Genomic DNA, 57,022 nt, shown 5'->3' on the forward strand with positions numbered 1-57,022 from the left:
TTGCTCACGCTCAGGCATTCTATCTTTATTGAGCAATACATCGCTGTCTGGCACGTTATTGATCAGTAACTGACGGAAACCTTCTTTAGAGTTTTCAATTACTTTACCATCACGGAATGCAGGACCATCCCAAATACGAGATGAATCAGGTGTACCCACTTCATCAATGTAGATAAGCTGCTCAGTGCCATCAGTTTGCTCTACGTAACCAAACTCAAATTTGGTATCAACAAAGATCTGATCAAGCTTAGCAAGTTCTTTGCTGATCAATGCAAAACCTTCAGTTAAAAGCTTTTCGTACTGAGCCACATCCGCTTCTGATTTGAAGTTAAATGCCGCTAGATTATCCGTGATGTTTTTACGCGTGATGTTTACATCATCCACTGGTGGTACTTCTGGTACGTCAGTGATAATGCCTTTTGTAGATGGAGTGATCAGTACTTCGTCTAACTTCTGGTTCGCTTCAAGCCCTTCTGGTAACTCAATACCACAGAAGTTGCGCACACCTTTGCTGTAATCACGCCACATGCTACCTGTAATGTACTGACGCGCAATCGCTTCAACACGCACCGTGCTTGCTTTACGCACGATCCACACATAAGGGTGTGGAATGTCTACAATGTGGTTGCCCGCAAGACCTGCTTGATCGAATAACTTAAACCAGTGTGATGCCACGCTGTTAAGTGCAATACCCTTACCTGGTACACCATTTAAGCCATTTTCGCCCTGCCAAATACAGTCAAACGCAGAAATACGATCAGAAATTACCATGATCGCCAGCTCTGTACCTTTAGGTACATCGTAGCCTTTTTCTTCAATTAAACGCGCACTGTCTTCGTCGGTTAACCAATAAACTGAACGGACTTTACCACTGTGAACGGCACCTTTTGTGCGGATCGGTAGATCATCATTCACTTCTAAAACTTTGTAGCTACTCATTATTACTCCAAGGCCGGATGCACCTTGCTAAGGGGTGCAAAAAATATGAGGGGGTTAGAAGTGCATATAATAATCGCAAGACCCTTAAATCACAAACTAAACCCGAACTCTTATGTTGTTAAATGTGGGGTTTATCGTTGAATTTTGGTAATTAAACCGAGCAGAGTTTAGCCGATGAGAAAACTGTTATACCATCACAGTGTTTTTAGTTTATTGAGCCCATTATGATTGAGATAAACAACCTCGTATTTAGCTGGCCTAAACACCCCGCACCTACCCTAGATATTGCTGCTCTAACAATTAGCCAAGGCGAGCGAATATTTTTACACGGCCCAAGTGGCAGTGGTAAATCGACCCTGCTCGGATTATTAGCAGGTATTAATGCCATTCAAGCGGGTGATATTAAAATTTTAGATACGCAAATGCGTCAACTTTCAGCTGCAAAACGAGATCAATTTAGGGCAGATCATATTGGGACTATTTTTCAAAACTTTAATTTGCTGCCATTTTTAGACCCCATTGAGAACGTCATGCTTGGCTGCCAATACTCTAAAATGCGAAAAAGCAAACTCACCCAGTCTTTACAGCAAATCGCTATTAGCTTGCTAGAAAATTTAGGGATAGACCACACTCTACAAGCTAAATCTGTCAGTGAATTAAGTATCGGTCAGCAACAGCGAGTGGCTGCTGCACGGGCATTTATTGGTCAGCCAGAGCTTATCATTGCCGATGAACCGACTTCAGCACTTGATGCCGACAGCCGTGAAGCCTTTATTGAAACCCTGTTTAACCAAGCAGAAAAATACCAAGCTACTATTTTATTTGTCAGTCACGACCACAGCTTGGCGCAGCTATTCGATAGAAAAGTGAGTTTGAATGAGATTAACGGAGCGGCAAAATGAACTTAGCATCTCTGGCCTTCAAAAGTAGTTGGAATCGTAAATCGAGCGTTTTCCTCACTCTATTCACCATCGCCATCAGTGTGATGCTGCTACTCTCAATTGAACGAGTGAGACAAGAAGCAAAAAGCAGCTTCGCCAATACCATTTCTGGTACAGATTTAATTGTCGGAGCACGCACGGGCGACATACAGCTGTTGCTCTCAAGTGTCTTTCGTATAGGTCATGCCAACAATGCTGTGCAGTGGCAAAGCTATGAGTACATTAAACAGCAACGCGGTGTAGCATGGACCATCCCGATAAGCCTTGGCGACAGCCACAAAGGGTATGCGGTATTAGGCACAGATAGCAGCTACTTCACCCATTTCCGTTACGGGAAAAAGCAAATGCTGGCATTTGAACATGGTCGCGCATTTCATAATGGTCGCGAAGTGGTTCTCGGCAGCGATGTGGCGAAAAAGCTCAACTACCATCTCGGAGAACAAATCGTGATTTCTCATGGTATGGGTAACACCAGCTTTCACCATCATGATGATAATCCAATGACCATAGTCGGTATTTTAAAGCCAACCGGCACGCCCGTAGACCGAACTGTACATGTGCCACTTATCGCCATTGATGAAATGCATGGTTCTGGTCATAACGCTTCGCCGCGCATGATTGGAAAGGCGATTAATAAACCTTCAAACGAAGCAGTTCATTCTCATGATGAGCATAAACATGAAGATCATCACTCACATGACGACCATGAGCATGACGACCATGAGCATGACGACTATAGTCATGGCGAGCATAGTCATGGCGAGCATGGGCATAAGACCCACCAGCCAGTTGAGAGTGAGCCAGGCGATTTAATTGGTGAGCCAAAGCAAATCACTGCGTTTCTAATGGGTTTTGATTCACCTCTTTATACTTTGCAAGTTCGTCGTAATATCAACCAATATAAAGGCGAGCCACTGCTGGCCATTATGCCCGGCGTCACCTTGCGCGAACTGTGGGGCATGTTAGATATTGTTGAAAAGATCTTATTGCTGTTTTCAATCGTGGTGGTCATCATCAGCTTGCTCGGTATGCTGACGACTTTACTCGCGACGCTCAATCAAAGACGTCGTGAGCTGGCCATTCTACGCTCAGTTGGCGCTCGCCCTTGGCATATTTTTAGTTTGCTAACCAGTGAAGCGGTGATCATCACGCTACTCGGTTGCCTACTCGGCACGACATTATTCTTTGTGGCAATCTTGCTAGCGCAACCTGTGTTACAGGCACAGTTTGGTATTAGCTTGTCGCTTTCTATGCTCAGCAGCTATGAAGTTATGCTATTGGGCGCTATTATGCTGGCTGGCACTGTGATGGGACTCTTCCCTGCACTGCGCGCCTATTATTATTCACTCAGCGACGGCATGAGTATTAAAATTTAAAAGGTCATTTTAAGTATGAAATTATTTTCGCTCTGCTTTGCTTTGTGCTTTAGTGCACTGAGTTTTGCCCAAGCCCCGAAAGAAATTTTTTGGGAAGACTTAATCCCACAAGGTCATGTGCAAATTAGCAACCAAGATGCAGCCAGCCACGATGGCGCAGATCAAAACTGGGTGCAACCAGATTTAGACGCCCCGGTGGTAAAAGCATTAGACGGGCAATCGGTGAGTTTACCGGGCTTTGTAGTGCCCCTTGAAGGTGACAGTGAAGTGATCACCGAGTTTCTATTGGTGCCATATTTTGGCGCGTGTATTCACGTGCCACCGCCGCCACCAAATCAGATCGTCCATGTAAAAATCAAAAACGGCGTGCCAATCGAAAGTTTATATGATGCAATCACAGTCACAGGGATTATCAAAGTCGAAACTTGGAGTGGCGAATTAGCGCAAACCGGTTACACCATGCAAGCAGTGGGTGTTGCACCATTTGAGCTTTAACTAACTGTTAGACACTACATAGTTCAAAAAGGCCACAAATGTGGCCTTTCTTGTTAGTAACTATTAAAAAAATCTATTTTCAATTAATACCAATTCTCTTAATTAAGTGATCTATTTTGAGGCAAGGAAAGCTTGTCGATAACAAGGCGAAAATATTGCTATTTAGTTGTTCTAAATGATAAATTTTTTAACGCGGTTAGCGGCAGCTTTAATCCCTCAAAATGATTAAGTATTATTGAGGATTGGTATAATTCATCCCTGAAGCATGGCCCTGTCGGCATCCTTGCCTCCACTTCCTCACGCTGCGATGCTTCGCATCGGTCGTTCGTCACCCCAAATAATACACCGCCGCGGGCTCTGAATAATTTGGCGCATGGTCGTAACTAAACACCGCATAATATTTAGCAATATCAGGGTTACCAAAATTATCGAGCGTGTATTCATCTGGACCGCCGTACAGCTTTACGCCATCAAACGGAGAACGCGGTGGATGGAAGCAATTTCGAACCACAAAACAGCCGACAAAATCATCGCTTTCTGGATTTTGCCAAGTCAGTTTTACTACTCCATTTTCAACCTGTGCCTGTAACTCTGTAGGTGCGGGTAAAGCTTGATTACGACGGTTTATGTAGCGAATATTCAGCTCTGCATTACTCCACTCAATTAACGCATTTTTTGCCTGAGATTCAGCGGTGGCGCGGATCACAAAGTAATATGGGGTTTGTGTTTGATGTAAGCGCGCCAGCTCTTTCAAGCTGTAGCTGTCAAACATAAAGTCGTGTGCGGTGCGCTCTTTAAGCTGGGCGTTACTCACTTCATAGCCGATATATTCGATTTTCTGGCGCTGTTTAACGTGTTTAAAGTCAACGTCTTTTAACTCCACCAGCTCCACGGTAAACCGAACGTCTTTGCTCGATGGCAGTGAGTTTTGGCTGTACAAGGTTAAGCAAGCTTGGGTAAACACGGTTTTTTCTGGCTCTAACTCGTGTTGATGCTCAAACGCCATTTGCCCGTAGACGATTTCACCTTGGTCGTCGAAACCTGAACATAAACTATCAACAATCACTTTCTCTTGGTAAATGGTATTACAGCTGTTTGGCGTCAGCTTTAAGCTTTGTTCTGGTAGTTGATAGACCAACTCTAAATTTGGGCGATAATGTAAGCCACTACCAAATGGCCCATAACCTATGTCGAATTGCATGACTTGCGAGTCATTACCTAGTGGCAAATTGGTTGGCCCTTGCAAGCGTAAGATCAGTTTTTGATCGTCTAACAACTGAGAGATCAAATCTCGCTCTACACCATTAAACGACCATTTAAGCCAAATACCTTGGGTCATTTTATCAGACTCAATCGTTTGTCCAAGCGTATGCAAAGCGGGTGCTTCACAAATGGCATTGTAGTCATAGATATTATCAATTTGATTTGGATCGAGCACCGATATCGACCATTCACCATACTTTTCTATTTTCGCGTTCACCCGATTCATCGGATATAAGAAAAACTCTGCCCGGTCGATATGTGAGCCTTCTGGAATATTCGCCAAATCAAATACCACTACTCCAACGCTCGTACCGCGTTTTTTATCGACACCAATAAACATCGAGTTATAACCAAAGCGTTCGCGAGATTTTTGCTGATAGTTAGCACTTAAATACCCAACTTGCTCTTTGGCTGGGAATAAAGTGCGGCTACATTGATGCTCGGCCAATAAGGTTTTTAAACGCAGCTCTGGGCTAAACGGCGATTTAATTTTAGTGACTTTATCCACCGCACGAATGTTGTAAAAATAAAACTGTCCGCTTTCTAGTTGTGTATCGGTGAACGACAATGATTTGGTAATTGCCACTAAGTTGGCTTCATTACAGGGGCTTTTATTATGTTCAGCACGGTACAATTCAAAATAAATATCTTCGCGCTGTTCATATTCCCACTCAAGCTCTACGCTATCGTGACCCACCTGTTTAATGGTGAAGTCAGGTACTCTTGCAGGCGCAAGGTTTGAGTAGTTAATGGCTTCACCCAATGCATAGGCAACCGCTGGGATATTCTCGGCCACACTCTGCGCCATATTCTTCATATAATCAGGAATATTTCGGGTACCTACCTCAACGACTGTGGCAATAATCCCCTTGCGATAATAATACTCGCGACCGCTGCCCTGGATCAGCTGTGCAGGTGGCTTGCCACGATGAATGCCATACTGACGTCCCGTGACCTTTTTAATCTCATTATTCATGTTGGCACACAACACATTTAAATCTGTGCCTTCAATCTCAACTTCGTGATTAAACTTATGGGCCGGAAAGAACACATTTCCTTGTGAATGGTAGTCAAGGGCAATACAAATATTGCTGCGCTTTTCGACGAAGTCACGAATGGCGCAGGTTTCAGGCTCTGAAAATGCATGTGGACCACCATAAGTGTTCGACTGCGTATTGCTGTTACGCATGAATTTAGCATCAAAGTTGCGGTTAAGATCCACCCCAAAAGTGCCATCACCATTATTGCGGCGATTCTTACGCCAAAATGAAAAGTGATTCCGCGAGTATTCAAAGCCGTCAGGGTTTAGGCAGGGCACCATATACAGCGTGTTCCGTGTTAACGCTGTTTGTAACTTAGGGTTAAAGCGATAGTTGTCTATGACATACTGAATAAACTTGATCGCTAACTCATTCCCTATCCACTCCCGTGCGTGAATGGTGCCCGTATACAATAACGCGGGTTTGTCATCCGCATAGGTGACATCTAATGACAAAGTAACCAGCATAATGGGCCTGCCCTCCCAGGTTTCACCGATACTTTGTAGACGGATTAAATGCGGATGTTCACTCATCGCTTTTTGTAAAAAGTCGATGGTATCTTGATACGACGCGTATTGTATTTTCATGCCTACTTCCCGTTATGCTTTTGTAAAGGCGTGCCAGTGATCGACGATTTTCTCTAGCTTTTTCGCTTTGAGATTTTTTACAACACACAGCTGCTCAGGCTCAGTATTTAAGGCCTCAACTACACCAGTAGCCCCAAACGTCGACAAAATGTCATCAATCATCTTGTCGCCCACGCCTTTTACTTCGCCCAGCATGGCGCGAATTTGTGACTCATCAAATGCCACACTCGGTAAATCGGTTTCAGACATGACTTCATCACTGCCTGGCACAGGTTGCATGGCTGACGCTGGCACCACTTTGGCAGGCAGTTTAAAGTTATCTTGTAGATTCCAGATTTCACTCGGCCACTCTTCACCCGCGCGGTACTGGGTATCAAAGATTGGATATCTTTGCTCTGTCATATCGGTAAATAATTCGCCGCAGTCTTGGCTTGGGGTATATTTAGAGAAACCAATATGGCGCATAGTACGAAGAAAACGTGCATCGATTTTGCCCAGCTCTTCCCAGTTATAAATAGGAATATTTGGTTTGCGAAAACGCCCTTCGCCTAATAGCCACATCAAGTACTGGCCTATCCAATCTCGGATATAAGGGAAGGCTGCAAACGCCGTCGCACACTCTAAAATTCGCAGCTTGCCATCTTTGCCTAGCGCAATATCACAAGCCCAATACTCTGCATTTGCCGCTTTTGAAGTCTTGGTCGCTAAATCAAGCACTGACTTTGGAATACCTTGGTAATCCATGCTACCGCCCTGACTGGTATTAGTGAGCCACTCTCCTTCTGGCGGTCGACGCCAGAATGCACAAACTGGTTTGTGACCAATCAGCATGACGCGAATATCGGCTTCCATCGGCACAAAATCTTGTACGTACACTGGGTAATAACGCTTTTCACTCAACAGGCTCTGCGCTTCTTCATAGCTATCTACCTTATGGACAAAGTAACCACCATAATTAGATGGGCCGTAAGAACGTTTGATGATCTTCGGATAAGTCGCCGAGGCAAGATAAGACTGCGCCTTTTCAGGAATATAGAAAATTTCAGTATGCGGGATAGGTAAGTCGTACTTACGACAAAAATGCGTGACATTTTCTTTTGATTTATTAGAAAACTGACTATCTAGTGACGGTAAAAAACGCACATTGGGTAGAGCACGGGCAATGTCACGAAATGTCTCATACGCTGTAGCTGGAATATTACCAATTAACACATCGATTTTTTTACGCTTCACTTCTGCAATAAAGCGGGCTTTGTCATTGCCCCAATGATAGGTCACTTGCTCAATTTTATCGGGCCAACCTTTAAAGTTAGATTTATCAAAAAAGCGCAGTACATAGTCTAAATAAAGCAGACCGATTTTTGGCAGTGAGGTTTTCTTCGTCATGATTTAAGCCACCTTGGCAGATTGCAGTGAAAGTTTGCGTTGTACAGTTTTGTCTATCAGCTCGACCATCGCCGAGATTTTGCTCTGATTAAAGTTAATCCCCAGCGCTTCTTGTTCGGGCGTGGCAAAGGCAGGAATAGTATTCACTTCAAGCACCACATATTCTTCTCGTTCTCGGTCGTAAATAAGGTCAACACCAGCGATCTCTAACCCGAGTGTTTCTGTGGCTTTAACTGCAATATCAACCACTTCATCACTTGGCTCGCGCACGAATACAGAGCCACCGCTGGTGATGTTGGTTTTCCAATCGTCTTTTGGTGCCTTACGGCCATAACAGCCCACACATTTGCCATCAACAATATCAATGCGGTAGTCAGTGTTGTCATAATTGATAAAGCGCTCTACGTAGAAATAACGTAAGTCGGTGCGGCTTAAAAATGGCATTAGCATGTCGAGCGCTTGCTCAGAATCAATTTTTACTATGCCAACGCCACCCCAGCCGTCGGTTGGTTTGTAAACCAGCTTGCCGCCAAAGTCGCGGATCGCTGACTTTAAGCCGTCCATGTCGTTCTTGTGACATAAACGGTAATCTGGCGTTACGATGCCTTGCGAGCTAAGTAAGTGAGAGGTTCTGAATTTGTCTTCAGCAATTGAGAAAGCGTTGTAATTATTCAGCGTCGGAATGGTTTCGCTCAATGTTTGATATAAGTAAAGCTGATACTGAGTTTGCTGCCCGGCGTTATAGCTTAAAAACGTATCTAACTTTTCCATCGCGATGCCATTACACATGATTGAGCCGCCTTGCGCTCTGGCATCTCTTAAATTTAATCCTGTTGAGGTTTGAATGCCTCGCTCAGCCAAAGCGTGAACTAGTTTTTGCTCGATGGCTTTACCGCCACCATTTTCGTACATCCAAATGCCTACATGAGGTGCTGTCACAATGTGCTCCTTGTGTGAAAAAACGGGTATAGCTCAAAAGGGTTATTTGCGCTGTTGGCCGCAATTTAAACGGATCAAGATGACACTTTTTTGACCAATTGCAGCGAACAAAATTTGTTCATAAAACATTCACCTCCTTGAAACATAGTGTCGAGAAACTGGCGGCAATTAAATACAGGGAAATCCGTTATGACACAGATAGATTTTGCAGAGTTAGCAACCCTTATTCGTTGTAATTCTCACAGTAAAAACAAAGCAGGGATTGATGAACATGGCGAGCAAATGATAGCGCTGCTTGCGCCTTTGGGTTTTGCTATGACCCGTTACCAAAGAGAAAATATTGGTGACCACTTGCTTTTCCATACCCCTAAAAGAGCGGGCAAAAAAGTCTTGTTACTCGGCCATCTAGATACCGTGTTTCCGCCAAATACCTTTACCGAGTTTAAGCAAGATGACGACTGGGTGTATGGCCCTGGTGTGTGCGATATGAAAGGCGGTAACTTTGTCGCCCTGAATGCACTTCGCAATTTAAGAGCGGAATTTGGCCCACTCTACAACATCGATTTTTTATTGGTCAGTGATGAAGAAACTGGCAGCGATGACAGTAAATATTTAACTGCAAAGCTCGCCAAAGACTATGACGCATGTTTGGTATTTGAAGCGGCGGGTAAAGATCACGAAGTCGTTATAGGAAGAAAAGGCATTGCCACGTTCGATATTGAAATAATTGGCAAAGCTGCCCATGCCGGTAATCATTATGCCGATGGCATCGATGCCAACTATGCGCTGGCAAATATGCTCACTGAGATGACCGCTCTGACCGATTTAAAAAAAGGCAGTACCGTGAATGTCGGTAAAATTTCAGGCGGTTTAAGCACCAATACCATTTCACCAAAAGCCAATATGATGGTCGAAGCCCGTTTTAAAACTTTAAAAGAGCAACAGCGATTACTCAAAGGCATAGAAAATATCTGTTTCGCCGTGGAAATCACCGGTGTGCAAATTAACGTGAACGGTGGCTTACAACGCGGTGTGATGAGCCCTGATGCACTACAACAGCAGCTTCTTGATGAGATTACCATGATCTTAGATGAGCCGCTAAAAACCGAACAACGCGGTGGTGTGTCAGATGCGAACGTAATCAGCGCAGCAGGTGTGCCAACCTTAGATGGATTTGGCCCTTATGGTGACGGCGACCACACCATTCACGAGCGCGCATTAAAAAGCAGTTTTGAGTTGCGAATAAAGCAAGTGACACAGATATTGTCAGCATTGTGTTATCAAGCTGACAATGAAGAATCTAAACAAGATGCGCTCGAAGTTTAAAAATATTCATACTTTAGACTATCTAAACGAAAATATAGCTTTTACAGGCTAGTTATTGAACATTTTTCAAACAAACATCGATTTCACGCTTGCTTAGCTGTGAGTTTAAATTTCTTCAATTTAATTTGACTGATTTTTGTGCAAGTTTTGTTGTGCTTATTTACCGATAAGTACAACAAATATAAGGAGCATAAAATGAAATTAAATAAGATTAAGAAGCAACAACTTAAAAACTTAAGTCAGAGTAAGATGAATAACGAGCAAACAGCAGCAGTTGCAGGTGGTACTTACACTAACCCAGCGCTTAGCTGCATGTCTTGCTTAACTGACTGCCCACTTTATAAGTGCAATGTGTAAGCATTAGGATAATATTTAGTGAGCAATAACTGCCAATAGCTTATTGGCAGTTATTAACTTCTAGTTCTGACACTTAGGGCAATACACGGTACTTCGCTGGCCTAAGCGAATTTCTTTCAGTATGGTTTTACAGGTCACACACTCTTCGCCTTTACGTCCATAAACCAGTAATTGCTGGGCAAAATAACCCGGTTTACCGTCAGACTGTGCGAAGTCTTTCAGTGTTGTGCCGCCTTGGGTGATTGCCGCAGCGAGTGTGTCTTTGATGATTGGCGTGAGCAGTTTATAGCGCTTTAACGATACCTTGCCCGCTTCGCGTTTTGGATGAATACCCGCTTTGAACAGCGATTCGTTGGCGTAAATATTACCGACGCCCACAACCACATGGTTATCCATAATAAATTGCTTTATAGGCACCTTCTTGTTGCGCGAACACTTAAACAAATGCTCGGCAGTGAATTCATCGGTAAGTGGCTCAGGCCCAAGCTTTGCAAACAACGCATGAGATTCATTCGGTGCTTGCCATAAACACGCACCAAAACGACGGGCATCGTTTAGACGTAACGCTTTGCCATTATCGAAGTGGATCTCAACGTGATCATGTTTTTTTAGCGGCTCACTGATTGGCACAATACGCAAATGTCCCGACATACCCAAGTGTAAAATCACACTGCCAATATCAGTATCGAGCATTAAGTATTTTGCTCTACGGCGCACACTGTTGATCGTCAGCCCTTCAATGTCTTTCACTTCATCTGGCACAGGCCAACGCAAGCTTGCATTGTGTACCAATACTTTACTGACTGTTTGTTTTTCAATGTGTGGGCTAATGCCTAAACGGCTGACTTCGACTTCTGGTAATTCAGGCATGAGGTTCTCTAATGTCTATTTCTTTAAATATGTTGAGATTATTGTGTGGTTGCTTGCGTTAAATTAAGCGGCTCAAACAGTTGATACGCTAGCTCTGATTCTAAGATCAGCCAAGATTGCTGCTGCTTATCAAAAATATAGTATTGCTCGGCGTCTTGATAGAGTTGAAAACTCCAAGGTAACTCTTCACCAGCTAACCAAAACTGTGCCACACTGACGGCTTGGCTGCTCGGCAAAGAAATATCTGTCAGCTCTAACTCAACTTGTTGCCATGCATCAATCAACAAAGGCAGTTGGTTCGGGTTTACTTGCCACGGCCCTTCACTACGCCAAGCTGTGCCAATGCGCTCAATTTTGTAGCCAGGAAAAGCCAATGTCAGTACAAATGTTTGTTCGGGTAAGAGTCGTTGAGGGCCTGACACTTGCTCATTCGGGTTGAGCTTATGATGCAGACCATTTAAAAAAAAGATCATGATCAGCATGGCGAAGATCACCACGTTATTCCATGCTTTACGACTTAATCCCATGCGTTTGCCTCTAAGACTTTATTTTGCACCAATTTTATTCATTGATGGATCTAATTAACAGTACTAACATACTTACTGCCTGCTTGTTTATGACCTCATAACTTGACGATTTCCGAATACTGGACCGGATCAAGTACTTCAATAATTGATCATATATTGAATATAATTGGTATCAATAAATATAAGTTTTGCAGTGTATCGGAAAACGTCTTCACTGTGGAGCATGCTAATAACCTGTTTTGCGCCCGTTAGGCTTAGATTTAGGTCTAAAAATGCATCGACTTGCTATTAAACTGTCGTGATTGTTTGCTAGAATATCGCGCAAAATTTAAGGAGTTCCGTCCATGGCAATGTATGTAGTGGGTCATAAGATCCCTGATTCAGATTCTATTTGTGGTGCAATTGCACTTGCATATTTAAAAAATCAAATTGGTGAAGCAGCAATCGCAACGCGTTTAGGCGATGTATCACCTGAAACTCAGTTCATTCTAGACACGTTTGGTTTCGAAGCACCTGAGCTTAAAATGAGCTATGCAGGTGAAGAGGTTTACATCGTAGACCATACAGAAAAAACACAAGCGCCAGATGACATTGATGAAGCAACGGTTGTGGGTGTTGTTGACCACCACAAACTAGGCGACTTAACGACGTCTACCCCTCTTGAGTGTTGGATCCGCCCTGTTGGCTGTTCAAACACCATCATCAAAATGATGTACGACTTCTACGGTGTTGAAATTCCAAAGAACATCGCAGGTCTTATGTTAGGTGCAATCCTATCTGACACTGTAATCTTCAAGTCACCAACTTGTACGACTGCTGACATCAAGTGTGTTGAAGTACTTGCTGAAATTGCAGGCATTGAAGATTTCAAAGCATTCGGTATGGAAATGTTTAAAGTAAAATCAGCGGTTGAAGGCACACCAGCACGTGATCTAGTTATGCGTGATTTTAAAGACTTCAACATGAACGGCAACCTAGTAGGTATTGGCCAGCTAGAAGTTATCGACCTAGCTGTATTTGACGACATCAAAGCTGATCTTGAAGCTGACATTGCAAAGCTAAAAGAAGAAGGCGGTCGTCATTCTGTATTCTTGCTACTTACAGACATCATGAAAGAAGGTTCACAAATGCTTATCGCGTCTGATGACGAAGGCATTGTTGAGCGTGCTTACGGTGTTGCACCAGAGCAAAGCCGCGTATGGCTAGATGGTGTACTAAGCCGTAAAAAGCAAGTCGTACCGCCACTACAAGATGCGTTTGCATAAGCAATAACTAGCAAGTTATGTGAATAGCTGATAAAACCGAAGCAATGTCTTCGGTTTTTTATTGCCAATAATCTATGCCTCAGCACGCACCTCGCCAATTACTCATCGAGCCCGGCGTATTAGCTATTTTTGGCGCAGTGCCAAAAACCGCAGCCCATCAACACACGCTTATTCAGATCACCTTACCCATGGGTGATAGTAATATGCGCCTAACTCTTCCAAATCATGATGCAATACAGCTCACTGGTGCAAGCATCATTAACCAAGCTGTCAGTCATCAACTCACCATGCAAGCTGGGTGGGTGATTTTAGTCGAGCCAAGCTGCAATATTGGCAAACAGCTCACGGCAAAACTGGCTGATAAAGCCTTTATTGAAATCGAGATAAATAAACCCTTAAACAGTACTCTGAACCTTAGTGAGTTACTCGGTTTATGTGGTTTAACCCATGCACTTCAAACCACAGCACCGCAAACCATACTTGATGCACGGATAGCTCGCTTACTCGATAAACTGAATTGCTGTATTGGTAAGGAGTGTGTAAAACCACAACAGTGGCGCGCAGCAGACATTGCGCTTGAGCTCAATCTCTCAGAAAGTCGCTTTTTGCATTTATTTAAAGACACCATGCAGATCCCCTGGCGACCTTACTTATTATGGCGACGTCTAATATGTGCAGTACAGACATTACAACAAGGAAAAACAGCTACAGAAGCGGCGTATATTGCAGGTTTCTCAGACAGTGCGCATTTGAGTCGCACTTTTAAAAAGCAGTTTGGGTTGAGTGTAAGGGAGTATCAAAAACAAAAGTATCAGTAATGCTTTAAGCCATGTTAACGAACTTAATAACACCTCACTCTCGTTATGCACCTTCACTCCATGCACCGTGTGTTTAACCAGTCTACAGATAAGTCTAGGAGTAATTAGGTAGAGGTAAAGTTAATGGTTCAATAAAAACAAAAAACCCAGCCGAAGCTGGGTTTTTGAATTCTTTAAAACTAAAATTACTTGATTTTAGCTTCTTTGAAAATCACGTGCTTACGTACTTTAGGATCGTACTTTTTGATTTCCATTTTTTCAGGCATGTTACGCTTGTTCTTGTCGGTAGTGTAGAAATAACCAGTACCAGCAGTTGAAACTAAACGGATCTTATCACGCATGATTCAGCTCCTTAAACTTTTTCGCCGCGAGCACGGATATCTACTAATACCGCGTCGATGCCTTTTTTATCGATAATACGCATACCTTTAGTAGTAGTACGTAAAGTAACAAAACGTTTTTCGCTTTCAACCCAGAAACGGTGCGTTTGTAGGTTAGGTAGGAAGCGACGCTTAGTAGCGTTGCGCGCGTGTGAACGGTGGTTACCTACCACTGGGCGCTTACCTGTAACTTGACAGACTTTAGACATGTCTATGTATCTCCAATAACTTCGCTCGAGCTTAATTTTCCCTTGGGCCTTAACTGCTTGCCCTGGGGTAAATCAGAGGGCGCTCTTTATACAGCATTAGCAGGCAGAGATCAAGGATCTAATCCTATCAATCAGCTCTTGTGTAAATTTGATAGCGGCCAATTATAATGATCGAATCGTGCTTAGGAAAGTAAAAACTGCATTTAAATTAAACTAATTTGCAATATTTTGAACAAAGCGCCGTTTTTTAACGTTTTCTTTCTACAAAACCCCTAAATCAAGCCCCTTTGCGCAAAAGATATACACCGATTACCTGCGACAATAAGGTGATCCAAAACATGAATGTCCACTAAAGCTAGGGCTTTTTGTAATTTTTGGGTAATTAACTTATCGGCCTCGCTTGGCTCAGCAATGCCACTAGGATGATTGTGCGCAAAAATTAATGACGCCGCATTATGCTTCAATGCAGCTTTAACCACTTCTCTAGGATAAACACTCGCCGCGTTTATTGTGCCATTAAATAAAATCTCGTCATGAATAAGTTGGTTCTGGTTATCTAGATACAGCGCCATAAACACTTCGTGCTCTAACCCTTTTAATTGCAAACACAAGTAGTCATTAACCGCATCGGGCGAGGTGAATACTGTGTCACGCAGGCATTCTTCGCGCATATAACGCTTACTCAATTCAAGCACCGCTTGTAATTGCACATACTTGGCTTCTCCCAAGCCTTTCAGTGCTGAAAACTCTTTAAGACTGGCATTAAACAAGTTTTGTAATGAGCGGCTTTGTATTAATAACGACTCTGCCAGCTCAATGGCATTCATGCCGGCGATACCGGTTCTTAAAAAGATTGCCAGTAATTCTGCATCGCTCAATGCATGCGGGCCTTTTTTCAGTAGTTTTTCTCTTGGTAGGGTGTGTTTTGGTAATGCACTCAATTGCATAATATGTCCTTAATTCCTTTGTTCCTAGGCTCTTGAGTTTAGTCAAAGGGGTATAAAAGGCAAAAGCGCGTTACCCTTCTGTGACTTCTCTATGTTAGAGTTTAAGTAAGTTTTTTCTGGATTTAACAAGCTATGAAACAGGCAAAGAATATTGTTTTGGGGATCAGTGGCGGTATTGCTGCTTATAAATGTGCAGAATTAGTGCGACGTTTAAAAGAGCGCAACTGCAACGTCAAAGTGGTTATGACCGATTCTGCCAAACATTTTATTACCCCACTGACTATGCAGGCGGTATCTGGAGAACCTGTTTCTGACTCTTTACTCGATCCAAGCGCAGAGGCGGCCATGGGTCATATTGAATTTGCCAAATGGGCTGATTTAATTCTCGTCGCACCTGCAAGCTCTAACATCATCGCGAAAATGGCAGCTGGTATTGCCGACGATTTACTCACCACATTATTACTTGCTACGCCAGCTAAAATCGCTATTGCACCCGCAATGAACCAACAAATGTACGCTCACCCAGCAACGCAAGCCAATTTGAAAACGCTTGCAGAGCGTGGCGTTAATATTTGGGGTCCGGGTAAAGGCGAACAAGCATGTGGCGATGTGGGCTCGGGTAGAATGTTGGAGCCAATGGAACTCGCTGAGCTTTGTACGCGCGATGACATTGAACCAATTCTAGCAGGTAAAAGCATTGCAATTACCGCAGGCCCAACACGTGAAGCCCTCGACCCAGTGCGTTATATCAGCAACCATAGTTCAGGCAAGATGGGTTATGCCATTGCTGATGCAGCCCTAAAATTGGGCGCAAAAGTAACCCTTATTTCAGGCCCAGTGACTTTAACGCCACCAGCAGAGGCTGAAGTCATCCAAGTCAGTAGCGCATTAGAGATGCGAGATGCCGCCCTTGAACACGCACAAAACTCAGATATTTTTATCGGTTGCGCTGCAGTTGCGGATTATCGCGCAGCCAATGTGGCAGAGCAAAAAATCAAAAAACAAGGCGACGAAATCACCCTCACTATGGTGAAAAATCCAGACATCATTGCCGAAGTTGCCGCACTTAAAAACCATCGTCCTTATACGGTAGGTTTTGCGGCTGAAACACAAGATGTTGAGAAGTATGCTAAGGGCAAATTAGAAAAGAAAAACCTGAATATGATCTGTGCCAATGATGTCTCTCAAGAAGGGCTTGGCTTTAATTCAGATCACAATGCGTTAACATTGTTCTGGCAAGATGAGAAGCGCAATTTAGGGGTCAATAGTAAAGCTGAGCTAGCAACGTCTCTACTAAAGGCACTAGCCGAAAAACTATAAAAACCCTTAAAACAAAGGCTTACAAAGGTGTATTTTTTTCCATACAAAACATGAATGAAAGTCACTTTAAAACACTAGCACCAAGCTGAATAAACCATTAACATATCCCCAACAAAGTGTGAGCTTGTTAGGGTTTGCACTGAATTATGCGCCGCATAATACAAAGTATAAATAGAACATAATAACGATAAATTAAAGGACCATTCATGCCAGCGACTAAGCGCAGTAATCGCAAAGAGCAAATACTACAATCTCTCGCACAAATGCTTGAAACCAGCCCTGGTCAACGTATCACAACAGCTAAATTAGCAGCTGAAGTGGGCGTATCTGAAGCGGCTTTATACCGCCACTTCCCAAGCAAAGCACGCATGTTTGAAGGTTTAATTGAATTCATTGAAGACACCCTACTTTCTCGTATCAATATCATTTTAGATAACGAAAAAGAAACGCAGGGTCGTATTTATAACATCTTGCTGCTCATTCTTGCATTCGCAGAGAAAAACCCTGGGATCACTCGCATTCTTACCGGTGATGCACTTCAAGGTGAACAAGAGCGCTTACGTGAACGCATTCAAGGCCTATTTGAAAAGTTAGAAACCCAGTTCAAACAAGTTCTACGTGAACGTAAACTTCGAGAAGGTAAAGCCTTTACTACCGACGAAGCGGCATTGGCTAATTTCTTCCTAGCTTACATTGAAGGTAAGATGAATCAATTTGTTCGAAGTGATTTTAAAACCCGCCCAAGCAGCCAATTTGAAGCGCAGTGGCAAGAATTACAAAAAATTTGGCTAGCTTAATCGCCAATTAAATTCTAAAAAGCGACGGATGTCGCTTTTTTTGTGCCCCAAAATCACTGTTTCATCTCTTATACTGTTATTTAACCGCATCGCCCTTTTGTCTTTACCTACTGCGTGATAAAAAAAACCTTTATAAGTAAAATTAGGTTTGCACCATGAAGGCGTTCCACTCTCTTATTGCAGCCAGTGTGCTGTGCAGCTTGCCTGTTGCTGCGAAATCAAATCTTGAATTTAAGGATGTATTTGATTTTCGTTATGCACAAGGTCAGCAACTTTCTGAAAACGGCCAATTTCTAACTTTTTCTGCAAAGCCCTATCGCGGCAACAGCGAAGGCGTAGTCTATGACTTAACAACAAACAAAATCATTGCCCGAGTTCCACAAGGCACTCAACCATATATCAATAAGGCTGCAAACTGGGTGGCATTCACGCAGGTGCCTACTCTATTAGAAAAAGAAACAACCAAGAAAAAAGATAAGAAAAAACTAAAGAATCATCTGATTTTGATTGATACTCAAACCCACAAGCAAACTATTTTTAATGAGGTGGTCGATTACCAAATCAGTGATGACGGCAACTGGCTTGCTTATCGAACCAAAGAGAAACCGAAAGGCGATAAGAATGACAAAAAAGACGATAAATCTGAAAGCGAAATTAAGGCCGATAAAAAAGACAAGTTCTATTCGCTGATAATCGTAAACCTACGCAATATGAGCAAAACCACCATTGAGCATGTTGGTAAGTTTGCGCTGAGCCCTCAAGAATATGGCGTACTATTTAATGTTCATGCTGAACATGGTGCAAAAAATCACATTGGCTTTTTTGATTTAAACACTCAAACACAAAGCAGTTTATTCAACGAGCCTGGTGTCACCTTAAGCCAAGCGGTTTGGCACCCTAGCAAGCCTATTGTTGCCTTTAACATGACCAATTATGTCAACGACGATACTCGCCGTCGCGACCATCAAATTACGCTCTGGCACAGTGATACAAATACCTTAAAAGAGATTAACAATCCAATAGGTTGGTTCACAGGTAAAACGGCAAAGCTCTCTTGGTCTGAGCAAGGCGAGCGTTTATACTTCCAAAACCGACCTGTACTTGAAGCGAAAGCAAAAGAGTTTAAGTATAAAGACGAAGCTTCACTCACTGACTTCGACACTATTCGTGCGCAAAAAGGCCTACAGGTTTGGCACAATAATGATGCTGAAATTAAAACCCGTGAAGCCAAAACATGGCAACAAGCGAACAAAAACCGCCACTATCAAGCGGTTTATCATCTAAATGGTGAGCAAGTTGTGCAGCTTGCTAACGAGCAAGCGCCAAATATTCGCTTAAACACCGAAGCTAACTTCTTACTCGCAAGTAACGATAAGCCACATTTAGAACGCATCATGTATGAAGGCTTCTTCAACGATTATGCAGCCATTAATGTGAAAACCGGTGAGCAAACTCAAATCATCGAAGGCTCACCGTTTAGACCAAGCCTATCTCCGACAGGAAGCCATGCTGCATTCTTTAAAGACCAGCAGGTTTGGTTAAAAGACTTATCATCGCAATCTCTGTCACCTCTAACAAAAGCTATCAGAGAAGCGATTTTCGTCGATGACAAGCACGACTACCCGAGCGAACAACCTGGCTATGGCTTTGCGGGTTGGCAACTTGATGGCTCAATTGTGTATGTCTACTCGAAGTTTGATATTTGGGCGTTCGATGTAAACACACAACAAGCTAAGCGTTTAACAAAGGGTCGTGAAACAAACACCCAATATCGCGTGAAGTATCTTGATAAAAACCTGCTTGGTTTTGCTGCAAACGACACCTTAATGCTGCATACCCACAACACTGAAAATAAACAGTCGGGCGTAGCAACTCTAGATTTAGCAACAGGTAAAGTAAAAACATTACTAAAAGGCGAAGCCCGCTATGTGCTAGTCGCTAAAGCAAAAAACGCTGACAAACTCATTTTCACCACAGAAAGTTATCATCAGTTCCCTGACTTTTGGCAAACCACCAGTACATTCGCTAAACCAAAAAAAGTCACTGATTTAAATCCACAGGTGAAAGACTTTGCATGGGGTGGCAAACCTGAATTAGTGCAATACAAAGGGTATAACGGCGAAGACTTACAAGGTGTGCTGATCAAACCTGCGGGCTATAAAGAAGGCGATAAAGTACCTACGGTAATTTATTTTTACCGCTATATGAGCCAACGCATGTATAACTTCCCGAAAATGGAGTTAAACCATAGACCGAACTTCCCAATGTTTACCTCGAACGGTTACGCATTGTTCTTACCTGATATTCGTTTTGAAATTGGTAAGCCGGGCCCATCATCAACTCAAACCATGATCAACGCCGCGCAAAAGCTGATTGATATGGGGGTTGCACACCCTGATAAGATTGGTTTACAAGGTCACTCTTGGGCTGGCTACCAAAGTGCCTTTATGATCACGCAAACCGATATGTTTAAAGCGGTTGTGTCGGGCGCGCCAGTGTCTAACATGACATCCGCTTATAGTGGTATTCGTTTAAAGTCGGGTCTTGCTCGTCAGTTCCAATATGAAACTGGTCAGAGCCGTATTGGTAAACCGCTGACACAAGCACTCAATTTATACATTGAAAACTCGCCTGTATTCTTTGCCGATAAAGTAAACACACCAGTTCTACTTATGTTTGGTGATGATGATGGCGCAGTACCATGGCAAGAAGGCATTCAGTACTACTTAGCACTTCGCAGACACAACAAAGATGCCATCTTCTTACAATATGAAGGCGAACCGCATCACCTGAAGAAATTCCCGAACCAAGTGGATTTTTCAGTTCGTATGATGGAGTATTTTGATCATCACCTTAAAGGCAAGCCTGCGGCTGAGTGGATCAAAAATGGTATCAAACATCAGCCTGAGTAAGGCGTTGAATAGTTAATTTACAATTTGACTATTGGTAACAAAAAAGCGGCACTTCAAATGAAGTGCCGCTTTTTAAATTTAAGGAAAAAGTTAATAGCTAAAGTTATTCACCAGCAACCTGCATCTCTTCAATTAAGATAGAACCCATTTGCACACTTCCTCGTTGTTCTATATCGCCACCAATAGCTTGTATATCCATAAACATATCTTTTAAATTGCCAGCAATCGTGATCTCACTCACAGGGTATTGGATCTCACCTTGTTCAACCCAAAAACCAGCTGCTCCTCGAGAGTAATCACCTGTTACTGTGTTTACACCTTGACCCATCAATTCAGTAACTAATAAACCTGTATCCATTTCTTTAAGCACCGCTTTTAAATCATCATGGGTTTGTTGTACCAACCAGTTATGAATACCGCCAGCATGGCCCGTCGCTGTCATCCCCATTTTTCTTGCCGCATAACTTGCTAATAAATAGGTTTGTAGTTCGCCACCATGAATGATTTCACGGTCTACGGTTTTTACACCCTCACTGTCAAACGGACTAGATGCCAAACCTTTTAACAAATGCGGACGTTCTGACACATTCACACATGAATTAAAGATTTGCTGCCCTAACGAATCTAATAAAAAGCTCGACTTACGGTAAAGCGCTCCACCACCGATGGCCGATACCAGATGACCAAATAAGCTATTTGCTACATCAGCCCTAAATACCACGGGCGTTTTCATTGTCGTGATCTTACGCGCATTCAAACGTGCAATGGTCGATTCTGCTGCTTCGAGTCCAACGGACTGAGCTAATTTTAAACCTGACTGTTCACGACTAACCGTATAAGCATAGTCGCGTTGCATTTGCTCACCATCTTGGCCTATTACCATGGTATTCAAACTATGGCGGGTTCTTGGAAAACCAGCTAAAAAACCATGGGTGTTACCGTAAACACGCAAACCCTCATGGCTTGAGAAGCTCGCGCCGTCAGAGTTTACAATACGCTCATCAAATTCCAGTGCCGCTTTTTCAGCTTCAATACATAACTCAACCCCTTGTTCAGGTGTTACTTCCCAAGGGTGATACAAATCTAAGTCAGGAGGAGACATTTCAAGTAAAGCTTTATCAGCCACCCCATTACATGGGTCATCAGAAGTGAACTTGGCAATATCAATGGCCTTCTCAACGACTGAGCGAAGGGCTTTAGGGCTTAAATCGGCAGTTGATGCAGATCCTTTGTGATTACCCACATACACACTAATGCCTAAACCGCCATCTTGGTTAAATTCTATTGTTTCCACTTCACCCATGCGGGTACTTACAGATAAACCCGATGTACTCGACATTGCAGCTTCAGCTGCTGTTGCACCTAGTTTTGTTGCATGGGACAACGCCTCTGATACGGCCTGTTTGACTTCATCTATTTGAGTAAAGATCGCACTTTGCTGCTCAGATTTCATAGTTATGCTCTCTAAAAACACCTTTAATATCTAAATGCTAACACACATATTCGACTTCGCCTTATCAAGGCACAGCATTTATGACGTATAATTGTTATAATCCGCAAAATTTTTACAGAAACTCGGCACCATGGCTAAGAAAAAGAAACCCGTTATTGAAGAAGAAATTATTTACGTTTCAAAAAGCGAGCTAAAACGTGACGCACAGCAATACCAAAAGCTAGCTATTGATTTAGCTGCAATGAGTAATAAGCAGCGCGAAAAGTTACCGCTAAGCGACGACCTTGTAGAAGCCATGGTTGTTGCTGATAAGATCAGAGCAAAGTCTGAAGCATACCGTCGTCATATTAACTACATCAGTAAAACACTCCGCTCTACTGACAATGTAGAAGACATTGAAGCGGCAATTGAGCTAATGCTTAATAAGAATAACCAAGCAGATGTTTTACTTAATAAAATTGAGACCATTCGCACTGAGCTTATTGCAAATGGCGACAGCCAAATCAATGAATTATTAGTACAGTACCCTGAACTAGAAAGACAGAAACTCCGTCAACTGGTGCGTCAAGCAGCGAAAGAAGCCAAAGCCGAAAAGCCAGCCAAAGGCTATAAAGAGTTATTTCAATATCTGAAAGATATAATAATGCCTTAGTGGTGATATTAGTTGTAACTTGCTTAGCAAGTTACAACTAAACACCTTTTAAAGTGATTCTTTATTAAGCAATTGAACAAGATAAGTCATTTTTTTCAACTTTAACTGGTGACAAGGCGAATAAAAATTTTTATACTGCCTGCGCTTTTTACGATTCCATTCGTTTTTCAAGCACTTCTAAATGGCCCTATAGCTCAGTTGGTTAGAGCACACGACTCATAATCGTTAGGTCCCTGGTTCGAGTCCAGGTGGGGCCACCATTTACTTCCTAACAAAAATCAAATTATTCCACTTATAATTAAACTATATCTGTCGTTTAGAAGTATGATTACCCTGTATTTCAACAGGAGAACACCATGTGCAAACTACTATTTTTGTTTCTATTCACTTTTAGCACCCTAGTGTTCGCTAAAACCAAGCTCATTTCTCAGCAAGACTTACTCCTTAACCAAATGTCTGCAACACCACATCAGATTATTGATGTTAGAAGCCCTGAGGAGTTTGCTGCAGGACATGTGAAAGGTGCGATCAACATTCCATTTGATCAAATTGAACAAAATCAGAATTTACTTAACACCTTAAAACCAAGCACTTTAGTCGTTTATTGCCGTTCAGGTCGTCGCGCAGGAATATTTGAAAAAACACTGACAGAGAAAGGGTTTAATTTACTGCATTTAAGCGGTGATATGAATGCTTGGCAAGCCGCAAAACTTCCCACTGTTAAATAAAAATTTTTTATTTAAAGTTACTGGTTAAAAAGCATGACTTATTGATTGTTTTATTCGGCGTAGCTATCAGAATAAATCATCACGAAAACAAGACTATTTTAAAGAATGTGATAATATTGTTGAGTAGTGTAAGGATTTTAAAGTATGAATGTTGAACAATTAGTCGATAAAGCAAAACAAGTCTGTGATAATCGCGGTGCTAGATTTACGGCTATCCGTGAAAAAGTATTCCGTCTGCTGGCCGCTAAGCAAGGCGGCGTTGGCGCGTATGATTTATTAGAAGAGTTAAAGTTGTCAGAGCCTGGGGCAAAGCCTGCAACAATTTATCGTGCGTTAGACTTTCTTTCTGAATTAGGCTTTCTTCATAAGATAGAAAGCACCAACGCATTTATGCTTTGTCATCATTTTGACCATATTCACCCAGTGCAATTACTGATTTGTGATGAATGTGGTCATGTTGACGAACTTCACTCTAATATAATCTCACATGAGCTCAATAACCTTGCATTAGAAAGGGGGTTTCAAGTGTCAAATCAAACAATTGAAGCTCATGGCCAATGCAAAAATTGTAAAGGTTAAGTGCAGTATTAAGATAAAACCACTACACTTAAATTAAGAACCACATTATTTGGATCAAGGGAACATAAAATGAAAGTAGAGTTCATAAACCCTTTTTTGTCATCACTTATAAATGTACTTGCAACCATGGCTCAAACAGAGTTAACGCCGGGTAAACCAAAAATTAAAAAAAGCGAAGTAGCAATTGGTGATGTATCAGGATTAATTGGTATGGTAGGCCCGCAAACAAAAGGATCTTTCTCAATTACTTTTGATGAAAAGCTTGCATTGACTATTATGGAGCGCATGCTTGGCGAGCGTCCTGATGATATTAACGAAGAGGTTACTGATTTAGTTGGTGAAATAACCAATATGGTTACTGGTGGTGCTAAAAACTTACTAGGTGAAAAAGGCTATGATTTTGAAATGGCAACACCTGTTGTTGTGTCTGGCCCAGGACATACTATTGCTCACAAGTGCGAAGGTGCCAAAATTATTATGCCTTTTACGTCTCCCGACGGTAACGCCAACATTGAGGTTAGCTTCGAGAACCTATGAGTTGGCAACAAGCTAAGTTCACACTAGCCGCGAAAAATCGCGGCTTTCACTTAATAACTGACGATATAGTACAACAACTTCCTGAAATTCATGATTATCAAGTTGGCTTATTGCATTTATTTCTCCAGCATACTTCTGCAAGTTTAACGATTAACGAGAATGCAGATCCAACTGTTAGAATAGATATGGAAAGCCACTTTAACCAATTTGTACCTGAGCGTCAGCCTTATTATAAGCATGATTATGAAGGTGATGACGATATGCCAGCCCATATTAAATCAAGCACACTAGGCTGCCAAATCACCATTCCAATTAGTCATGGCCGTTTAATGCTGGGAACTTGGCAAGGCGTATATTTAGGTGAACATAGAGATCATGGTGGAGGTCGCAGTATTATAGCGACTCTGTCAGGTGAACTTTATTAAAGCAATAATAAGCGACAAAGCCGCTTATTTTTTTATATATTGGTAGCTAACTCTTGGCGTAACATTACACAATAGTTCATAGGGAATGGTATCTGCACATTTTGCGACTTCTTCTACTGGAATATTCTCACCCCACATTTCAACTTCATCACCAACCGATACAGACTCATTATGCTCACCAATGTCAACGGTGATCATATCCATTGATACACTACCAACAATGCCATAACGTTGACCATTAATCACAACAGGTGTGCCCTCTCGCGCATGGCGCGGATAACCATCACCATAGCCCATAGCTACCACAGCCAACTGTGTAGCACTTTGGCTTTGCCAACGACCACCATAACCCACTCTTTCGCCAGCAGAAATGTGACGTTTAGCTATCACGCGTGTTTTTAAACTCATCACCGCAGAGAGCGCATACTTCGAGCCAACCGAGTTCAACATAGGTGAAACGCCATAAAGCATCAAACCTGGCCGTATCCAATCACCATGGCTATCTGGCCAGGCAATAATACCAGCAGAGTTAGCTAAGCATATCTGTTCATGTTTACTACCCACTAATTGGGAAAAATGTTTGATCTGTGAGAGTGTTTTATCGTTTTCAGTATCGTCTGCACATGGGAAATGGGTCATTAGACGTACGTCTTTCTTAGCATTTTTAGTAGCTTTAAGACGCGTATAGAATGCCTCAAGCTGTTCAGGCTCTATGCCTAAACGGTGCATACCAGTATCAATTTTAAGCCAAGTGGCAATCGGTGCCTCTAAATTAGCCTGCTCTAAAGCAGTTAGTTGATTCTCATCATGGATCACGGTTTCAAAATTATTTGCCAATAATATCGGTAAATCACTCGCTTCAAAAAAGCCTTCCAAAAGCACTATTGGCTTTGTAAGTCCACCCGCTCTCAGGGCCAGGGCTTCATCAATACGTGCGACAGCAAATGCATCAGCCTCAAGAAGATGTTGAGCGATAGTCACTAAACCGTGGCCATAAGCATTTGCTTTCAATACCGCCATAACCTTACTATTGGGAGCGATTTGCTTAATTCGCGCCAAGTTTTTCTCCAACGCGGTTAAGTTAATTTCTGCGGTTGCTAATCTCATACTGCCTCTCATTTGCGACCTGCAAAGTGATATTAAGCCTTTATCACTTAATATTCATCATCAAATGCAGGACCTGCGTAATTGTCAAAACGAGAGAATTGCCCTTGGAAGGTTAACCTAACCTTACCAATTGGACCATTACGCTGCTTACCTATGATTATTTCTGCAACGCCCTTATCTGGACTGTCTTCGTTATACACTTCATCACGATAGATAAACATGATTAAGTCGGCATCCTGCTCGATTGAGCCCGATTCACGTAAATCAGAGTTTACCGGACGTTTATCAGCACGTTGCTCTAGCGTACGGTTGAGCTGAGATAGCGCGATAACAGGGCATTGTAGCTCTTTTGCTAGCGCTTTTAATGAACGAGAAATCTCAGCAATTTCTAGGGTACGATTATCAGACAAGCTAGGTACACGCATTAACTGCAAATAGTCGACCATGATCATGCTGATACCACCATGGTCACGAGCAATACGGCGCGCTCGCGAACGCACATCGGTTGGTGTTAGGCCTGATGCATCATCGATGTACATCTTACCTTTTTCCATCAATAAGCCCATGGTTGAAGATAAGCGTGCCCAATCTTCGTCATCTAACTGACCTGTACGTACCTTAGTCTGGTTAATTCGACCTAAAGAAGCCAGCATCCTCATCATGATCTGCTCTGACGGCATCTCCAGTGAGTAAATAAGCACTGGCTTGTCTTGTGTCATGGCTGCATGTTCAGCCAAGTTCATCGCAAAAGTGGTTTTACCCATTGAAGGACGAGCTGCTACGATAATTAAGTCAGATGGCTGAAGGCCTGCTGTCATTTGGTCTAGATCGTTATATCCAGAACTTACACCAGTTACACCATCTTGCGGTGACTGGTAAAGCTCTTCTATCTTATCGACTGTTTTTTCAAGGATAGAGTGGATGCTTTGCGGGCCCTCTGTACTTTTCGAGCGCTGCTCCGCAATTTTAAAAACTTTACTTTCAGCTAAGTCTAGCAACTCATGACTGTCTCGCCCTTCAGGGTTAAAACCTGCTTCTGCTATTTCATTCGCTACTGTGATCATCTCTCGTACTACAGCACGTTCACGAACAATCGCAGCATAAGCGTCAATATTAGCTGCACTTGGAGTGTTTTTAGCAATTTCAGCAAGATAAGCGAAACCACCTACCGTGGTAAGTTGATCATTCTTCTCTAGGCTTTCAGAAATGGTAATTAAGTCAATTGGCTGGCTTTGCTCAACCAACTTTTCCATCGCTTCGAAAATCAGTTTGTGTGTACGCGTATAAAAGTCTTGTGATACCACCAGCTCGGCTACACGGTCAAACGCTTGGTTATCAAGCATTAAACCACCAAGCACAGACTGCTCAGCTTCTATGGAGTGGGGAGGTACTTTGAGGGTATCTACTTGATGATCAGGTTTAGCCATTGCACTACACAAACAGAAGAAAATAAGAGGGTCATTTTAGCCCCTTGCGATGAAACTTAAAAGTAGTAAGGCGGTTTCTTGTTGGATTACACAAAAACGGCCTCATCAGAGGCCGCTTAACACCATAAAATGGTTAACTTAGTTTTTCTTCAGTTCAATTCGGCCACTTACAGTATCGATTTCAACATCGGCTTCTCCGCCATTAAGAATAAACTCGAGTTCACGAGAAGGGCCATACTTAGCTTTTTTCACTTTATCACGGCTTAATTCATTGATAATACGCCCACCTGAGTGCGCATCAATGTCAAAGCGAGCCGATACATCCGTTGGGAAATATAAACGTACATCGCCGCTGACAGTATCCATATTGATACGCGCATTATCTTGCAGTTGTTTTATCTGTACTTTAATTTCACCATTAACTGTATTTAAGCGTAAATCTCTCAGTGCAGCGACCTTGAAGTCGACTTCACCATTGACATTTTCAAGGCGAATATCAGTCGCCTCCGTATCACTTTCAATGTCACCATTGACTGCATTAAAGCGCAACTCACCTTTTGAGTTCATGTCATTAATGTCGCCATTCACCGTTTCAAAGCGTAAATCACCAGATAGCTCTCTAGAATCGACATCGCCATTAACCGTTTCTAAAATGATTTTACCTGCTAGTTGAGTCGCTCTAATGTCTCCATTGACAGTTTTAATGCGTGCGCCAGCAGTAAGATCTGTCGCCGAAATGTTTACATTAATACCTTCAAAGCTAAGCTCACTGGTTTTTGGCATATAAATAGTTAGATCTGAGCCATCACCGTTATTCCAACTTTTACTGCGTTTCGGCATATCAACAATAAACTCGGTCACTGAGCCACTGTTTTCTAATTTATAACCCTTTGCAATATCATCCAGTGTGCCGGTAACTTTAAATTCTTGCTTATCCCAAGACTTAATGACCACTTCGCCGCGTTGATTCTCAATAACAATTTTGCCATTGGCTGGTACTGAAATTTGCTTATCTATGGCTTCACCAGCAAAGCAGGCGATTGGGAAAAACATTAATCCTGTTAGTAATTTCTTCATCTTCTTTCTCCTAAATTTGTTGCCAACTTGGTGCATGCACTCGGTTGATTAAATCTAATTGCTGCTGATATACCTGAGCAAGCATTTTCAGTAAGGCGGCATTCTCAGGGTCATTTTGTAATGCTAATTTAATGGCTTGCTCGGCTTGTTCGAGTTCATCCAATTGCCCTTGCCAGTCACTTGTCAGTGCAGGTTGTGTTTTATATTGCACAAGTAGTGCTTGTTTTTGCTGCTCAAATAACGCGCTTAAGTCTCGCATCGTATTTAACTCAGGCTGATTCATGCTGACATTCCAAGCCAATAGTCCAGCTATAAAACATGCTGCGATGCCTGTTACTTTTGGCCAATATTGCGTACTTACTGTTTCCTCATGCGCCGAAGTTGCGATAGCCTTTTCTATACCTGACCATAAATCTCGGCTGGGGCTCACCTCACTGGGATTTGCCAATTGCTCTTGTAAGAAGTCGTCAAAGTTCGCTTTACTCATGCTCGTACCACTCCTGTAATAGTTGTCTTGCGCGGTGATATTGCGATTTACTTGAACCCACAGCCATATTCAACATATTGCCTATTTCTTCATGTCGATACCCTTCTACTGCATGTAGCACAAACACTAAACGTGCGCGTTCGGGTAAACGTAAAATTAATTTATCTAGACCGTTAAGGCCATTACACATCGCAATACTTTGCTCATCCATACCATTTTGCTCAAAGCTCACTACTTTTTGCAGCCAGTTTTTATGTTTACGTAAATAGCTAATAGCAATATTACTTGTCACACTGTGCAACCAAGTAGAAAACTTAGATTGCCCTTGGAACTGCGCAATTTTATGCCACAGCTGGACAAATACTTCCTGTGTGACATCTTCTGCATGCTGTTGATCCGCTAGCAATCTCAAACACAGCGCGAAAACAGGCTTTTCATGTTTGCGATACAACTGAGCAAAAGCAACCTGATCTCCTTGCTGTACCTTACGGATCAGGTCATCACTTTTATCATCAGTGTTTGTATTCGAAAATGCCTGCTTGGCATCGATTAACATGACATTATTCCTTTGTTGGGTTTCACCCAGCTTGGCGTTACTTAATTGTTATTATCTAAGACGCCACCTTGGCTTAAAAAGGTTTAAAAGAAATTTAAAAATATTTAGGAGAGACAGCATTACAAAGCAAATCGGCTTTTGCAATGAAATGCTGTTAATGAATATAAACGAGACTATTTAGTTTGATTAGTACTATTTTGCCCCTCATTTGAATCGTCGCTTTGATCTTGCGTTTTATCCAAATCAGGCAAAGGATCTGCGGCTTGGAACGCCCACCCTTTAAACACTAACTTGGGCTCACTTGTTGCAGTGTTACCCGAGCCAAAATTAACATCTTTAAGTGCGGTATCGAAGTGTACCCCACTACCACCAGAAGAATTAATAATTGATCCTCTGACCGTGCCATATAATTGACCACTGCCTGATAACTTAACTTGGGTCAGAGGCGCATATATCGTGGCATACATATCTGATGCCCCTTTAACTTGTACCCCATCTTTCTTATCGTATGACGAGAAAAAATTTAAGCTTGGAATACCTGTGTCTGTCATCCCTTCTTTTTCTGTGATCACCTCACCACTGGCGCCTAAAATAATTTTACCTGTGGTGAATACAGTTAAGCTACTGCCACTGCGAATAGTCAACTTGGCATTGCCATCAATTTTAAAGTCGCCATCAACAAGAAAAATAACATCACCACCTGTTATGGTCATTTGACCGTCACTGGCTAACCTAAATTTTTTCATACCAAATACGCGTTCTTCATCGGTATTTGAAATGCCATGGTCCTGCTTTAAGTTATCAAACAAATATATTTGTGCTGCCTGTGCATTTTGCGCTTTTGCTTTTTTAGTCCCTGTTTGTGATGACTGTAGTCGACCTGTAGTTGGTGTAAACAAGTAACTTTGTGTTGCACCAACTTCAAAGTCTAAACTTGGTTCTGGGTTTTGTGCCATTACAGAAGGCATATTGAGCGGTAACTCGAACGGATCACACTCTTTGTTTGGTTTCGCTGGATCATAGTCTGGAGATGTTGGGTCGTAGACCTTTACAGGCTCAAGCTCGGGGGCTTGCTTAAAATAACCGTTCGAATAAGACACATTATATAAAATAGTGCCGTCTTCTAGTTCTACTTTATCTTGTGAGTGATAATCAGCCGGAAACTTCCCCGCACCGCCATACATGATGTCATAAGGGTCATTGCCTTCATTTAAAATCTGGCTGCCCCATTTCATATCAACATCACCAGTCACCCTTGCAAACCCTTTTACATCGCCCCCTTTATGGGTAAAAAAGCCACCAGAATATATATTGCCTTCAACGCGATAACCTGAGCCGCCACCGCCGCTAATTTCAACGCCGGTATTGGAGTGTACATCACCAATAATTGGCGAAGACCCTTTTAAATATACAACCCCAGATGCTTTAACATCGCCTTTAATAGGTGAGTTTCCTGAAATGGTAACGCTAGAGTCACCAATGACGGTATTTACATGTCCAGAAGAGTCCCTATTGGTATTTGAATACGGACCTTTAGATGAGTCATAACTATCGACCATACCACTTCCAGACAGGTTTACACCTTTACAGCCTGTTACTGCATTTTGAAATGGCGAATTATTTTGCCCGGGTTGAAACTCAAAACGCGCTATCAGTTTCTGATTTGCATCACCAAAATAGCGCTGTCCAAGACTGGATACTTCCAATAAACCAGCACCATTTTTTATTACGTTCGCCTGAAATAAGGCGTCATCTCCGACAGTACCACCACCTGTGTGCGTACCATGCTGATTTACAAGATCGTCAATACTGAGGTTAGGGTTACTTTCTAACTCAGATTGTAGAGCTGCAGCGGCAATAAACACCCCTTTTTCAGCTAATAATCGTGCATTCATGTCCTTTTGAAAGTTACCCGTCAAGCGCTCTTGTATAACCGTTTCTTTTAACGCTCCGAAAACAACCACACTTGCCATGGTGCTCATCAGCATGACTTTTATTAGTGTAAAACCCGATTGCTTTCTCATGCGTTACCCTCAAATGCCTTGATCAATATTAGCTGCGTTGTTGCGATATCAATTTGCAACCCTGCGCCGAAATGCGATGGTATATCAAGGGGCTTCACAACAATAACCACTAAAAAGTTATTAAATGTAAAGTTAATCGAGTCGATACCTTTAAGCAGCCTAGCAGCGCCATTACCATCACCAATATCACAGGTTAAAAAACCATTAGAAAGTGTATAGGTTTCTGTATAGTCAACAATTGGTGTTGTGCCTTGACAAGAAAGCACATTGGCAAATTGTTCAAATTGGATCGTTAACCCATCAGCAGACACTGTCGGTTCTGAAATCGTTTGTTTTGCACTGCGAGTAAATACTTGGCTGGTATATCTGATCACCTCTTGTGCATCTGATAACTCTTGCGTCATACGTACAGTACTTTTAATGGCTGAGTAAGACATAGCGACCCCAGCAAGCAAAAATAACCCCACTGTCATTGCGACCAACATCTCAAGTAGAGTGTAGCCAGATTGTTGCCGACTATGGGTTACATACATCTGGCACCTCGACAAAACTGGCATTGAGCGTGATCTGATTTAATAATTGCTTTTGCGCGTCATCAGCAACACGTAAATCTTTCCAAGTTACCGTAATGGGCATTTCATGTGTGTCATCTCTGTATTGCTCTGGAAGTTGAAGCGTATACCTGAATGACAACGATTGTGGCGGTTGCAATGCCTGTCTAAAGGCTTGCTCCTCAAACTTTGAAGGGGATTTATGTTGAATTTCACATAGCTCAGGCCACATACGTTCAATCGCATTCTGTGCCTGTACTAATGAGACAGTATAATCAAAGCTGTTGTTTGCAAATTGCAGTGACTTTAGCTGAGTGACACCTAGACCAATCAGCGCAATACTGGCAATGAACATAGAAACCAGCACTTCAATCAAAGAAAAACCTGAGTTTACGCGCAATTTTCTGCCGCCTTACCTAACCAGCTTTGACCACTGCGCAAAATACACAAACGATAATCTTCAGTATTACCATCATTATCAGAAATCAAAATATTACTTTGTAAATTCAGCTCTCCAGTCGAACGGATCATGCGATTAACGAGTTCAGCGTTAACTGTGGGGTAATTTGAAGCAAACTGTCGCAACGTTTCTCTGCCATCTGCCACTTCAATCTCAACCAACCAAGCACTATCTTGCTTGGTAAGCATAACTGTTTGCGATCGCTTTACTGCTTCACTTCTTGCATATCGATACACAGCATTTAATTCATTAGCAGTTTTAGTAAGGCGCTCTTGTTTTATAAACTGAGCAAATGATGGAGCAGCTAACATGGCTAAAATACTCACTAAACCAAGCGCGATCAATAACTCAATCATAGTAAAACCGCGAGACTTTTGCTTATTTCCAACAATCATGACCATTTCCACTCGCGCTTGTGTCGCCTGCATGATTAATCGTTAAAACCCCACACCTATCAGTTGCTTGGGCGCTATTGGCTTTAGGTGTAGCGGTAAGTGAAAACCCTAAACTTCTATAGTCTGCTGCAACATCAGGTTTATCAGTGTGAGTATAAGTAAAGGTATAAACACGAGAGCTAGGTAAGCCTTTATAAGTATCTTTATCTGGATACCCACCATTTCTTGAATATATACGCTCTAGCGTCGCAGCTGTTTGCAGCATTAATTGTTGAGCGTCGGAGCGATTACCATCTTGGATATACCTTTCATATGATGGATAAGCCAAAGTCGTTACAATTGCGACTATAGCAACGACAATTAGCAACTCAATTAACGTAAAACCTTTTATCTTAACTTTAGAATTCATACTCAAACCAAATAAAACAGCGCTGTCATTTTTAACAAAGGCATAACAAGAAAAATACATAACACTTATTACTAGTTGTTATAACTTGTTATTAAATATGACATTAATAAAGTGGTAACAATACCACGGTTGTTCATGTTTAAAAAAGTGGGACGACTTACATGTAATTACACGTTGTGTCCTTTGCTCAGTTCCGTGAGAGGTTTATACGAAGAGAGGGTGTGATAATTTTTATTTTTAATATAAAAACCGCGTGCAAAACACGCGGCTTTTTAATACTTAATCAGAGATTAAGCTTCAGCAATAACGATTACTTTGATAGTAGCAGTTACGTCTGAGTGTACAGCGATTGCAACGTCAAATTCGCCAGTCTCACGGATAGTACCTAGAGGTAGACGAACTTCTGATTTAGCAACTTCAACACCAACAGCTGAGATAGCGTCAGCGATGTCACGAGTACCGATAGAACCAAATAGCTTACCTTCGTCACCAGCTTTAGATACTAGAGTAACTTCAGCTAATGCTTCTAGCTTCTCAGCGCGTGCTTGAGCAGCTGTTAGTTCTTCAGCAATCTTCGCTTCTAATTCAGCGCGACGAGCTTCAAAAGTTTCGATGTTAGCTTTAGTCGCTGGAACTGCTTTACCTTTAGGGAATAAGAAGTTACGAGCGAAGCCAGATTTAACTGCAACTTGGTCACCTAAGTTACCAAGGTTTGCGATCTTGTCTAGTAGAATAACTTGCATGTTTCTACACCTTTTAAAAACGAGTTAATCCGCTGCTTACTTATGTAAGTCAGTGTATGGAAGAAGGGCTAAGTAGCGAGCACGCTTGATAGCAGTTGCTAGCTGGCGCTGGTATTTAGCGCTAGTACCTGTGATACGGCTAGGTACGATTTTGCCACTTTCAGTTACATAGTTTTTAAGAGTAGCTAGATCTTTGTAATCAATTTGTTGTACGCCTTCCGCTTTGAAACGGCAGAACTTACGACGTCTGAAATAACGTGCCATGAGTAATTTCCTCAATTAATTCTTTCAATATGTTGTGCATGTAATACAAGTTGACTTAAACCATTTCGATTTTCGTGACGATTTAAAAAACCGCGTACTTGTATTGCCTGCCCAACGTATAAATGCTGTGTTTGATTCTGTAATTGTGCACCGCTTGCAACCACACTTAGACGAACATAACTATTTCTATTTAGTTCGGCTTCGACTTGCATTGATTTGTGCTCAAGTACAAAAGTGCAATGTGGAATACCAGCTGGGCTTTGACTAAATTTGGGTGTTTTACAAACCGTACCCGAGAGTACATATTGATTTGTATACAGATCAGGCTGTGTCACCTATTTAATCAATCCAGATTCAATAACGATTAAGCAGAAGCTGCTTCTTTTTTCTCTTCTTTAACAAGAGGAGACGCTTCAGTTACAGCGTTTTTAGTACGCATAACTAGGTTACGAAGCACTGCATCGTTGTAGCGGAAAGAAGTTTCAAGCTCGTTGATTACTTCAGTTGGTGCTTCAACGTTCATTAGAACATAGTGTGCTTTGTGAAGCTTTTCGATTGGGTAAGCCAGTTGACGACGACCCCAGTCTTCTAGACGGTGAATTTGACCACCAGCTTCAGTGATAGAACCAGTATAACGCTCGATCATACCAGGTACTTGCTCACTTTGATCTGGGTGAACCATGAATACGATTTCGTAATGACGCATGGATATTCCTTACGGTTAATATAGCCTTGTCCCGTTTCGGCCAGTCGGGGGAAGGCAAGGAACTAAATGTGATAGCCGAAATGAGCGCGTATTCTACGTTGTGTTGGGAGTTTTGGCAATGAAAAAAGCAGAAAAAGACTAATAATTAATCAGTAAATGAAAGAAATTAAATTAGATTTGAAAAAGAGATTGGAGCGGCACACGAGGTTCGAACTCGTGACCTCGACCTTGGCAAGGTCGCGCTCTACCAGCTGAGCTAGTGCCGCATTCCATAGTTAGCTCTATGTTGTTTGTAACATTGCGAAGGTCGCGTCTATTACCCGAAGCAGCTGAGCTAGTGCCGCATTTCATAGATAACCCGTGATTTTTAGCAGCTGAGTTAGTACTGCATATAATTAGTTATACACTAATTTAACTTGCGTAAAAGCAAGATTAAGAAGTTGGAGCGGCACACGAGGTTCGAACTCGTGACCTCGACCTTGGCAAGGTCGCGCTCTACCAGCTGAGCTAGTGCCGCATTCCATAGTTAGCTCTGTGTTATTAGCAACATTGCAAAGGTCGCCTCTATTACCTGGAGCAGCTGAGCTAATGCCGCATCACAATATTTAGCAATATAATTGCTGTGCTTTAAAAAAGAAACCCCGCAGAGTTACTCTCTTAAGCGGGGCAAGATTCTACAATAATGCAGGTGCTTTGCAAGCAGTTTTTAAAGATTAAAGAACTTTTCTTTATAAACCTTTAATTCCATTATTGAATCTTTTATGTCGTCTAGCGCAAGGTGTGAGCTTTTCTTTTTAACTTCACTCAGCAATTCAGGCTTCCAGCGGCGAGCTAGCTCTTTCACTGTACTCACATCTAGGTTGCGATAGTGAAAGTAAGCCTCAAGTTCAGGCATGTACTTATTTAAAAAGCGGCGGTCCTGTCCAATCGAATTACCACACATAGGCGAGCTACCAGGTGGTACCCACTCTTTTAAAAACTCTAAAGTTTGTGCAATGGCATCGTCTTCAGTGAACTTGCTGGCTTTACAGCGTGCTGTCAAACCTGAACGACCGTGTTGATTGGTACACCATTCGTCCATGTTATCTAACAACTCATCACTTTGATGAATAGCAATAACAGGGCCTTCAGCTAATACATTTAAATCACCATCAGTAATAACCGTAGCAATTTCTAAGATTTTATCTGTTTTAGGCTCTAAGCCCGTCATTTCAAGATCTAGCCAGATCAAATTTGATTCATTAAAAGACATAAACTACCTTAGCGGTACTTCCTTTAGATCCAATGCAATTAGATATATCATATTAGCTTCACTTGTTTACCTAAAGCTTTTTTTTTAAAAGCGCTTAATTTAATTGAGTTATAGCCCATTTAAGCCATGCTCACAAAGTAAACAGAGTGATTTTAGGCAATTTTATTAATTGCGATTTTGATCAGTGACAAGCTAAGTACCTATGGCAAAACAAAAGAAACTCAGTAAAGGCCAATCCCGTCGGATCAGTGCCAACCATCAAAAACGCTTGCGAAAAGCTAAACAGCAGCATAGCGAGCAACAAGATACACAGTGGCAAACCGACAATTTAGGTCCGACTGAAAAAGCAGTGGTAATAAGCCGCTTCGGCCAACATGCCGATATAGAAACCACTGACGGCGAAGTATTACGCTGTAATATTCGCAGAACCGTTGGCGGTTTAGTATGCGGTGATGAAGTATTCTTTCGTCGTGCCAAAGTCAGTGATGGTGACCTCGCTGGTGTTATAGAGGCCATTGAAGAGCGCCGTTCACAGCTTACCCGCCCAGATTTTTATGATGGCGTTAAAGTCGTTGCAGCAAACATTGACCAAATCTTAATGGTGTCTGCAATTTTGCCTGAGTTCACCCCGCAAATTATCGACCGATATTTAGTTGCTTGTGAAGATATGGGTATCGAGCCCATCTTAGTACTGAATAAAATCGACTTAATTGATGATGAAGGGCTTGAGTTCATTAACGAGATTTTAGATATCTATCGCGAATTAGGTTACAAAGTACACCTTGTTAGTACCAAAACTGGTGAAGGGATTGACGCGCTTAAGCAAATTTTAGTTGGTAAAAACAATATATTTGTAGGCCAATCTGGGGTGGGTAAATCAACGCTCGTCAATACCGTACTGCCTGATGCAGATATTCTTACTAAAGAAGTCTCTGAAAACAGTGGTCTTGGTCAGCACACCACCACAGTGTCACGATTACACCATTTACCGAGTGGCGGTAACCTGATTGATTCTCCAGGGATCCGTGAGTTTGGCTTATGGCATTTAGACGTAGAACGCGTAACTTGGTGCTTCAAAGAGTTTCGAGAGTTTATCGGCGGCTGTCGCTTTAGAGACTGTAAACACCTGAATGATCCGGGGTGTATTTTAGTTGAAGCAGTTGAAGAGGGGAAAATCACTGAGCTGAGGTTTGACAGCTACCACCGCATTTTAGAATCAATGGCAGATGGCCGAGCAGGCGCTCGTGCACCAAGAGTTTAAAAATTTTACAATTTATATGTTAATATCCGCGCTAATTATTTTTAGGAATTTATAGTCCCCATGGATAAATTTAAAATTGCCATGCAATACGCCATGCCTAAGCATGGGATCTCTCGCCTTGTTGGTAAACTGGCTGCAGCCGAAGCGGGTTCAGTCACCACATCTTTAATCAAAGCCTTTATTAAGCAATATAAGATCAACATGAGTGAGGCGCTGTACGAAGATCCTGCGCACTATAAAACCTTTAATGAATTCTTTACGCGTCCTCTGAAGCCGGGTATTCGCCCATTGACTGAAGATGAAAGCATCATCACTCACCCTGTAGATGGCGCAATTAGCCAGCTAGGTGATATTGTCGATGGTCAGCTTATCCAAGCTAAAGAACATAACTACAGTGTACAAGAGCTACACGGTGGCCATGAAGAAGATGCGACCCCATTCTTAGGCGGTAAATTTGCCTGTATTTACCTAGCGCCTAAAGATTATCACCGTATTCATATGCCAATTGACGGTACGCTGCGTAAAATGATCTATGTACCGGGTGACTTATTCTCAGTAAACCCACTTACCGCGAAAAACGTGCCTAATCTATTTGCCCGCAACGAGCGTGTAGTCGCCATTTTTGATACTAAAATAGGCCCGCTTGCAATGACCTTAGTTGGTGCAACCATTGTGGCAAGTATCGAAACGATTTGGGCGGGTACGGTTACTCCACCAGCAGGTCGTGATGTGATGACATGGAATTACCCTGCTGAGGGCGAAAAAGCCATTCACTTAAAGAAAGGTGATGAAATGGGCCGCTTTAAGTTAGGTTCAACTGTGGTTTTGGCTTGGGGTAAAGAGCAGGCTGATTTCTTAGACAGTGAACAACCTGAAACGGTTACTCGTATGGGCACACCGTTTGCCAATATTAAGTAACCTCATTGCAGGATAAACACTTAAATTTATAAAGCCTGCATGAGCAGGCTTTTTTGTATCTATGTATTACTACAGGTGAGGCATTCAGGATCTTTAAACAAAGTGAACGACTTCTGCTCTAGGGTTAAACCATCCACTTGCTTAAACACACTACCACTATGATGACCTAAAATCATATTCACCGTATAAAGCGCCTGCATTGAGCCAATTACGCCGAGCAATGGGCTTAGTACCCCAAAGTTATCGCAGTTTTGCGCTACTTGTCCGTTTTCCTCAGGAAATAAACAAGCATAACAAGCACTGTCGTTTCTATAGTCAAACACCATCACCTGACCTTGAGTCGCGATGGCAGCGCCTGAGATCAATACTTTATTATTCTCAAGGCAGTATGTATTTAGTAGATAACGGGTTTTAAAGTTATCGCTACAATCTAAGATAAAGTCGGCATCAGCCAATAACACATCTAAATTTTCTGCACTCAAACGTACGTGCACAGGATGCAGTGAAATTTGATTATTTAGACTGGTCAGTACCTTGCCAGCAGCTTTGGCCTTGCTTTGACCAAGGTGGTTTACCTTATACATGATCTGACGTTGAAGGTTAGACAGCTCAACCTCGTCATCATCAATGAATGTCAGTTGCCCTATGCCTGAAGCCGCCAAATACAGTAAAGCCGGACTGCCTAAACCGCCACAGCCTACCACCGCAACTTTGGCACTTTTCAGCTTATTTTGCCCAGCTTCGCCAACTTCTTTGAGTAACAAGTGGCGGCTGTAACGCAGCCGCTCTTTGTCATCCAATGCCATTAAGCCTCACCTCGTCCTTTGCGAATTGCTGCTTTAAGCTCAAGAACCGCATTTTGGTGGTCATCAGCTAAAGTGATAGCACGCACAACCGCAACACAGCCCACACCAGTACTGGCAACTTGCTCAGTACGCGCAATATCAATACCGCCTATGGCCACGGTCGGGTAATGTGCTTTCATTAACGGCACAAAATGCTTGAGCTTTTCAAGGCCCTGAATTTGCCCTGTCATATCTTTGGTTGTGGTTGGATAAATCGCTCCGAAGGCTAAGTAACTTGGGCGGTAGTTGTGCGCACGCACCATTTCATAAAAGCCGTGTGTCGATACGCCTAAACGTAAACCTGCATTTTGAATTGCCGATAGGTTAGCTTCGCTTAAATCTTCTTGGCCAAGATGCACACCATACGCCCCGTGCTCGATAGCTAACTGCCAGTAATCGTTAATAAATACTCGGCCTTGATATTTTTCACCCAGCATAATAGCCGTTTTGATCTCAGCTTCTAGGTTTGGATCGTTTGGATCTTTAATACGTAGCTGTACGGTCGGTACGCCTGCGGCTAAACATTTTTCAATCCAATCAGCTGTATCTACAACCGCATAAAGCTCCAGCTCACCGTCAGTATCGGCAAAACCTGCTGCAAAATTAAAATCATCCGGCGCGTCCAGTTCTAACTCATCAGCTAACCAACTACCCGGTTCAATCACTTGCGGGAAATGCGTTAAGTCTTCTGGGAAGCCCGTATGCGCTACAGGGCCAATGCCTTCGCCATAACGCACGGCGCTTGCTAAACCTTGGTTGATATACGCTTTACCTAAAATAAATGCATCTTTTAACGGGTAACCTTTGGCAAGGCAAGCCGCGATACATGAAGATAAACTACAGCCCGTGCCATGGGTATGTGGAGTGACTACCGCCTCGTTTCCTAGCCAGTATTCTTCTTGGCTGTCACTGCGACAATAATCTATGCAGTAGCCTTTCGGGTAATCCCAGTGACCGCCTTTGATCACCGCAGAGCCTGCACCAAAAGCCTGTAACTTTTCGGCCGCTTCAACCACTGAGCTTGGGCCAATAAGATAAATACCTGTGAGCAATTGTGTCTCGTGTGTATTTGGGGTGATCACATCTACCAGCGGGAAAAGATACTTTTTCAGTGCGTCAACGGTGTCTTCTTCAGTTAAGGTGTCACCACTGGTTGCAATCGCAACCGGGTCATACACCACCACTGGCGGCACCGCCCACGTTTTTTTGTAGTGAGCAATGTGCTCGGCGATTAACTCTACTTGCGCGATATTGGCGAGCAAGCCTATTTTAATCACTTTTGCAGGCATATCTTGCGCCAATGCATTAAGTTGAGACTCAATCACGGCATTACTAACAGGGTTAATAGCTTCAACCCCAAGGCTGTTTTGTGCGGTTAGCGCCGTGATCACTGTACAGCCGTGTACACCGAAGCTGTGCATAGCTTTAAGGTCGGCTTGAATACCTGCGCCACCACCACTGTCTGAGCCTGCAATACTCCAAACAACTTCTGACATGTCAGACTCCTAAATTCTTTATCTATTTTAATCTTGGTGCCAAAACGGCATGCCCATGGTCGGCGTAGAAGGTGCCGCTACTTCTTTTTCAGGCATGGCTTTGGCTTCATAACTAAAGCGCCCTGCTTCTACTGCTGACTTAAACGCTTTGGCCATGGTCACCGGGCAACCCGCACCAGCAATGGCCGAGTTTAATAGTACCGCATCATAACCTAGCTCAAGCGCTTGGCAAGCATGCGACGGTAAGCCTAAGCCTGCATCCACAATGAGAGTATGCTCTGGCAGGCGCTCTCGAATGGTTTTTAAATTATAAGGATTAATTAGCCCTTTGCCTGTGCCAATTGGTGCGCCCCAAGGCATCAATACCTCACAGCCTAAATCGGCCAGTCGCTGGCAGATCACTAGGTCATCGGTGCAATAAGGCAGTACTTTAAAGCCATCTTTGATCAAAATGTCAGTCGCTTCTAATAAAGCCACGGGATCAGGCTGCAAATTATACTCATCACCAATCAGCTCTAACTTGATCCAGTCTGTATCGAAGACTTCGCGGCACATTTGCGCCAAGGTCACCACTTCTTTGACACTGTGGCAACCTGCTGTGTTAGGCAATACGCGCAGCCCTGTATCTTTGATTAATTGCCAGAAATCTTGGCCTGCCTCGACTGAGTTTTGGCGTCGCAATGACACAGTCACAATTTGCGACTGCGATGCTACCAGCGATTGCTGCATAATTTGTGGAGATGGATAAAGCGCAGAGCCTATCAATAAACGGCTATCAAAGGTTTCGCCATAAATGGTAAGTGGTTTATGCATGTTTAGCCCCCTTGAATAGGCGACAATAACTCGATTTGATCGCCCTCTTTTAATTCAGCCACAGCACATTGGCTGCGCGGTACAAACTGCCCATTCACAGCCACAGCAAATGGCGGCACTGCGCCTTGCGATTCAATAAATGCTTGTAAATTAGTGTCGGTTAGCGCGACTTGTTGACCATTGAATACGACGTTCAAAGTAACCCCTTGCTCAGTGCTTGCTGCACCACAAAAGGTGCAAGTAAATAACCATGGCGATATAAGCCATTAATTTGGATGAGGTTGTCTTTCACCTCAATGTTTGGACGATTATCAACAAACGCAGGCCTTAGCCCAGAATTAATCGACATCACACGCCCTTCACTAAAGCCGCTGTGTACCGTGTAGGCAGCTGACAACAACTCAAGCGTAGAGCGCACCGTGATCGGGCCATTATCTTGCGACTCAATTTCAGTCGCACCAATGACAAACTCATGATTTGGTTTCGGCGCGATGTAAATTGGGTAGCGAGGATGCATTAAACGCACAGGACGAGTTAACGTCACTTCTGGTGCGTAAACGCGGGCTACTTCACCACGTACACCTCGAAGCCCTGTCACTTCATCTTTAGCGCCTAAGCCACGACAATCGATGATCCAATCGAATGCTTCACCGTTAACTTGCCCCTGCTCGCAATACACAGACTGCCCAAAATGAAACTCAACATCTTGCTGTTGTAGCGTTTCAAAACTGGCGCGATAAAAAGCCAAGTTATCGAGCTGGCCTTCACAAGGTAAAAATATGCCTTGATGAAAACGCCCTGCTAGTTCTGGTTCTAACTGAGAAATGTCTTGGCTATTGGCTATGTGTGCTTGGTGCCCTGCGAGGGGTTTTAAGCGCTGTGAAAAACTTTGTAAGTCGCCCTTGTCTTGCTGATGTGCAACAACGAGGGTACCTGCTTGTTGAAAAAATACCGGGGAAGAAAGTTTTGCCAAAAGTTCGGGCCAAAGTGCCATGGCTGTTAAGCCATCTTCGGCTAAATCCGCTTCACAAATTACCGACTCTGCCAACGGCGCTAACATGGCTGCCGCTAATACACCGGCGCTGTTATTTGCTTGTGCGTCGTCTTTTTCGAAGATACTCAGTTGATAGCGCTCCATCAGCATCAATGCTGCAACACGCCCCAACAAACCAAACCCTAATACAGCAACTCTTGGTTTACTCATTTCTGCCCCTAAAAACCCGAAGGTTATAAAACAATGCCATGCTGTCCGCATGGCATAATCATCTAGTGTGACTAGATGGCTTTGTGATAAAGCTCAGAGCCTGTTTGTTTAAACTCTTCAGACTTGGCTTTCATTTCAGCTTCAACATCGATCATCTTGATCTTAATTGCGTTGTTATCAGAAATATCAACACCTTGTGCTTCTAGGTCTTTCGCGTAGTCACGTACTTCTTGAGTGATCTTCATTGAGCAGAACTTAGGACCACACATAGAGCAGAAGTGCGCCACTTTGCCCGACTCTTGCGGTAGTGTCTCGTCGTGATATTCAAGTGCACGTTCAGGATCTAGACCTAGATTGAATTGGTCGTGCCAACGGAACTCGAAACGCGCTTTTGATAACGCGTTATCACGAATTTGTGCACCTGGGTGACCTTTTGCTAAATCCGCTGCGTGAGCGGCGATTTTGTATGTGATAAGGCCTTCTTTCACGTCTTCTTTGTTTGGTAGACCTAAGTGCTCTTTTGGTGTTACATAACACAGCATCGCCGTACCATACCAAGCGATCTGCGCAGCACCGATACCAGAAGTAATATGGTCGTAACCCGGTGCGATATCGGTCGTTAATGGACCAAGTGTATAGAAAGGCGCTTCATGGCAGTGCTCTAATTGCTCGTCCATGTTTTCTTTGATCATATGCATTGGCACGTGACCTGGACCTTCGATAAACACCTGAACGTCATGCTCCCAAGCAATCTTCGTCAGTTCACCTAAAGTGCGTAACTCAGATAATTGTGCTTCATCGTTGGCATCTGCAATTGAGCCCGGACGTAAACCATCACCCAGTGAGAAACACACGTCATACTGCTTCATGATCTCACAGATGTCTTCGAAGTGTGTGTATAGGAAGTTTTCTTTATGGTGCGCTAAACACCACTTCGCCATAATTGAACCACCACGCGATACAATACCGGTGACACGTTTTGCCGTCATCGGTACGTAGCGAAGTAATACACCAGCGTGGATCGTGAAGTAATCCACACCCTGCTCTGCTTGTTCAATCAGCGTATCGCGGAAAATTTCCCATGTTAGGTCTTCAGCAACACCATTTACTTTCTCAAGTGCTTGGTAAATTGGTACGGTGCCGATTGGCACTGGTGAGTTACGTACAACCCATTCACGCGTCTCATGGATATAACGACCAGTAGACAAGTCCATTACCGTATCTGCACCCCAACGCGTTGACCATACTAGCTTCTCAACTTCTTCTTCGATTGAAGAGGTAACAGATGAGTTACCAATGTTAGCGTTCACTTTTACTAAGAAGTTACGACCAACAATCATTGGCTCTGATTCAGGGTGGTTGATGTTGTTAGGAATGATAGCTCGACCACGTGCCACTTCTGAGCGAACGAATTCTGGTGTGATAAACTCTGGAATTTCAGCACCAAACGACTCGCCTTTGTGCTGTTGCGCTAATAATTCTTCACGAATTTTTTCACGCCCCATGTTTTCACGAATCGCGACGAATTCCATTTCTGGAGTGATAATACCCTGACGCGCATAGTGCATTTGCGTCACGTTCTTGCCTTTTTTAGCACGGCGAATTTTAGGTAAGTGCTCAAAACGGATGTGATCAAGGCCTTCATCGGCCATACGTTGTTGAGAGAACTGTGAAGTTACTGACTCAAGCTCTTCTGTGTCATCACGATCTAAGATCCACTGCTCACGATATTTAGGTAAACCTTTACGTACATTTAGTTCAAAGCCCGGCTCTGTATAAGGGCCTGATGTATCGTACACGCGGATTGGGTCATTTTTCTCAAACACAGGGTTTTCTTCTGTGCCACCAATAAAGCTGTCGCTTAGAGTGATTTCGCGCATACCCACACGTACACCCGCCTGCTCACCTTCTACATACACTTTTTGTGAGTTCGGAAACGGTTGACCAGTAAGGTTATAAATATATTCTGATGCCGCGGCACGGGTTTCGCGACGGCTTGGCTTGCTACTATTGTTTGACATGACTTGCCTCATGGTTAGTTAAGGTGTCTTGTCAGATCTCCAGATGGAGAGAGATGGGGGTTAGCCCAATTGGTCCGAGCTAAATGCATGCACGACGCATCTTAGCTTTTTGCAGCCAGCAAAGATATTTGCTTGCAAGGCAGCTTGTTCCCTACGCAGGTTTTAACCTGATCAGGTTCACGGATCCCGCAAATAATGCGATCTCAGCCCGAAGGCACTCCGACAAGTAACGAATTGAGTGCAGTCTACTTCATAAACAATGGCTTATTCAAGACCATCTAAACGTTTAAAATGTAGTACTGGTTTACCATTTAGTATTAGCGCCTTATCTGACACCGTAAAAGGCACACCGATTTCTAACATATTCAGTAGCATACGCTCTTGTTTATCGAGCTCATCGGAGCAGAGCATTTTTGTCATGCCGATTTGCTCAACATACAGCTGATTGCCTTGAATACGGGTTTTACCAAAGAAACGGTTGCATCCTGTGTGGCCCATGATCTGATTGTCTTCAACAAGCTGTAGGCGCATTTCACTACCAGTCTGCGCAACTTCATCAATCTGACTTAACTGCCAATGTCCTTGCGGTAGCGTTTTTTCAGAGAAAGGGTTAAGGCTCTTCGGGTCATCCCACACCATGGTGCAACCAGATAAAACAGCAGAGCCCGATAAGCCCAAAACAATGGCTAAAGTAGAGTACTTATTTTTCATGCATGGCTTCCTATGTTTAGGGCTTAATTTCTTTATGCAAATAACTGCTCAAGTTGCTCAGGCACAAATGGGCGACCTTTTTCATTCACCGAAGTGCCAGTTACTACCGCATCCAGCATCAGTTTATTGTCTGCTGCGCGGATCACCTTTTGATTAAAGGCGAATTTCAAACGACTTAAACGCTCTACTTCGACTTCAACGTAAAACGCATCACCCGGCTTTAATGAGTCTTTGTAGTTCATTTCTGAGCGGATCACCACTAAATTGACCTTATCACGGGCAAGTTGCGCAAAGTCGATATTTTTAGCTGCCAAAAACTCATGGCGTGCATGCTCTAGATAATTGAAATAGACGCTGTTGTTGACGATACCTTGCAAGTCGCACTCGTAGTCACGCACTTTAAACTCAACTTTGAAACTCATTTAATCCTCATAAACTCGGTAGTCTTTGCCGCAGTTATAACACAATTAAACATAGTTTCACTTCTCTGTATGGTCTGATTTGTTAGAATAGCCAGCGCGTGCCGAACTTAACTGCTTATTTTGAATTGAACAAAACTGACATTCAGAACGTGTGCACGCCTCACTATCAAAACGGAATAGCCTGAAAATGAAAGCAAAAATCTCTCTGTTATGCGCAGCCATGCTGCCTTTATTTGCCACTAATGCGGTTGCTGAGCAAAATAGCCTTGAAGTTATTGAAGTCACCGGTGACTTCAAAAAAGAAAGCATTCAAACCTTAAGCGCCAGTGCCAGCGTATTAGGCGAGCTTGAAATTACACAACGTGGTGCCAGCTACCTAGGTGAGATTTTAAATTCAGCGGCTAACGTCAACTTCACTGCAGGCGCATCTCGTGGTCGCTTTGTACAAATTCGTGGCGTTGGTCTTCGCTCTCAATTCCAAGACCCAATCCAGCCAAGTGTGGGTTTACTCATCGATGGCATTAACTACTCAGGTCTTGGTGGCAGTGCATTGTTATTCGATGTTGAGCAAGTGGCGGTTTATCGCGGCCCGCAAGGTACACGTTATGGTGCAGATGCCATGGCTGGTATGATTGATATGCAAACCGCTGCGCCTAGCCAAGACAAGGCATTGAAGGTGAAGCTAGGTGTTGGCAACTATAATAGTTATGAAGCAGGTATTGCTGCAGGCACTGGCTTAACTGATAGCTCTGCAATCAGAGTGAGCGGGTTCCAACGTAAGTCAGATGGCTATACCGATAACTTATACCTTAACGAGCCAACTCAAACACAAGATGAGCAAGCGCTACGTGTTAAACTACAAAATGACTGGTCAGCCGATTTTAATACAACACTCGCTATCCATCATATCAACATCGACAATGGCTACGATGCATTTACGTTAGATAATAGTCGAAATAGTGTTGCCGATGAACCTGGTCAAGATGACCTAGAAAGCGATGCATTTGCTTTTACTGCCAATTACCAAGGTTTTTCGGCATTCAACCTCACTGCAACTGCAACTGGTTTACAAGCTGACTCTTTATATAGCTATGACGAGGACTGGGTATGTAAAGATGCGACCAACCCATTGTGCGAAGCTGGTCCACATAATGGCGGTTATAGCTCAACTGATAGCTATGCGCGCGATACAGAAAAGGGGACTCTAGACTTACAGTTTAGTTCAAAAAATAACGACTGGGTGCTTGGTCTTTACAGTGAAAGACGCGATGTCGATTTAACTCGCGTTTATACTTGGCAATCACAAGATTTCTTATCTAGTTTTGATGTTCGCAACACCGCAATCTATGGCCAAAAAATCACACCTATTGCTAATGATGTTGAGTTAATTACAGGCCTTCGTGCTGAGAACTATAGTGCCGACTATAAAGATAATAACGGCTTTAATGATAACACTGATGAAACCATGTTTGGCGGTAAAATCGCCCTAGAATACCAAGTCGTTCCTCGTACTATGATTTATACGAGTTTATCTCGTGGTTATAAAATGGGCGGCGTGAATGGTGAGGCGCTTGCGAAAGCTAAAGATAAAAACCTGAATATTCAGCCAGAAAACTATACCTTCGACCCTGAATATTTATGGAATGCTGAATTTGGCGTAAAAGGCCAGTCAGAAGATAAAAGCCACACTCTTAGCGTTACTGCTTTTTACATGAAGCGTGACGATATGCAGTTAAAGCAGTGGCAAGTTCAAGATCAACAATTTGCAGGTTACCTAGACAATGCCAGCTCAGGTAAGAACTATGGTTTTGAAGTAGAAGGTGTAAAACAATATACTGAACGCTTAACTCTCAACTACAGTTTTGGCTATCTACGCTCTAAGATCAAAGGATTTAAAACTGAAAGTGGCTTAGATCAACATAACCGTGAACAAGCACAAGCACCTAAGTACCAATACGCTGTTAACTTCACATATTCATTACTTGATAACCTAGATGCAAAGCTTGGTTTTGAAGGCAAAGACAGTTACTACTTGTCTGATAGTCACAATGACCAGGCGCCAAACCAAAACCTTATTAACGCAAGCCTAACTTACTTCGATAACAATTGGTCTCTAACGGCTTGGGGTCGCAACCTTGCTGATCGCGATGTACCTGTAAGAGGCTTTGAGTTTGGCAATAACCCACTTAAAGGCTATGAAACGGAAAACTATTACCAATATGGCGAGCCACGCCTTGTAGGTTTAACATTTCAGTATGAACTTTAATAAGTGAAGTAAATAAAGGGCTATTTACCAAATAGCCCTTATAATTTGCTCATAGAAAAAGCGCTCAATGTTTACCATTGAGCGCTTTTTCTTTGTATTTATTTAACCTAGTTCAGGCAGGTTACGACCATAGAAGACTTCTTGGATTTCACGCTCTACTTTCGCGCGGATTTCTTTTTCTTCTTCTGCACTTAAATCATTAGTGCTCAAGCCGAATAAGTAAGTATTTAGATCTGTCTCTTTTAACATCATCTTAGTGTGAAATAAGTTTTCTTGGAAAACATTCACATCCACCATGTGATACGCTTCTTTGGTATCTTCTGTCATGTAATTCTGGATTGAGTGAATTGCATGATCAATATAGTGTTTTACACCTGTGATATCACGCGTAAAACCACGTACACGGTAATCGATAGTTACCACATCCGACTCAAGTGAGTGGATTAAGAAGTTCAGCGCTTTTAGCGGAGAAATGACACCACATGTAGAGACTTCAATATCAGCACGGAATGTACAAATACCATCATTAGGATGCGCTTCAGGATAAGTATGAACACAAATATGGCTCTTATCTAAATGAGCTACCACTGACTCAGGCAATGGACCCGGTGTTTCATTACTATCGAACGTCTGCTGCTCTACAGGCTCTTCAGAGACCAAGATAGTCACACTTGCACCTTGTGGGTCATAGTCTTGACGAGCTATATTCAGTACGTTTGCACCTATGATATCAACCACTTCTTTTAGAATATCAGTTAAACGATCAGCACTATATTGCTCATCGATATATTCTAAATATTCTTTACGTTGTTGCTCCGTTTTAGCGTAACAAATGTCATAGATACTAAAGCTTAAACTTTTTGTTAAGTTATTAAAGCCATGGAGCTTAATTTTATCAAAGGGCTTGTTCACTTTGCTCAACCTTTAAACACAAAATCTGCACTGCAGAACTCAAAGAGGGCGGATTTTATACGAAAAATCCGCACTGAAAAAGCGTTATTTTACAGCGCTTTCCACAACCTCATGGCTATGAGTAATTTCTACTGATTTATCAAGCATTAAGGCTACAGAACAGTACTTCTCAGCAGACAGTTGAACGGCGCGTGCAAGGTGCTTTTCAGAGACATCTTTGCCAGTAACTACAAAGTGTAGATTCATTTTTGTAAATACTCTAGGCGCACTTTCAGCGCGCTCAGCGGTTAGCTTCACTTCGACATTTTCAACTTGTTGTTTTGCTTTTTTGAGAATGCTTACCACATCAACCGATGAACAGCAGCCTGTTGACATCAGTACCATTTCCATTGGGCTAGGTGCTGCGCTATCACTGCCAGTATCAAACACCACATTATGACCAGATTGAGAGCGACCGATAAAGGTATCGCCTTCTACCCATTTAATATTTGCTTCCATTATTAACCTCTATAAATAAAAACACCGCCTAATATTAGCGGTGTTATAAAATGCAATAAACTGTTTGAGACTGCAATTTTTTTATACCAATCCTCTTAACTGAGGGATTCATTTTAAGGGGGTGGTATTAAATAGCTGCGTCGAATAGGTTCTTAACTAAGCCTGCAAACTCTTCTATAAACTCTCGTTGTTCTTTCGTCACTTGTTGCTCTGTGACACTAGACAGCACTTCTTGTAAGTCATAGACGATACCGTCAACCTCTCGCACGATTAAGCTGCGTTGCTCGGTTGATAACTCTGTGTTTTGCTCACAGATTTTTATTACATACTCAGCGATGACATCTTCAATTAACTCCATCACCCTTGGTGCACCCGGCTCTATCTCGCCAGACTTTTCAAACAAGGTTAAATTGTGGGTTAAGTACATTACTAACTCATCATAGCCCTGTTTATCTAATACCATAGTTTGTCCACCTGAAACTCTCAAAGCATCTCCTATTGATTTAAGCAGAAACTCACATGCATTGCTACTTTTACAGCTAACGGATGAAAAAAAAGCAGCCTAAGCTGCTTTTTTAATACTTTTATTCTACCTAAATAGGCAGTCTGTGTGAATTAGTCGATTGATAAACCTGGGCTTAATGCACCTGGTAATGTCACTTTTTCTAATTCAACAGACGCTACCGGGTAAGCACAGTAGTCAGCTGCATAGTATGCACTTGCTCTGTGGTTACCTGATGCGCCAATACCACCGAATGGTGCGGCACTTGATGCGCCTGTGATTGGGCGGTTAAAGTTCACAATGCCTGCACGAATACGACGTAAGAAGTGGTCGTAATCTTCAGCATTGTCACTTAATAGACCAGCAGAAAGACCAAAGCTTGTATCGTTTGCTTTTTCGATTGCTGCATCAAAGTCTGTGTAACGGAATACTTTTAATAATGGACCGAAGTGCTCATCATCTGGGAAGTCAGTGACATTTGAACACTCAAGGATACCTGGTGTTACAAAGCCTGTGCCCTCTTTATGTGTCAGCTCAATGATAGCCTCAGCACCTAAGTCAATCAGTTGCTGCTGTGCTGCAACCATGCCTGCCGCCGCTTGATTCGAGATCATAGAACCCATGAATGGCTGTTCTTCATCATCAAAGCTTCCAACTTTGATTGCTTTTGTTGCACGTACTAGGTGCTCAAGGATCGCATCACCTTGTTCGCCAGCTGGTAAGAATAACTTACGCGCACATGTACAACGTTGGCCGCTTGAGATAAATGCAGATTGAATGATGTCGTGAACAACCGCTTTAGTATCAGACGCATCTTTTACGATTAATGGGTTATTACCACCCATTTCTAGCGCTAGGATTTTACCCGGCTGACCAGCAAACTGCTCATGAAGGATATGACCTGTACGAGAAGAACCAGTAAAGAATAGACCATCAATACCACGGTGAGAAGCAAGTGCTTTACCTGTTTCAACTTCACCTTGTACTAGGTTGATCACACCCGCTGGAAGACCTGCTTTTTCCCAAAGCTTAAGTGTAAGCTCTGCAACATAAGGCGTTAGTTCTGACGGCTTAAAAATAACCGTGTTACCCGCTAAAAGTGCAGGTACAATGTGGCCGTTTGGTAAGTGACCTGGGAAGTTATAAGGGCCAAATACTGCTACAACACCGTGCGCTTTGTGGCGAATAACCGCGCGACCAACTGGCATTGCGTTTTCAACCACACCTGTACGCTCATGGTATGCTTTTTCTGAGATAGCAATTTTACCAACCATAGCACCCGCTTCAGTACGCGTTTCCCATAGAGGCTTACCAGTCTCTTTAGCAATGGCAATTGCTAGTTCTTCACTGTTTTCTTTCAATTGCTCAGCAAAACGTTTAACGATTTCTAAACGCGCTTCAAATGCCATGTCGCTCCAGCTATAAAAAGCTTCACGCGCAGACTTTACTGCAGTGTCAACTTGCTCAGCTGTTGCTGAGTTTGCTTGCCAAATAACTTCGTTGTTTGCTGGGTTCAGTGATGAAAATGCGTCACCTTGACCTGCTAACCATTCACCATTAATAAATTGTGCGGCATGTGTTGTCATAATAAATCTCTATTCTTATATAGTTGCGATGCTGACTTTGTCACCATCCACTAAATTCAATGCTTTTGCTAACTTAGCAGAAACTACTACGCTCTCGCTATTTTCATCAAACTGCAGCTCTGCAACGGTTGCACGATACCCTTGAAGTTTATCATTTGCAATCATAACAGGTGAGCCACCTGAGTTATCACCAATTGTCACTGTTTTATAGCTAGCTGAACGCACTGTACGAATATTATCAACCTTAGCCTCTACTGTTGGACCGGCGTCGAAAATATCTACATAGCCGTTAAAAGTGAAACCTTCGTTCTTAAGTAGCTCAATCGCTGGACGCGTATTATCGTGCACTTGACCAATCACTTCTTGTGCTTCTTCACTCAACAGATTCACATAAATTGGGTATTTTGGCATAAGCTCAGCAATGAACACTTTCTGGCCGATACCCGTTAGGTAATCTGCCGTTGGGAAATCCATTGAGAAGAAGTGCTCTTCTAGCCATTGCCAGAATGGGCTTTGACCATTTTCGTCTGACACACCGCGCATTTCAGCAATAACTGTATCTGCAAAGCGCTGTTGATGTTGTTTGATAAACATAAAGCGCGACTTTGACAGTAACTTGCCATTAAAACCTCGACGATGCCCTTCTTTCAAGAACAAAGTACATAGTTCAGTTGCACCCGTGTAGTCGTTACACAGAGTCAGAATATCAACCGCTTTATAAACATTTAAGGTGCGTGATGAGTGGATCACTTTGCTCAAATGATAATGATAAAATGCATCATCTAAACCAACAGCGGCTTCAATCGCACTGGTACCCACTACTTCGCCAGTTTCAGTATCTTCTAAAACAAACAAATAGCCTTCATCAAAAGGGACATCCGTTTCTTTTTTGAAAGACGCTTCAGAGCGTTCGATTTTGCTTTGTAATAGCGCTTCATTATTTGGTAATGAAGTAAAGCCATGACCTGATTCATGGGCAATTTTTAAAAGCGCTGGATAGTCGCTTTGCTGGATTGGGCGAAGGATCATCATGGGTCCGCTTACTCCTAAAAAGTTAACTTGACGGTAGACAAGGCCAAGCAAGCTTGGCCACTCAAGGAATTAAGCGTTTGCAGCTACAACTGCAGCAACTGCTTTTTCGAAACGAGCCATACCTTCACGGATATCCGCTTCAGGAATAACCAGTGAAGGAGTGAAACGAACAACGTCTGCACCAGCTACAAGTGACATCACACCTTCTTTTACACCTGCTACTAAAAACTCTTTCGCACGGCCTTTGTATGTTTCGTTTACAACACCACCTAATAATAGACCTTTACCACGAATTTCGCTGAATACGTTGTACTTGTCATTAATTGCAGTCAGTAGTTCACGGAATAGTGCTTCTTTCTCTTTAACACCGTTTAAAACAGCTTCATCATTTACAGTATCGAATGCCGCTTCTGCAACAGCACAAGCTAGCGGATTACCACCATAAGTAGAACCGTGTGTACCAATCTTTAAGTGCTTAGCGATTTCAGTCGTTGTGATCATCGCACCGATTGGGAAACCACCGCCTAGCGCTTTTGCAGTTGTTAGAATGTCAGGAGTTACGTTTAAACCTTGGTAAGCGTATAGGTCACCAGTACGGCCAACGCCTGTTTGTACTTCATCAAAAATAAGCAGTGCATTGTGCTTAGTACATAGCTCGCGAACACCTTTCGCGAAATCAACTTCTGGAGATACGATACCGCCTTCACCTTGAAGTGGCTCCATCATCACGGCACATGTGTTATCAGAAATTAGCGCTTCGAATGCAGCTAAATCGTTATAATCACAGTGAACAACATCACCTGGCTTAGGGCCGAAACCATCAGAATAAGCAGCTTGACCACCCACAGTTACAGTGAAGAAAGTGCGACCGTGGAAGCCTTTGTTGAATGAGATAATTTGTGATTTTTCAGCGCCGAATTTATCTAGCGCAAAACGACGTGCTAGTTTAAGTGCTGCTTCGTTCGCTTCAGCACCTGAGTTTGCAAAGTAAACTTTCTCAGCAAATGTTGCGTCTGTTAATTTTTTCGCTAAACGCAATGCAGGCTCGTTTGTCATTACGTTTGATAGGTGCCAAATTTTTTCACCTTGCTCTTTAAGCGCGTTTACTAATGCTGGGTGACAGTGACCTAGACAGTTAACAGCGATACCACCTGCAAAGTCGATAAACTCGCGGCCTTCCTGATCCCAAACACGAGACCCTTCGCCTCGAACTGGAATAACTGCTGAAGGTGCATAATTAGGTACCATTACCTGATCGAATAATTCACGATTAATAGTCATTTTCTATCCCCATAAAGTTGAGTTAGGTGCGCGAAAACTAGTATTGAGTGTAGCTAGTTCGCGGCTAAAAATAGCCGTATGGCACAAATTTCATGCACCCATTATTTCAGAAAACCCCAGTAAAGTCTCATTTAAAACTTTCATAGAGCCCTTGATATTCAAGGGTTTGGGATAGTTTTGCATAGTGAGTGAATAACTATTTAGGTTGTACCTGTGGATTTGTCTGGCAGGAAAAGGAAAAGCCACAAATCAACTTGATTGGTGGCTTGAATGAATAGTCGTAAAAAAAATATTAATTTTTACAAAATTGTTAGCTGTAAACTATGGAAGTTACATTTTGCCAACGTATTTAGTTCCTCTTTTGTTAACCCAAGGTGAGCGAACCAGTGAGCTGCTTCGTCTTTTTCTACAAACTGATTATCTTTTAAAATAGTATACAAGCTATAGCCATGAGCTTTTCTTAGCACTTGGCTGAGTGGGAGGTAATCTGCTGACTGGCTATGCGATTGAGGTAAATAATTAATTGCAAACTCTTCGATAGCGGCTGTAAAAGGTAAATACCTGAAAGCCATTTTCTCAATGAGTTTAGCTGATAGCCCTGCTGATTGATTAAGTAGTAGACCTCTTAAAAATAACGGATCTGGTGCAAGCTCAAGCAAAGCAGAATGTAAGTCTTTATGGTTTTTATCGCGGGCAATACGCACTTTTTCTTGCCAAACACGCTCAAATGTCCACAAGTACAAACGTGTTAACGCAACTTTGCCTACATCTAATAACATCCCGAGAGTAAAAGCATGTTGTTCTTTAACGCCGTTTAATTCAGCCAAGTGCTTTGCTGCAATACCGGTTGTCATACTGTGGTCACGAAGCTTCCTTTTTAACAAAGGGAAGGGAGAAGTATCATGTGGCATCCAATGACGCATGGCAAAGGTAGGGATCACCATTTGCAAATTCTCTAAACCTAGATACCTCAAAGCTAAAGCTGGTGTATCAACTTTTACAGTTGTGCCTTTACTGCTTTGTTTACGATATTGTGGCAGGTTGACCAAAGAAACCAAATCTCGACCTAGCCAAGGGAGTTCATTGACTAATGGTTCTAAACGCCCTACTGACGCAGACTTCACCCCTAGAATATCTAGAATAGTGGGTACCGCATCTTGGATGCCTACTATCTCATGATAAATATTGTCTATATCTTCTATTTGCTTTTGAATTGAGTTTTCAATGCTCTGATGAAGATGGTTACTGGCTTTAGCTATGTACTTATGATGACTTGTACTGCTTTCCTGACGTTTCGCCGCAGCAGCAATTTCAACTTCAAGCATGGTTCGCTGTGGTATCTTTTCACCATAATTAATATCAAGTGTGTGTATATACCCTAGTTGCTGTTGTGCGAAGTTATGGCTAATAAATAAATCGTGCGCACGTTCGTTCAGTGCGATTGATGTCCTTAATTGACGAGATAATTCAGTCATTGAGCGTTCTTATTAGTCCTATTTAACGCTTTTCTTTTATTTTGAAAAGCGACGAATAAAGTTATCTAGTAGTGCCAAGCCTTGCTCTGTCAAAATAGCTTCTGGGTGAAACTGCACTCCCTCCAGCGCCATTTCAGTATGGCATAAGCCCATAATTTCATCCACTTGTTGCATGCCATTCTCTGTCCATGCCGTGATTTTAAGGTCTTCAGGAAAACGCTCTTTGGCAACAATTAAAGAGTGATAGCGACACACCGTTAAGGGATCAGGTAGCCCTTGAAACACCCCATTATTAGAGTGGCGAATTTGCGACGTTTTACCGTGCATTACCTCCCTTGCTCTGACTACTTGCGCACCCAATGCTTGTGCAATTGTTTGATGACCCAAACAAATCCCTAGAATAGGAAACTGACCTTTTAGTTGCTCAACCACAGACAGAGATATACCTGCTTCATTTGGGCTACATGGGCCTGGAGAAATAACAATGTGCTCAGGGTTAAGCGCTCGGATATCAGCAATACTTAACTCATCGTTCCGTTTTACTACAACGTCTTGATTTAAGCGTTGGAAATACTGCACTAGGTTATAGGTAAACGAGTCGTAATTATCGATCATTAATAACATAGAAATTTCCACAAAAAAGCCAGGCGTTAGCCTGGCCTAAATTATAAAACCGAATTATGGACGAGGTATGAAGCCCACAGCATCATAAACTGCTTTTAGCGTTTTCTCGGCTCTCGCACCTGCTTTTTCAGCACCATTACGCATAATGTTATCTAATAGTGTCTGATCTTCACGAATTTCTTTGAAACGCGCTTGGATTGGCTCAATCATGTTTACCACTGCCGCAGCGGTATCTTTCTTCAAGTGGCCATACATCTTATCTTCGTATTCAGGCACTAGGTCTTCAATTGAGCGCTTTGTTGCCACAGACAGAAGCGTAAGAAGGTTTGATACACCTGGCTTTTCTTCTCTATCAAAGTATATACGCGCTTGCTCATCTGAATCAGTGACGGCTTTTTTGAGCTTTTTCTCGATTTTCTTTGGCTCGTCTAACAACATGATGTACGCATTTGGGTTTTCATCCGACTTAGACATTTTCTTCAGTGGATCTTGTAAACTCATCACGCGTGCACCAAGTTCTGGGATGTAAGGTTCAGGTACTTTGAAAACATCCCCGTATAAGTTGTTGAAGCGTGTTGCGATATCACGAGTTAACTCTAGGTGTTGCTTTTGGTCTTCACCAACAGGCA

Annotated in this window: 60 protein-coding genes, 3 tRNA genes and 1 riboswitch (2 of these 64 only partly in view); of the genes, 19 read left to right on the forward strand and 44 right to left on the reverse strand. The window is 42.7% G+C overall.

All coding sequences use genetic code 11. The features are described from left to right. Positions 1 to 939, reverse strand: the 5' portion of a protein-coding gene (locus CWB72_RS00290) for a phosphoribosylaminoimidazolesuccinocarboxamide synthase (RefSeq protein ID WP_138628398.1). It extends 162 nt beyond the left edge of the window; only the first 939 of its 1,101 coding nucleotides appear in the window; its start codon is at positions 937 to 939; the stop codon falls past the left edge of the window. Positions 940 to 1,163: 224 nt separating this feature from the next. Between CWB72_RS00290 and CWB72_RS00295 the strand changes: the two genes are divergently transcribed. From CWB72_RS00295 to CWB72_RS00305, 3 genes are read left to right on the forward strand one after another with little or no spacing between them, the layout of a single operon-like run. Then, positions 1,164 to 1,841: an ABC transporter ATP-binding protein gene (locus tag CWB72_RS00295; protein ID WP_138628400.1), complete on the forward strand. Its 678-nt coding sequence runs from the start codon at positions 1,164 to 1,166 to the stop codon at positions 1,839 to 1,841. Beyond that, positions 1,838 to 3,256: an ABC transporter permease gene (locus tag CWB72_RS00300; RefSeq protein ID WP_138628402.1), complete on the forward strand. Its 1,419-nt coding sequence runs from the start codon at positions 1,838 to 1,840 to the stop codon at positions 3,254 to 3,256. The genes CWB72_RS00295 and CWB72_RS00300 overlap by 4 nt, the downstream gene beginning before the upstream one ends. A 15-nt stretch (positions 3,257 to 3,271) precedes the next feature. Continuing rightward, complete coding sequence (locus tag CWB72_RS00305) at positions 3,272 to 3,751, forward strand: DUF3299 domain-containing protein (RefSeq protein WP_138628404.1); 480 nt, start codon at positions 3,272 to 3,274, stop codon at positions 3,749 to 3,751. Positions 3,752 to 4,079: 328 nt separating this feature from the next. On the opposite strand, the gene CWB72_RS00310 is transcribed toward CWB72_RS00305, so the two are convergent. From CWB72_RS00310 to CWB72_RS00320, 3 genes are read right to left on the reverse strand one after another with little or no spacing between them, the layout of a single operon-like run. After that, positions 4,080 to 6,641, reverse strand: coding sequence for a M14 family zinc carboxypeptidase (locus CWB72_RS00310; RefSeq protein ID WP_138628406.1), 2,562 nt, complete (start codon positions 6,639 to 6,641; stop codon positions 4,080 to 4,082). Positions 6,642 to 6,653: 12 nt separating this feature from the next. Further along, positions 6,654 to 8,027: an ATP-grasp domain-containing protein gene (locus CWB72_RS00315; protein ID WP_138628408.1), complete on the reverse strand. Its 1,374-nt coding sequence runs from the start codon at positions 8,025 to 8,027 to the stop codon at positions 6,654 to 6,656. Positions 8,028 to 8,030: 3 nt separating this feature from the next. After that, positions 8,031 to 8,966, reverse strand: a complete 936-nt coding sequence (locus tag CWB72_RS00320) for an ATP-grasp domain-containing protein (RefSeq protein ID WP_130254114.1) — start codon at positions 8,964 to 8,966, stop codon at positions 8,031 to 8,033. 189 nt (positions 8,967 to 9,155) lie between these two features. Here CWB72_RS00320 and CWB72_RS00325 point away from each other — a divergent pair, with 189 nt between their 5' ends. Both CWB72_RS00325 and CWB72_RS20480 read left to right on the forward strand, forming a co-directional pair. Further along, positions 9,156 to 10,292 (forward strand): M20 family metallopeptidase, encoded by a 1,137-nt coding sequence (locus CWB72_RS00325; RefSeq protein WP_138628410.1) that lies wholly within the window; start codon positions 9,156 to 9,158, stop codon positions 10,290 to 10,292. A 195-nt stretch (positions 10,293 to 10,487) separates the two neighbouring features. Further along, positions 10,488 to 10,649, forward strand: a complete 162-nt coding sequence (locus CWB72_RS20480; RefSeq protein WP_171037187.1) for a hypothetical protein — start codon at positions 10,488 to 10,490, stop codon at positions 10,647 to 10,649. Between the two features lie 60 nt (positions 10,650 to 10,709). On the opposite strand, the gene mutM is transcribed toward CWB72_RS20480, so the two are convergent. Together mutM and CWB72_RS00335 are read right to left on the reverse strand one after the other, a co-directional pair. Beyond that, positions 10,710 to 11,519, reverse strand: coding sequence for a bifunctional DNA-formamidopyrimidine glycosylase/DNA-(apurinic or apyrimidinic site) lyase (mutM, locus tag CWB72_RS00330; RefSeq protein WP_138628412.1), 810 nt, complete (start codon positions 11,517 to 11,519; stop codon positions 10,710 to 10,712). Between the two features lie 38 nt (positions 11,520 to 11,557). Next, positions 11,558 to 12,046, reverse strand: a complete 489-nt coding sequence (locus tag CWB72_RS00335) for a hypothetical protein (protein WP_138628414.1) — start codon at positions 12,044 to 12,046, stop codon at positions 11,558 to 11,560. A gap of 344 nt (positions 12,047 to 12,390) precedes the next feature. On the opposite strand from CWB72_RS00335, the gene CWB72_RS00340 reads away from it, so the two are divergent. Both CWB72_RS00340 and CWB72_RS00345 read left to right on the forward strand, forming a co-directional pair. Further along, complete coding sequence (locus CWB72_RS00340) at positions 12,391 to 13,311, forward strand: manganese-dependent inorganic pyrophosphatase (RefSeq protein WP_138628416.1); 921 nt, start codon at positions 12,391 to 12,393, stop codon at positions 13,309 to 13,311. Between the two features lie 74 nt (positions 13,312 to 13,385). Further along, positions 13,386 to 14,129, forward strand: a complete 744-nt coding sequence (locus CWB72_RS00345) for a helix-turn-helix domain-containing protein (RefSeq protein WP_138628418.1) — start codon at positions 13,386 to 13,388, stop codon at positions 14,127 to 14,129. A gap of 185 nt (positions 14,130 to 14,314) precedes the next feature. Here CWB72_RS00345 and rpmG read toward each other — a convergent pair whose 3' ends face one another. The 3 genes from rpmG to radC all read right to left on the reverse strand — a co-directional run bounded on the left by rpmG (position 14,315) and on the right by radC (position 15,665). Beyond that, positions 14,315 to 14,470: a 50S ribosomal protein L33 gene (gene rpmG / locus CWB72_RS00350; RefSeq protein ID WP_005493124.1), complete on the reverse strand. Its 156-nt coding sequence runs from the start codon at positions 14,468 to 14,470 to the stop codon at positions 14,315 to 14,317. 11 nt (positions 14,471 to 14,481) lie between these two features. Further along, positions 14,482 to 14,718, reverse strand: a complete 237-nt coding sequence (gene rpmB / locus CWB72_RS00355; RefSeq protein WP_058028557.1) for a 50S ribosomal protein L28 — start codon at positions 14,716 to 14,718, stop codon at positions 14,482 to 14,484. Between the two features lie 272 nt (positions 14,719 to 14,990). Continuing rightward, entirely contained in the window at positions 14,991 to 15,665 is a 675-nt protein-coding gene (gene radC, locus CWB72_RS00360) for a RadC family protein (RefSeq protein ID WP_130254122.1), read from the reverse strand. Positions 15,666 to 15,797: 132 nt separating this feature from the next. Here radC and coaBC point away from each other — a divergent pair, with 132 nt between their 5' ends. From coaBC to CWB72_RS00375, 3 genes are all read left to right on the forward strand, one after another. After that, positions 15,798 to 16,985 carry a bifunctional phosphopantothenoylcysteine decarboxylase/phosphopantothenate--cysteine ligase CoaBC gene (gene coaBC / locus CWB72_RS00365; RefSeq protein WP_138628420.1) on the forward strand — a complete coding sequence of 396 codons (1,188 nt, stop codon included), beginning with the start codon at positions 15,798 to 15,800 and terminating at the stop codon, positions 16,983 to 16,985. 206 nt (positions 16,986 to 17,191) lie between these two features. Next, complete coding sequence (slmA, locus tag CWB72_RS00370; protein WP_130254124.1) at positions 17,192 to 17,782, forward strand: nucleoid occlusion factor SlmA; 591 nt, start codon at positions 17,192 to 17,194, stop codon at positions 17,780 to 17,782. A gap of 155 nt (positions 17,783 to 17,937) precedes the next feature. Further along, complete coding sequence (locus CWB72_RS00375; RefSeq protein ID WP_138628422.1) at positions 17,938 to 20,694, forward strand: S9 family peptidase; 2,757 nt, start codon at positions 17,938 to 17,940, stop codon at positions 20,692 to 20,694. Positions 20,695 to 20,797: 103 nt separating this feature from the next. Here CWB72_RS00375 and pmbA read toward each other — a convergent pair whose 3' ends face one another. Continuing rightward, positions 20,798 to 22,147 (reverse strand): metalloprotease PmbA, encoded by a 1,350-nt coding sequence (gene pmbA / locus CWB72_RS00380; RefSeq protein ID WP_138628424.1) that lies wholly within the window; start codon positions 22,145 to 22,147, stop codon positions 20,798 to 20,800. Positions 22,148 to 22,277: 130 nt separating this feature from the next. On the opposite strand from pmbA, the gene yjgA reads away from it, so the two are divergent. The 6 genes from yjgA to CWB72_RS00410 all read left to right on the forward strand — a co-directional run bounded on the left by yjgA (position 22,278) and on the right by CWB72_RS00410 (position 25,068). Beyond that, entirely contained in the window at positions 22,278 to 22,799 is a 522-nt protein-coding gene (gene yjgA / locus CWB72_RS00385) for a ribosome biogenesis factor YjgA (protein ID WP_138628426.1), read from the forward strand. Positions 22,800 to 22,982: 183 nt separating this feature from the next. After that, positions 22,983 to 23,059 (forward strand) — tRNA-Ile (locus tag CWB72_RS00390). 96 nt (positions 23,060 to 23,155) lie between these two features. Continuing rightward, the gene (locus CWB72_RS00395) at positions 23,156 to 23,527 is read left to right on the forward strand and encodes a rhodanese-like domain-containing protein (protein WP_138628428.1); all 372 of its coding nucleotides are present in this window, start codon (positions 23,156 to 23,158) and stop codon (positions 23,525 to 23,527) included. A 144-nt stretch (positions 23,528 to 23,671) separates the two neighbouring features. Then, positions 23,672 to 24,106 carry a transcriptional repressor gene (locus CWB72_RS00400; RefSeq protein ID WP_138568649.1) on the forward strand — a complete coding sequence of 145 codons (435 nt, stop codon included), beginning with the start codon at positions 23,672 to 23,674 and terminating at the stop codon, positions 24,104 to 24,106. Positions 24,107 to 24,175: 69 nt separating this feature from the next. Next, complete coding sequence (locus tag CWB72_RS00405; protein ID WP_130254130.1) at positions 24,176 to 24,643, forward strand: chemotaxis protein CheX; 468 nt, start codon at positions 24,176 to 24,178, stop codon at positions 24,641 to 24,643. After that, complete coding sequence (locus CWB72_RS00410; RefSeq protein WP_138628430.1) at positions 24,640 to 25,068, forward strand: secondary thiamine-phosphate synthase enzyme YjbQ; 429 nt, start codon at positions 24,640 to 24,642, stop codon at positions 25,066 to 25,068. Before CWB72_RS00405 ends, CWB72_RS00410 begins: the two co-directional genes overlap by 4 nt. 24 nt (positions 25,069 to 25,092) lie before the next feature. Here CWB72_RS00410 and alr read toward each other — a convergent pair whose 3' ends face one another. From alr to orn, 17 genes are all read right to left on the reverse strand, one after another. Beyond that, positions 25,093 to 26,175 (reverse strand): alanine racemase, encoded by a 1,083-nt coding sequence (alr, locus tag CWB72_RS00415; protein WP_138628432.1) that lies wholly within the window; start codon positions 26,173 to 26,175, stop codon positions 25,093 to 25,095. 47 nt (positions 26,176 to 26,222) lie between these two features. Beyond that, entirely contained in the window at positions 26,223 to 27,602 is a 1,380-nt protein-coding gene (gene dnaB, locus CWB72_RS00420) for a replicative DNA helicase (protein WP_130254133.1), read from the reverse strand. Between the two features lie 138 nt (positions 27,603 to 27,740). Next, positions 27,741 to 28,679: a DUF4097 family beta strand repeat-containing protein gene (locus CWB72_RS00425; RefSeq protein WP_130254134.1), complete on the reverse strand. Its 939-nt coding sequence runs from the start codon at positions 28,677 to 28,679 to the stop codon at positions 27,741 to 27,743. Between the two features lie 10 nt (positions 28,680 to 28,689). After that, complete coding sequence (locus CWB72_RS00430; protein ID WP_138628434.1) at positions 28,690 to 29,166, reverse strand: hypothetical protein; 477 nt, start codon at positions 29,164 to 29,166, stop codon at positions 28,690 to 28,692. After that, positions 29,159 to 29,722, reverse strand: coding sequence for an RNA polymerase sigma factor (locus CWB72_RS00435; protein ID WP_138628436.1), 564 nt, complete (start codon positions 29,720 to 29,722; stop codon positions 29,159 to 29,161). The genes CWB72_RS00430 and CWB72_RS00435 overlap by 8 nt, the downstream gene beginning before the upstream one ends. 173 nt (positions 29,723 to 29,895) lie before the next feature. After that, positions 29,896 to 31,746: a DUF7305 domain-containing protein gene (locus tag CWB72_RS00440; RefSeq protein WP_212747862.1), complete on the reverse strand. Its 1,851-nt coding sequence runs from the start codon at positions 31,744 to 31,746 to the stop codon at positions 29,896 to 29,898. Further along, positions 31,743 to 32,279: a PilW family protein gene (locus CWB72_RS00445; RefSeq protein WP_138628438.1), complete on the reverse strand. Its 537-nt coding sequence runs from the start codon at positions 32,277 to 32,279 to the stop codon at positions 31,743 to 31,745. The genes CWB72_RS00440 and CWB72_RS00445 overlap by 4 nt, the downstream gene beginning before the upstream one ends. Beyond that, positions 32,263 to 32,697: a type IV pilus modification PilV family protein gene (locus tag CWB72_RS00450; RefSeq protein ID WP_138628440.1), complete on the reverse strand. Its 435-nt coding sequence runs from the start codon at positions 32,695 to 32,697 to the stop codon at positions 32,263 to 32,265. The genes CWB72_RS00445 and CWB72_RS00450 overlap by 17 nt, the downstream gene beginning before the upstream one ends. Next, on the reverse strand, positions 32,688 to 33,152 hold the full coding sequence (locus tag CWB72_RS00455; RefSeq protein WP_138628442.1) for a GspH/FimT family pseudopilin: 465 nt from the start codon (positions 33,150 to 33,152) through the stop codon (positions 32,688 to 32,690). Before CWB72_RS00455 ends, CWB72_RS00450 begins: the two co-directional genes overlap by 10 nt. Further along, positions 33,136 to 33,561, reverse strand: a complete 426-nt coding sequence (locus CWB72_RS00460) for a type IV pilin protein (protein ID WP_130254140.1) — start codon at positions 33,559 to 33,561, stop codon at positions 33,136 to 33,138. The genes CWB72_RS00455 and CWB72_RS00460 overlap by 17 nt, the downstream gene beginning before the upstream one ends. Positions 33,562 to 33,851: 290 nt before the next feature. After that, entirely contained in the window at positions 33,852 to 34,304 is a 453-nt protein-coding gene (rplI, locus tag CWB72_RS00465; protein WP_058028563.1) for a 50S ribosomal protein L9, read from the reverse strand. Between the two features lie 36 nt (positions 34,305 to 34,340). Then, positions 34,341 to 34,568: a 30S ribosomal protein S18 gene (gene rpsR / locus CWB72_RS00470; RefSeq protein WP_010386263.1), complete on the reverse strand. Its 228-nt coding sequence runs from the start codon at positions 34,566 to 34,568 to the stop codon at positions 34,341 to 34,343. 11 nt (positions 34,569 to 34,579) lie between these two features. Next, positions 34,580 to 34,903, reverse strand: a complete 324-nt coding sequence (gene priB / locus CWB72_RS00475) for a primosomal replication protein N (protein WP_130254141.1) — start codon at positions 34,901 to 34,903, stop codon at positions 34,580 to 34,582. Between the two features lie 29 nt (positions 34,904 to 34,932). Further along, entirely contained in the window at positions 34,933 to 35,274 is a 342-nt protein-coding gene (rpsF, locus tag CWB72_RS00480; RefSeq protein ID WP_058028561.1) for a 30S ribosomal protein S6, read from the reverse strand. Positions 35,275 to 35,464: 190 nt separating this feature from the next. After that, a tRNA-Gly gene (locus tag CWB72_RS00485) sits at positions 35,465 to 35,540 on the reverse strand. A 175-nt stretch (positions 35,541 to 35,715) separates the two neighbouring features. Then, positions 35,716 to 35,791: transfer RNA gene (locus CWB72_RS00490), tRNA-Gly, on the reverse strand. 189 nt (positions 35,792 to 35,980) lie between these two features. Next, the gene (gene orn, locus CWB72_RS00495; protein ID WP_138628444.1) at positions 35,981 to 36,526 is read right to left on the reverse strand and encodes an oligoribonuclease; all 546 of its coding nucleotides are present in this window, start codon (positions 36,524 to 36,526) and stop codon (positions 35,981 to 35,983) included. Positions 36,527 to 36,728: 202 nt separating this feature from the next. Between orn and rsgA the strand changes: the two genes are divergently transcribed. Both rsgA and asd read left to right on the forward strand, forming a co-directional pair. Next, complete coding sequence (gene rsgA / locus CWB72_RS00500; RefSeq protein WP_138628446.1) at positions 36,729 to 37,787, forward strand: small ribosomal subunit biogenesis GTPase RsgA; 1,059 nt, start codon at positions 36,729 to 36,731, stop codon at positions 37,785 to 37,787. Positions 37,788 to 37,847: 60 nt separating this feature from the next. Further along, complete coding sequence (gene asd, locus CWB72_RS00505) at positions 37,848 to 38,705, forward strand: archaetidylserine decarboxylase (protein ID WP_138628448.1); 858 nt, start codon at positions 37,848 to 37,850, stop codon at positions 38,703 to 38,705. Between the two features lie 59 nt (positions 38,706 to 38,764). Here the strand turns inward: asd and CWB72_RS00510 are convergent, their stop codons facing one another. The 8 genes from CWB72_RS00510 to CWB72_RS00545 form a co-directional block, all read right to left on the reverse strand. Beyond that, positions 38,765 to 39,511 carry a HesA/MoeB/ThiF family protein gene (locus CWB72_RS00510; RefSeq protein WP_138628450.1) on the reverse strand — a complete coding sequence of 249 codons (747 nt, stop codon included), beginning with the start codon at positions 39,509 to 39,511 and terminating at the stop codon, positions 38,765 to 38,767. Continuing rightward, positions 39,511 to 41,046 carry a thiamine phosphate synthase gene (gene thiE / locus CWB72_RS00515; protein WP_138628452.1) on the reverse strand — a complete coding sequence of 512 codons (1,536 nt, stop codon included), beginning with the start codon at positions 41,044 to 41,046 and terminating at the stop codon, positions 39,511 to 39,513. Before thiE ends, CWB72_RS00510 begins: the two co-directional genes overlap by 1 nt. A 27-nt stretch (positions 41,047 to 41,073) precedes the next feature. Then, a complete protein-coding gene (locus CWB72_RS00520) occupies positions 41,074 to 41,859 on the reverse strand; it encodes a thiazole synthase (protein ID WP_058031112.1) in 786 nt (261 codons plus the stop codon). A gap of 2 nt (positions 41,860 to 41,861) precedes the next feature. Further along, positions 41,862 to 42,056: a sulfur carrier protein ThiS gene (thiS, locus tag CWB72_RS00525; RefSeq protein ID WP_058031113.1), complete on the reverse strand. Its 195-nt coding sequence runs from the start codon at positions 42,054 to 42,056 to the stop codon at positions 41,862 to 41,864. Continuing rightward, entirely contained in the window at positions 42,053 to 43,063 is a 1,011-nt protein-coding gene (locus CWB72_RS00530; protein ID WP_138628454.1) for an FAD-dependent oxidoreductase, read from the reverse strand. Before CWB72_RS00530 ends, thiS begins: the two co-directional genes overlap by 4 nt. A 71-nt stretch (positions 43,064 to 43,134) precedes the next feature. Then, a complete protein-coding gene (thiC, locus tag CWB72_RS00535) occupies positions 43,135 to 45,084 on the reverse strand; it encodes a phosphomethylpyrimidine synthase ThiC (protein WP_130254149.1) in 1,950 nt (649 codons plus the stop codon). 131 nt (positions 45,085 to 45,215) lie between these two features. Then, positions 45,216 to 45,316: riboswitch (TPP riboswitch) on the reverse strand. 32 nt (positions 45,317 to 45,348) lie between these two features. Beyond that, on the reverse strand, positions 45,349 to 45,795 hold the full coding sequence (locus tag CWB72_RS00540) for an META domain-containing protein (RefSeq protein WP_138628456.1): 447 nt from the start codon (positions 45,793 to 45,795) through the stop codon (positions 45,349 to 45,351). 32 nt (positions 45,796 to 45,827) lie between these two features. Further along, entirely contained in the window at positions 45,828 to 46,217 is a 390-nt protein-coding gene (locus CWB72_RS00545) for an acyl-CoA thioesterase (protein ID WP_138567294.1), read from the reverse strand. Between the two features lie 187 nt (positions 46,218 to 46,404). On the opposite strand from CWB72_RS00545, the gene CWB72_RS00550 reads away from it, so the two are divergent. Beyond that, a complete protein-coding gene (locus CWB72_RS00550; RefSeq protein WP_138628458.1) occupies positions 46,405 to 48,483 on the forward strand; it encodes a TonB-dependent receptor in 2,079 nt (692 codons plus the stop codon). 102 nt (positions 48,484 to 48,585) lie between these two features. Here CWB72_RS00550 and speD read toward each other — a convergent pair whose 3' ends face one another. The 9 genes from speD to trpS form a co-directional block, all read right to left on the reverse strand. Next, positions 48,586 to 49,395: an adenosylmethionine decarboxylase gene (speD, locus tag CWB72_RS00555; RefSeq protein WP_138628460.1), complete on the reverse strand. Its 810-nt coding sequence runs from the start codon at positions 49,393 to 49,395 to the stop codon at positions 48,586 to 48,588. Between the two features lie 84 nt (positions 49,396 to 49,479). Beyond that, entirely contained in the window at positions 49,480 to 49,893 is a 414-nt protein-coding gene (locus CWB72_RS00560) for an OsmC family protein (RefSeq protein WP_138567292.1), read from the reverse strand. Between the two features lie 127 nt (positions 49,894 to 50,020). Next, positions 50,021 to 50,356: a DUF3802 family protein gene (locus tag CWB72_RS00565; protein ID WP_138567308.1), complete on the reverse strand. Its 336-nt coding sequence runs from the start codon at positions 50,354 to 50,356 to the stop codon at positions 50,021 to 50,023. A 152-nt stretch (positions 50,357 to 50,508) separates the two neighbouring features. Continuing rightward, on the reverse strand, positions 50,509 to 51,981 hold the full coding sequence (gene astD / locus CWB72_RS00570; RefSeq protein ID WP_138567291.1) for a succinylglutamate-semialdehyde dehydrogenase: 1,473 nt from the start codon (positions 51,979 to 51,981) through the stop codon (positions 50,509 to 50,511). Positions 51,982 to 51,996: 15 nt separating this feature from the next. Then, entirely contained in the window at positions 51,997 to 53,013 is a 1,017-nt protein-coding gene (gene astA, locus CWB72_RS00575) for an arginine N-succinyltransferase (protein WP_138628462.1), read from the reverse strand. A gap of 69 nt (positions 53,014 to 53,082) precedes the next feature. Further along, a complete protein-coding gene (locus CWB72_RS00580; RefSeq protein WP_138628473.1) occupies positions 53,083 to 54,294 on the reverse strand; it encodes an aspartate aminotransferase family protein in 1,212 nt (403 codons plus the stop codon). Positions 54,295 to 54,593: 299 nt separating this feature from the next. Then, positions 54,594 to 55,769 carry an HDOD domain-containing protein gene (locus CWB72_RS00585; protein ID WP_138628475.1) on the reverse strand — a complete coding sequence of 392 codons (1,176 nt, stop codon included), beginning with the start codon at positions 55,767 to 55,769 and terminating at the stop codon, positions 54,594 to 54,596. Positions 55,770 to 55,805: 36 nt separating this feature from the next. Beyond that, positions 55,806 to 56,393, reverse strand: coding sequence for an anthranilate synthase component II (locus CWB72_RS00590; protein ID WP_138628477.1), 588 nt, complete (start codon positions 56,391 to 56,393; stop codon positions 55,806 to 55,808). A gap of 54 nt (positions 56,394 to 56,447) precedes the next feature. After that, positions 56,448 to 57,022: the 3' portion of a tryptophan--tRNA ligase gene (trpS, locus tag CWB72_RS00595; RefSeq protein WP_130254159.1), read on the reverse strand. It continues 430 nt past the right edge of the window; only the last 575 of its 1,005 coding nucleotides appear in the window; its start codon lies beyond the right edge, outside the window; the stop codon is at positions 56,448 to 56,450.

The sequence above is a fragment of the Pseudoalteromonas phenolica genome (genome assembly GCF_005886345.1).
Lineage (GTDB): Bacteria > Pseudomonadota > Gammaproteobacteria > Enterobacterales > Alteromonadaceae > Pseudoalteromonas > Pseudoalteromonas phenolica_A.

What these genes read in the sequence shown, in the direction of transcription:
- CWB72_RS00340 (WP_138628416.1), top strand. Translation starts at nt 12,391, where the DNA reads ATGGCAATGTATGTAGTGGGTCATAAGATCCCTGATTCAGATTCTATT.
- CWB72_RS00510 (WP_138628450.1), bottom strand. Translation starts at nt 39,511, where the DNA reads ATGGCATTGGATGACAAAGAGCGGCTGCGTTACAGCCGCCACTTGTTA.
- rpmG (WP_005493124.1), bottom strand. Translation starts at nt 14,470, where the DNA reads ATGCGTGATAAGATCCGTTTAGTTTCAACTGCTGGTACTGGTTATTTC.
- thiE (WP_138628452.1), bottom strand. Translation starts at nt 41,046, where the DNA reads ATGTCAGAAGTTGTTTGGAGTATTGCAGGCTCAGACAGTGGTGGTGGC.
- CWB72_RS00425 (WP_130254134.1), bottom strand. Translation starts at nt 28,679, where the DNA reads ATGAAGAAATTACTAACAGGATTAATGTTTTTCCCAATCGCCTGCTTT.
- asd (WP_138628448.1), top strand. Translation starts at nt 37,848, where the DNA reads ATGGATAAATTTAAAATTGCCATGCAATACGCCATGCCTAAGCATGGG.
- astD (WP_138567291.1), bottom strand. Translation starts at nt 51,981, where the DNA reads ATGACAACACATGCCGCACAATTTATTAATGGTGAATGGTTAGCAGGT.
- CWB72_RS00410 (WP_138628430.1), top strand. Translation starts at nt 24,640, where the DNA reads ATGAGTTGGCAACAAGCTAAGTTCACACTAGCCGCGAAAAATCGCGGC.
- CWB72_RS00435 (WP_138628436.1), bottom strand. Translation starts at nt 29,722, where the DNA reads ATGTTAATCGATGCCAAGCAGGCATTTTCGAATACAAACACTGATGAT.
- rplI (WP_058028563.1), bottom strand. Translation starts at nt 34,304, where the DNA reads ATGCAAGTTATTCTACTAGACAAGATCGCAAACCTTGGTAACTTAGGT.
- CWB72_RS00550 (WP_138628458.1), top strand. Translation starts at nt 46,405, where the DNA reads ATGAAAGCAAAAATCTCTCTGTTATGCGCAGCCATGCTGCCTTTATTT.
- radC (WP_130254122.1), bottom strand. Translation starts at nt 15,665, where the DNA reads ATGCAATTGAGTGCATTACCAAAACACACCCTACCAAGAGAAAAACTA.
- CWB72_RS00460 (WP_130254140.1), bottom strand. Translation starts at nt 33,561, where the DNA reads ATGAATTCTAAAGTTAAGATAAAAGGTTTTACGTTAATTGAGTTGCTA.
- mutM (WP_138628412.1), bottom strand. Translation starts at nt 11,519, where the DNA reads ATGCCTGAATTACCAGAAGTCGAAGTCAGCCGTTTAGGCATTAGCCCA.
- pmbA (WP_138628424.1), bottom strand. Translation starts at nt 22,147, where the DNA reads ATGAAATCTGAGCAGCAAAGTGCGATCTTTACTCAAATAGATGAAGTC.
- slmA (WP_130254124.1), top strand. Translation starts at nt 17,192, where the DNA reads ATGCCAGCGACTAAGCGCAGTAATCGCAAAGAGCAAATACTACAATCT.
- rsgA (WP_138628446.1), top strand. Translation starts at nt 36,729, where the DNA reads ATGGCAAAACAAAAGAAACTCAGTAAAGGCCAATCCCGTCGGATCAGT.
- CWB72_RS00440 (WP_212747862.1), bottom strand. Translation starts at nt 31,746, where the DNA reads ATGAGAAAGCAATCGGGTTTTACACTAATAAAAGTCATGCTGATGAGC.
- CWB72_RS00325 (WP_138628410.1), top strand. Translation starts at nt 9,156, where the DNA reads ATGACACAGATAGATTTTGCAGAGTTAGCAACCCTTATTCGTTGTAAT.
- thiC (WP_130254149.1), bottom strand. Translation starts at nt 45,084, where the DNA reads ATGTCAAACAATAGTAGCAAGCCAAGCCGTCGCGAAACCCGTGCCGCG.
- yjgA (WP_138628426.1), top strand. Translation starts at nt 22,278, where the DNA reads ATGGCTAAGAAAAAGAAACCCGTTATTGAAGAAGAAATTATTTACGTT.
- CWB72_RS00335 (WP_138628414.1), bottom strand. Translation starts at nt 12,046, where the DNA reads ATGGGATTAAGTCGTAAAGCATGGAATAACGTGGTGATCTTCGCCATG.
- rpmB (WP_058028557.1), bottom strand. Translation starts at nt 14,718, where the DNA reads ATGTCTAAAGTCTGTCAAGTTACAGGTAAGCGCCCAGTGGTAGGTAAC.
- orn (WP_138628444.1), bottom strand. Translation starts at nt 36,526, where the DNA reads ATGTCTTTTAATGAATCAAATTTGATCTGGCTAGATCTTGAAATGACG.
- CWB72_RS00560 (WP_138567292.1), bottom strand. Translation starts at nt 49,893, where the DNA reads ATGGAAGCAAATATTAAATGGGTAGAAGGCGATACCTTTATCGGTCGC.
- CWB72_RS00455 (WP_138628442.1), bottom strand. Translation starts at nt 33,152, where the DNA reads ATGATTGTTGGAAATAAGCAAAAGTCTCGCGGTTTTACTATGATTGAG.
- CWB72_RS00400 (WP_138568649.1), top strand. Translation starts at nt 23,672, where the DNA reads ATGAATGTTGAACAATTAGTCGATAAAGCAAAACAAGTCTGTGATAAT.
- CWB72_RS00345 (WP_138628418.1), top strand. Translation starts at nt 13,386, where the DNA reads ATGCCTCAGCACGCACCTCGCCAATTACTCATCGAGCCCGGCGTATTA.
- CWB72_RS00310 (WP_138628406.1), bottom strand. Translation starts at nt 6,641, where the DNA reads ATGAAAATACAATACGCGTCGTATCAAGATACCATCGACTTTTTACAA.
- CWB72_RS00395 (WP_138628428.1), top strand. Translation starts at nt 23,156, where the DNA reads ATGTGCAAACTACTATTTTTGTTTCTATTCACTTTTAGCACCCTAGTG.
- alr (WP_138628432.1), bottom strand. Translation starts at nt 26,175, where the DNA reads ATGAGATTAGCAACCGCAGAAATTAACTTAACCGCGTTGGAGAAAAAC.
- CWB72_RS00545 (WP_138567294.1), bottom strand. Translation starts at nt 46,217, where the DNA reads ATGAGTTTCAAAGTTGAGTTTAAAGTGCGTGACTACGAGTGCGACTTG.
- CWB72_RS00445 (WP_138628438.1), bottom strand. Translation starts at nt 32,279, where the DNA reads ATGTATGTAACCCATAGTCGGCAACAATCTGGCTACACTCTACTTGAG.
- CWB72_RS00540 (WP_138628456.1), bottom strand. Translation starts at nt 45,795, where the DNA reads ATGAAAAATAAGTACTCTACTTTAGCCATTGTTTTGGGCTTATCGGGC.
- CWB72_RS00375 (WP_138628422.1), top strand. Translation starts at nt 17,938, where the DNA reads ATGAAGGCGTTCCACTCTCTTATTGCAGCCAGTGTGCTGTGCAGCTTG.
- CWB72_RS00585 (WP_138628475.1), bottom strand. Translation starts at nt 55,769, where the DNA reads ATGACTGAATTATCTCGTCAATTAAGGACATCAATCGCACTGAACGAA.
- CWB72_RS00580 (WP_138628473.1), bottom strand. Translation starts at nt 54,294, where the DNA reads ATGACTATTAATCGTGAATTATTCGATCAGGTAATGGTACCTAATTAT.
- astA (WP_138628462.1), bottom strand. Translation starts at nt 53,013, where the DNA reads ATGATGATCCTTCGCCCAATCCAGCAAAGCGACTATCCAGCGCTTTTA.
- coaBC (WP_138628420.1), top strand. Translation starts at nt 15,798, where the DNA reads ATGAAACAGGCAAAGAATATTGTTTTGGGGATCAGTGGCGGTATTGCT.
- CWB72_RS00315 (WP_138628408.1), bottom strand. Translation starts at nt 8,027, where the DNA reads ATGACGAAGAAAACCTCACTGCCAAAAATCGGTCTGCTTTATTTAGAC.
- CWB72_RS00520 (WP_058031112.1), bottom strand. Translation starts at nt 41,859, where the DNA reads ATGCATAAACCACTTACCATTTATGGCGAAACCTTTGATAGCCGTTTA.
- CWB72_RS00405 (WP_130254130.1), top strand. Translation starts at nt 24,176, where the DNA reads ATGAAAGTAGAGTTCATAAACCCTTTTTTGTCATCACTTATAAATGTA.
- CWB72_RS00565 (WP_138567308.1), bottom strand. Translation starts at nt 50,356, where the DNA reads ATGGTATTAGATAAACAGGGCTATGATGAGTTAGTAATGTACTTAACC.
- CWB72_RS00530 (WP_138628454.1), bottom strand. Translation starts at nt 43,063, where the DNA reads ATGAGTAAACCAAGAGTTGCTGTATTAGGGTTTGGTTTGTTGGGGCGT.
- CWB72_RS00430 (WP_138628434.1), bottom strand. Translation starts at nt 29,166, where the DNA reads ATGAGTAAAGCGAACTTTGACGACTTCTTACAAGAGCAATTGGCAAAT.
- dnaB (WP_130254133.1), bottom strand. Translation starts at nt 27,602, where the DNA reads ATGGCTAAACCTGATCATCAAGTAGATACCCTCAAAGTACCTCCCCAC.
- CWB72_RS00300 (WP_138628402.1), top strand. Translation starts at nt 1,838, where the DNA reads ATGAACTTAGCATCTCTGGCCTTCAAAAGTAGTTGGAATCGTAAATCG.
- CWB72_RS00590 (WP_138628477.1), bottom strand. Translation starts at nt 56,393, where the DNA reads ATGTTATTAATGATCGATAATTACGACTCGTTTACCTATAACCTAGTG.
- rpsF (WP_058028561.1), bottom strand. Translation starts at nt 35,274, where the DNA reads ATGCGTCATTACGAAATCGTATTCATGGTTCACCCAGATCAAAGTGAG.
- CWB72_RS20480 (WP_171037187.1), top strand. Translation starts at nt 10,488, where the DNA reads ATGAAATTAAATAAGATTAAGAAGCAACAACTTAAAAACTTAAGTCAG.
- CWB72_RS00295 (WP_138628400.1), top strand. Translation starts at nt 1,164, where the DNA reads ATGATTGAGATAAACAACCTCGTATTTAGCTGGCCTAAACACCCCGCA.
- rpsR (WP_010386263.1), bottom strand. Translation starts at nt 34,568, where the DNA reads ATGGCACGTTATTTCAGACGTCGTAAGTTCTGCCGTTTCAAAGCGGAA.
- CWB72_RS00305 (WP_138628404.1), top strand. Translation starts at nt 3,272, where the DNA reads ATGAAATTATTTTCGCTCTGCTTTGCTTTGTGCTTTAGTGCACTGAGT.